Below are 54,194 nucleotides of genomic sequence, written 5' to 3'. Positions count from 1 at the left end.
ACTCGTCACGTTGGTGGCGGTCACAAGCAGCACTACCGTCTTGTTGACTTTAAACGTAACAAAGATGGCATTCCTGCGACTGTAGAGCGTATTGAATACGATCCTAACCGTACAGCACACATTGCACTTGTATTGTATGCTGATGGTGAGCGTCGCTACATCATCGCGCCTAAAGGCCTTCGCGCTGGCGATAAAGTTCAATCTGGTAACGATGCTCCAATTCGTCCAGGTAACTGCTTACCGCTTCGCAACATGCCAATCGGTTCTACTCTTCACAACATCGAACTTAAAATCGGTAAAGGCGCGCAATTAGCTCGTTCTGCTGGTACTTCAGTTCAGTTGTTGGGTCGTGACGGTTCTTACGCCATCGTTCGTTTACGTTCTGGTGAAATGCGTAAAATTCACGTTGAGTGCCGTGCAGTTCTTGGTGAAGTTTCTAACCAAGAAAGCAACCTTCGCTCACTTGGTAAAGCAGGTGCAGCACGCTGGCGTGGCGTTCGTCCTACCGTTCGTGGTATGGCGATGAACCCAGTAGATCACCCACACGGTGGTGGTGAAGGGCGTAACAAAGGTATTCAACCTGTAAGCCCATGGGGTCAAAAAGCTAAAGGGTACAAGACACGTACCAACAAGCGTACGACTAAGATGATTATTCGCGATCGTCGCGTCAAGTAAAGGAATCTGACTAATGCCTCGTTCATTGAAAAAAGGTCCATTCGTCGATGCGCACTTGTTCGCTAAGGTTGAAGCTGCTGTTGCTGCTAACAATCGTAAGCCGATCAAGACTTGGTCACGTCGTTCGATGATCCTCCCGGATTTTGTTGGTTTAACAATCTCTGTACATAATGGCCGTAACCATGTTCCAGTAATCGTATCTGAACATATGGTTGGTCACAAACTTGGTGAATTCGCGCCAACTCGTACCTATCGCGGTCACGGTGTTGACAAGAAATCTAAACGTTAAGGTGCTATGATGGAAGTTACTGCTAAATTACGCGGTGCCGCTATCTCGGCACAAAAAACTCGTTTGGTTGCAGACCTAATCCGTGGCAAATCTGTTGCTCACGCGCTTAATATTCTTAACTTCAGCAACAAAAAAGCTGCAGTTTTGGTTAAAAAAGCATTGGAATCTGCAATTGCAAACGCTGAACACAATAACAGTTTAGATGTAGACGACCTTAAGGTAACTACGATTTACGTTGATGAAGGCACTAGCCTTAAACGTATTATGCCACGTGCTAAAGGTCGTGCAGATCGTATTACTAAGCGTACTTGTCACATTACCGTTAAGGTAGGGGTTTGATATGGGTCAGAAGGTTCATCCAATCGGTATCCGCCTTGGTGTTGTAAAACGTCATAACGCCAACTGGTATGCGAGTCCGAAACAATACGCTGAATATTTGCTTAAAGATCTTCAAGTTCGTGAGTTTTTAACTAAAAAACTTAAGAATGCAATGATCAGCAATATTCTTATCGAACGTCCTACGGGCGCTGCTAAAGTAACGATTAGCACTGCACGTCCTGGTATCGTGATCGGTAAAAAAGGCGAAGACATTGAGAAATTACAGCGTGAACTTACTCAAATTATGGGTATTCCAGCGCAAGTAAGCATCAACGAAATCGATCGCCCAGACTTAGACGCTCGTTTAGTTGCTGAAGCAATTGCTTCTCAATTAGAAAAGCGTGTTATGTTCCGTCGTGCTATGAAGCGTGCGGTTCAAAACACGATGCGTGCTGGTGCTAAAGGTATCAAAGTTGAAGTTTCTGGCCGTTTAGGTGGTGCAGAGATTGCTCGTACAGAATGGTATCGTGAAGGTCGTGTGCCTTTGCATACACTTCGTGCGGACATCGACTACTCAACTATGCGTGCTGAAACGACTTACGGTACGATTGGTGTTAAAGTGTGGATCTTCCGTGGTGAGATCTTGGGTGGCATGAAACAAGTCATGAACCCAGCTCCAGCTGAAGAACGTCCAGCTAAACGCGGTCGTGGTCGTGGTGAAGGTCAAGAGCAACGTCGTGGACGTCGTAATGACCGTGCTGCTGACAAGGGAGAATAATCCATGTTGCTACCTAAACGTACCAAATTCCGTAAAGTGCAAAAAGGCCGTAACACTGGTCTAGCGCACCGTGGTAGTACAGTATCATTTGGTTCAATCGCGCTTAAAGCAACTGAACGTGGTCGTATGACTTCACGTCAAATTGAAGCTGCGCGTCGTACCATTAGCCGTCGTGTTAAGCGTGGTGGTAAGATCTTTATTCGTGTATTCCCAGACAAACCAATTACTGAAAAGCCATTAGAAGTTCGTATGGGTAACGGTAAAGGTAATGTGGAGTACTGGGTTTGTGAAATCAAACCAGGTAAGATCCTGTACGAAATGGAAGGTGTGAACGAAGAATTGGCGCGTGAAGCATTTACGCTTGCTGCTGCTAAGCTTCCGTTTAAAACCACTATCGTGACTCGGACGGTAATGTAATGAAAACTAAAGATCTACGTGAAAAATCGGTAGAAGAGTTGACAGCTTTGCTTGATGAGCAACAGCTTAACCAATTCCGTCTTCGTATGGCTAAAGCAACTGGTCAATTGGGTAAATCGCACGAAGTTGCGCTTACTCGTAAAACTATTGCTCGTATTAAGACCCTCCTTACCGAAAAACAGGGGAACGGACAATGAGTGAAAAAACAGTCCGCACGTTAACTGGCAAAGTAGTAAGCGACAAAATGGACAAGTCTATTGTTGTGCTTATCGAACGTCGTGTTCAACACCCGTTGTATGGCAAATCAATCCGCCGTTCAACTAAATTACATGCTCATGATGAGAACAACACTGCTAAATTAGGCGACGTTGTGACAATCAAAGAAAGCCGCCCAATTTCTAAAACTAAGTCTTGGACTTTAGTTGAAGTTGTTGAAGCTGCTGCTGAGTAATTAAACGTTCTTGCATCATCGGTCAATTTCGAGTACTCTTTGAGCCTTTCGAAATTGCGACCGGTGATGCACGGTTTTGGAGTAGGGCAATGATTCAAACCGAAACTATGCTCGACGTAGCAGACAACAGTGGTGCTCGCCGCGTACAATGTATTAAAGTACTTGGTGGTTCGCATCGTCGTTATGCTTCAGTTGGCGATATTATTAAAGTTACTGTAAAAGAAGCTATTCCTCGCGCACGTGTTAAAAAAGGTGACGTGATGAATGCTGTGGTTGTACGTACAAAATTCGGCATCCGTCGTCCAGATGGTTCAGTGATTCGTTTCGACGATAACGCAGCTGTTATTTTGAACAACAACAAAGCGCCGATTGCAACTCGTATTTTCGGACCAGTGACTCGTGAACTTCGTACTGAACAGTTCATGAAAATCATTTCATTGGCTCCTGAAGTTCTATAAGAGGCACTCATGGCTAAGATTAAAAAAGGCGATCAAGTAATTGTGATCGCAGGTAAAGAAAAAGGCAAACAGGGTACTGTTCTGTCTGTTTCTAATGACCGTGTTATGGTTGAAGGCCTTAACTTGGTTAAGAAGCATCAAAAGCCGAACCGTGCAACAGGTGCTGAAGGCGCTATTGTTACACAAGAAGCTTCGCTTCATATTTCTAACGTGGCAATTTTTAATGCTACAACCCAAAAGGCTGACCGTGTTGGTTACCAAGTGACTGAAGGCGTGAAAACTCGCGTTTACAAATCAAATGGTGAATCAGTGGCGGTAGCGAAGTAATAGGTTGAGAAGGCAATGGCCAGACTTAAAACGCGTTACAATGACGAACTTAAAGCTCAGTTACAAGAGACTTTAGGCGTTAAAAATGTGATGGATATCCCTCGCATTACTAAAATCACGATCAATATGGGTGTTGGCGCAGCAGCTGCTGACAAAAAACTCCTTGATGGTGCTCTTGCTGATATGCAAGCAATTGCTGGTCAAAAACCAGTGCTTACGTTAGCTCGCAAATCAATCGCTGGTTTCAAAATCCGTGATGGTTGGCCGATCGGCTGTAAAGTTACTTTACGCGGCGAACGTATGTACGAATTCTTAGACCGTTTGATCTCGATTGCGATCCCTCGTATCCGTGACTTCCGTGGTTTCTCTGCGAAATCATTTGATGGTCGTGGTAACTACTCTATGGGTCTTAAAGAACAAATCATGTTCCCTGAGATCGATTTTGATAAGATTGATCGTATTCGTGGTATGGATATTACCGTTACTACGACTGCTCGCACCGATGACGAAGGCCGTGCGCTTATGCGTGCATTCGGCTTCCCGTTCAAATAAGAGGTCGATATGGCTAAGAAAGGTATGATTAATCGCGAATTGAAACGCGAAAAGACAGTTGCTAAATTTGCTGCAAAACGTGCTGAATTAAAAGCTACGATTGCAAATGTAAATGCAAGTGACGAAGAGCGTTTCGAAGCGATGATGAAGTTACAAGCATTACCACGTAATGCATCTCCAGTACGTCTTCGTAACCGTTGTGGTTTAACTGGTCGTCCTCATGGTTACTTCCGTAAGTTCGGTTTAAGCCGTAACAAATTACGTGACACAGTAATGCAAGGTGATGTACCGGGCGTTGTTAAGGCAAGCTGGTAAGGAGCGACTAGAAATGAGTATGCAAGATACCGTTGCCGACATGTTAACTCGTGTTCGTAACGCACAAATGGCAAAGAAACAATCTGTTTCTATGCCTAATTCTAAGTTGAAGGTTGCAATTGCAAACGTACTTCAACAAGAAGGTTATGTTTCAAATGTAGAAGTTGCTGAAGTTGAAGGCAAAGCTACTTTGACCATCACTTTAAAATATTTCGAAGGCAAACCAGTTATCGAAACTGTGAAACGCGTAAGCCGTCCTGGTCTACGTCAGTATCGCGGTAAAGATGCACTTCCGAGCGTTAAGCAAGGTTTAGGTATTGCAATTGTTTCTACAAGCAAAGGCATCATGACTGATCGCGCTGCACGTGCTGCAGGCGTTGGTGGTGAAGTTGTTGCTTTTGTTTCTTAATAGGTGATTCCTCATGTCTCGTGTGGCTAAAGCCCCAGTAACTGTGCCTAACGGTGTTACAGTTACTCAGAACGGCCGGCAGGTCGAAGTGAAAGGCAGTAAAGGTACATTGTCTTTCAACCTGCATGCGCTGGTCGAGCTTAAACAGGAAGACGGTATTGTAGCTGTTGCTCCAAAAGCTGAGTCGAAAGACGCTTGGATGCAAGCTGGTACTGCTCGCGCTGTTCTTAACAACCTTGTAAAAGGTGTTAGTGAAGGCTTTGAACGTAAGTTGCAACTTATCGGTGTTGGTTACAAAGCTGCGGTTAAGGGTAACATTGTTAACCTTAACCTTGGTTTCTCTCACCCGATCGACTATACGCTTCCTGAAGGTGTAACTGCTGAAACTCCTACTGCAACTGAAATTGTCCTTAAATCTGCTGATAAAGCACGTTTAGGTCAAGTTGCTGCAGATATCCGTGGTTACCGTCCGCCAGAGCCTTATAAAGGTAAAGGTGTTCGTTATTCTGATGAAGTTGTACTTCGTAAAGAAGCTAAGAAGAAATAAGGCGCGAGGTTCTTATGAACGAAAAGAAACAATCCCGTTTGCGTCGTGCGAAAAGCACACGCTTGCACATTCGTGCATTGGGTGCGACTCGTTTGTGTGTAAACCGCACTCCGCGTCACATCTATGCTCAAGTTATCTCAGCAGATGGTGGCAAAGTTTTAGCGCAAGCTTCAACTTTAGATGCTACTTTACGTGCTGGTGCAACTGGTAATATTGAAGCAGCGACTAAAGTAGGTGCTTTAATCGCAGAACGTGCTAAAGCAGCTGGTATTACTAAAGTTGCATTTGACCGTTCTGGTTTTAAATATCATGGTCGTATCAAAGCCTTGGCTGATGCTGCTCGTGAAAACGGCTTGGAGTTCTAATCATGGCTAAAGTTGAACAAAACGAAGGTCTTGTTGAAAAGCTGGTTGCCGTTGATCGTGTAGCCAAAGTTGTTAAGGGTGGTCGTATCTTCTCTTTCACAGCACTAACTGTTGTGGGCGATGGTAACGGTCGTGTAGGTTTTGGTCGTGGTAAAGCGCGTGAAGTTCCAGCTGCGATTTCTAAAGCACTTGAAGCTGCACGTCGTAACATGATTACTGTAGACCTTGCTGGTACTACTTTACAACACCCTGTGAATGCACGTCATGGTGCAAGCCGTGTGTACATGCAACCTGCTTCTGAAGGTACTGGCGTAATTGCTGGTGGCGCTATGCGTGCCGTTCTTGAAGCTGCAGGCGTACATAACGTACTTGCTAAATGTTACGGTTCTACAAATGCTGCGAACGTTGTAAACGCAACTTTCAAAGGTTTGCGTGATATGACTTCTCCAGAGAAAGTAGCTGCTAAACGTGGTCTTTCTGTAGAACAAATTCAAGGGTAATCAATCATGAAAACGATTAAAGTTACCCAGACTAAATCCTCTTCTCATCGCTTGAAAAATCACAAGCTTTGTTTACAAGGTTTAGGTCTGCGTCGTATTGGTCATACTGTAGAAGTGCAAGATACGCCTTCTAACCGCGGTATGATCAACAAAGTCTACTATATGGTTAGTGTAGAGGAATAAGCCATGACTCTGCGTTTAAATGAACTTGCACCTGCAGAAGGTGCGAAGCGTGATAATCTTCGTCTAGGTCGTGGTATTGGCTCTGGCGTTGGTAAGACTGGTGGTCGTGGTATCAAAGGTCAAAACTCACGTAAAAGTGGTGGTACTCGTCCAGGCTTTGAAGGCGGTCAAACTGCGTTATATCGTCGTTTACCTAAATTCGGTTTCACTAGCCAAATCGCTTTAAAAACTGCTGAAGTACGTTTATCAGAGCTTGCTAAAGTTGAAGGTGATATTGTTTCACTTGAAACTTTAAAAGCGGCGAATGTTGTACGTAAAGATATGCTTCGTGCTCGTATCGTACTTTCTGGTGAAATTACTCGTGCATTCACTGTACAAGGTGTTGCATTGACTAAAGGCGCTAAAGCTGCTGTTGAAGCTGCTGGCGGCAAAGTCGAGGAGTAATCGCGAGTGTCTATGTCTCCTAGTTCTTCAGGTCATGTTCACATGATGAAAGGCCAACCGTTTTACGTGAAATATCGTGAAATTATTCGCCGAATGATGTTTCTCTTCGGTGCATTGTTGGTTTTTCGACTAGGAGCGCATATTCCAGTACCGGGCATTAATAATGCTGCACTTGAAAACCTTTTTAATGCAAACCAGGGCACAATCCTTGGTTTGTTTAATATGTTTTCAGGTGGTGCCTTAGAAAGAATGTCAATTCTTGCCTTGGGGATTATGCCGTATATTTCTGCATCAATTATTGTGCAGTTAATGTCGACTGTGATTCCATCACTCGAAGCTTTGAAAAAAGAGGGAGAGCAAGGGAAGCGCAAGATTAATCAATATACACGTCAAGGTACGTTGCTTTTAGCTTTAGTCCAAGCAACTGGAATGTGTGCAGGTTTGATCAGTCAAGGGATTACCTTGTCAGCTGGTTTAGCCTTTTATGTTCCTGCTGTAACCTCATTGGTTGCAGGTACTATGTTCTTAATGTGGTTGGGTGAACAAATTACCGAACGCGGAGTGGGTAATGGTATTTCCATGATCATTTTCGCGGGTATTGTTGCTGGATTGCCGAATTTAATTATGCAATCAATCTCATCAGTAGATAATGGTCAAACAAGTCTGATTGGCTTGGTTATTTTTGGCTTATTGTCTCTAGGTGTTTTGGCAGCAATTGTGTTTATTGAGAAAGCGCAGCGTCGTATTCCAGTAAACTATGCTCAAAAACAACAAGGTCGTCGTGTATTTACTGCACAGCAGACACATTTGCCATTAAAAATTAATATGGCAGGTGTAATTCCAGCGATCTTTGCAAGCTCTTTACTCTTGTTCCCAGCGAGTTTGGGGCAGTGGGTGGGAAGCTCAGATCCGAGTGCAGGAATAATCAAACGTAGTCTTCAAGATTTGGCTCTTTTATTGTCGCCTGGACAGCCGTTGTATTTGGTGCTCTTTGGTGCGTTAATTATCTTTTTCTGTTATTTTTATACGGCGCTCGTATTTAGCCCGAAAGAAGTATCGGAAAACTTAAAACGCAGCGGAGCTTATGTGCCTGGTATTCGCCCAGGTGAGCAAACTGCTCGTTATTTAGATCATATTCTCAATCGTTTGACGTTTATTGGTGCGATTTATATTACGATTGTGTGTTTAATGCCAATGATTTTGCAAAGTTCTTTTGGTATTCCATTCTATCTGGGTGGTACATCTTTGCTGATCGTAGTCGTTGTTGTTATGGATTTCATGGCGCAATTGCAAGCACATCTCACATCTCATCAATATGATAATCAAAAGTTAATGAGAAAAACGACTGCTCATCCGAAGGGATAAGCGCACTTAGAGGTTTCATCATGAAAGTACAAGCTTCTGTAAAGAAAATTTGTGGTAGCTGTAAAGTTATCCGTCGTAATGGGGTTATTCGCGTAATTTGCAGCGCAGAACCTCGTCATAAGCAGCGTCAAGGTTAATCTGATCAAGACCTGTTGATTTCAGTAGGCTAATTAGGTTATTATCCGCCCCTCAAGATTTTTGTGGGGCGGTTGATTATCTCTACTGCCTTTTTGGAGAAAATTGAATGGCTCGTATTGCCGGTGTAAACATTCCGGATAACAAGCATGCTGTTATCTCTCTCACGTATATCTTTGGTATTGGTCGCCACACTGCTAAGAACATCTTAGCTGCTGTAGGTATCGCTCCAACGACTAAGATTCGTGAATTAGATGATGCTCAGCTTGATGCGATTCGTGCAGAAGTTACTAAGGTTCCGACCGAAGGTGATTTACGTCGCGAAATTTCCATGAACATTAAACGTTTAATGGATTTAGGCTGCTACCGCGGTCTTCGTCATCGTCGCAGCTTGCCTGTCCGCGGACAACGCACCAAAACTAACGCACGTACCCGTAAAGGTCCGCGCAAACCTATTAAGAAATAAGATTTCTGGAAGCTAAAAGATGGCTAAAGATACTCGCGCACGCAAGAAGGTCACTCGTACCGTCTCTGAAGGTGTTGCACACATTCACGCTTCTTTTAATAACACCATTGTAACGATCACTGATCGTCAAGGTAATGCATTGGCTTGGGCTACTTCAGGTGGACAAGGCTTCCGTGGATCACGTAAATCAACTCCGTTTGCTGCTCAGGTAGCTGCTGAAGTTGCTGGTAAAGCTGCTTTAGATTACGGTTTGAAAAACTTGGACGTCCTTGTAAAAGGTCCTGGTCCTGGTCGTGAATCTGCGGTTCGTGCTTTAGGTGCAGTGGGTTATAAAATTAACAGCATTACCGATGTGACGCCAATCCCGCACAACGGTTGCCGTCCACCTAAAAAACGTCGCGTGTAAGGAGAAACATTCATGGCTCGTTATATTGGTCCAAAATGCAAACTCTCTCGCCGCGAAGGGACAGACCTGCAATTAAAATCTGGCGTTAAACCATTTGACGTTAAGACTAAAAAACATGCTAAAGCTCCTGGCCAACATGGTCAAAGCCGTGCAAAACAATCTGAGTATTCACTACAATTACGTGAAAAACAAAAAGTACGTCGTATGTACGGTGTTTTAGAGCGTCAATTTAGTAACTACTATAAAGAAGCTGCTCGTGTTAAAGGCGCAACAGGTGAAAACTTGTTGAAATTGCTTGAAAGCCGCCTAGATAACGTTGTTTATCGCATGGGTTTTGGTTCTACACGTGCAGAAGCTCGTCAGCTTGTATCTCACCGTTCTATCACTTTAAATGGTCGTCGTGTTAACATTGCGTCTATCCAAGTTAAAGCTGGTGACGTGATTGCAGTTCACGAAGGTGCTAAGCAACAATTGCGTATTAAAAATGCAGTTGAATTAGCTGCTCAACGTGGTATTCCTTCTTGGATGGAAATTGATCATTCTAAGTTGGAAGGTACATTTAAAGCTGCACCAGATCGTTCTGATTTACCTGCTGAAATCAACGAAAGCTTGATTGTAGAATTGTATTCTAAATAATCCTTGAGGTAGCAATAATGACGCGTACTGCAAATGAGTTTCTAACTCCGCAAGCGATCAAGGTCGAAGCGGTTAGCGGGACCTCGGCAAAAGTTATTCTAGAACCCTTAGAGCGTGGCTTTGGTCATACTCTGGGCAATGCTTTACGTCGCATCCTTCTTTCTTCTTTACCTGGCGCTGCTGTGGTTGAAGTTGAAATTGAAGGTGTTGAGCACGAGTACAGTACTTTGGAAGGCTTGCAGCAGGACATCGTCGAGCTCTTGCTGAACCTAAAAGGATTGTCTATTAAGCTGTTCGATCAAAATGAAGCTTATTTGACATTAGAGAAACAAGGTCCTGGTGACGTTACTGCCGCTGACCTTCGTTTACCTCATAATGTTGAAGTGGTTAACCCTGAACATTTGATCGGTACTTTAAGTGCTTCAGGCTCATTAAAAATGCGCCTGAAAGTTGCTCAAGGTCGTGGTTATGAGACTTCTGACTCACGTTTCCCAGAAGGCGAAACTCGCCCAGTGGGTCGTTTACAGTTAGATGCATCTTATAGCCCAATCAAACGTGTGTCTTACATCGTAGAAAATGCGCGTGTAGAACAACGTACTGATCTTGATAAACTGATCATTGATCTTGAAACCAACGGTACAGTTGATCCTGAAGAAGCAATCCGCAAAGCGGCGACAATTTTGCAACAACAAATTGCAATTTTTGTTGACCTTCAGAAAGATCAAGCTCCTGTTGCTCAAGAACCTCGTGAAGAAGTTGATCCAATTTTGCTTCGTCCAGTAGATGATCTAGAGCTTACTGTTCGTTCTGCGAATTGTTTAAAAGCAGAAAATATTTACTACATTGGTGATCTTGTACAGCGTACTGAGGTTGAGTTACTTAAAACTCCTAACCTTGGTAAGAAATCGCTTACTGAGATCAAAGATGTTCTGGCTTCTAAGGGCTTACAGCTCGGCATGCGTTTAGAGAACTGGCCACCAGCTAGTCTCCGTATGGACGATCGTTTCGCCTATCGTAGCCGTTAATTAAGTAGGACTATCACCATGCGTCATCGTAATAGTGGTGTGAAATTAGGCCGTACAAGCAGTCATCGTAAAGCGATGTTTCAAAACATGGCTAACTCTTTGTTTGAGCACGAGTTGATCAAAACAACTGTGCCTAAAGCAAAAGAGTTACGTCGTGTAGCTGAGCCTTTAATCACTTTAGCTAAAAACGATACTGTTGCAAACCGTCGTTTGGCGTTTGCTCGTACTCGTTCAGCAGCAACTGTTGGTAAATTATTTACCATTCTTGGCCCTCGTTACAAAGAGCGTAACGGCGGTTATCTACGTGTTCTTAAAGCGGGCTTCCGTGCGGGTGATGCTGCACCGATGGCTTACGTTGAACTAGTAGATCGCGAAGTTAACTAATTTCGCAGGATAACTCAGTTGTTCTTAAAAAAAGGTCGGTTTTTAACCGACCTTTTTTATTGTCTTTTGTTTGACAATATTTACTTTTGTCCTGAAATGACATGATTTTTATCTGAATTTACTCAACTTGACATTGATCATTGTCAAATTTGTGTTTTAATAAAATAGAATTATCAGTCAGGTTATAAAAACAACATGGAAAAGCAAATTGATATATTGATTATTGGAGCAGGTATTTCAGGGATTGGTTTAGCTGCACATTTATCTAAGAATAATCCAAATCGTTCTTATGAAATTATCGAGCGTAGAGAGAGTATTGGTGGCACATGGGATTTGTTTAAATATCCTGGGATTCGTTCGGATTCAGATATGTCCACCTTTGGTTATAATTTCAAGCCATGGCAGCAATCAAGTGTATTGGCGGATGGCGCGGCAATCAAAGGTTATTTAACGGAAGTTGTAGAAGAATATCAACTTGCTTCTAAAATTCATTTTAAACACAATGTCGTTTCTGCGAATTATGATTCGACTATTCAAAAATGGGTGGTGGAAATTGAAGATCATAAGCAAAAGAAACAGACTTGGGTAGCAAACTTTATTCTAGGCTGTACGGGTTATTATAATTATGATCATGGTTATCAACCTAAATTCCCGAATCAGCCAGAATTTAAAGGCGAGTTTATCCATCCGCAGCAGTGGCCAGAAAATTTAGATTATCGTGGGAAAAAGGTGCTTATCATTGGTAGTGGCGCTACCGCGATTACTTTAGTGCCCGCTATGGCAAAAGGTGGGGCAGCACATGTGACCATGTTGCAACGTTCACCGACTTATATTGCTTCGGTTCCTTCGATGGATTTTATTTACGATAAAATGCGTAAAATTTTACCTGAAGATCTTGCATATAAACTGACCCGTGCACGTAATATCGGGATGCAACGTGGTATCTATGCATTGGCACAAAAGCAACCGAAACTCTTGCGTAAATTCCTATTAAAATCAATTGAGTTACAATTGAAAGGTAAAGTGGATATGAAACACTTTACCCCAAGTTATAATCCTTGGGATCAGCGTTTATGTGTGGTGCCTGATGGTGATCTGTTTAAAATTTTACGCTCTGGTCAAGCCAGTGTAGAGACAGATTTAATTGAACGATTCACAGAAACAGGCGTCTTGTTAAAGTCAGGTAAACATCTCGACGCTGATATTATTATTTCAGCGACAGGCCTAGATATTCAAATTTTAGGGGGCTTAAAGGCAACTTTAGATGGTCAGCCTATTGATACCTCAAAGCATATGCTTTATCAAGGTGTGATGGTGAGTGATGTCCCGAATATGGCGATGATTATTGGTTATATTAATGCGTCATGGACATTAAAGGTGGATATTGCGGCTGACTATATTTGTCGTTTGATTAACTATATGGATCAAAAAGGTTATGTACAGGTGATTCCGCAAAGTGATCCAACTGAACTGTTGGAAGACACGGTGATGGGAAGTTTAACGTCAGGTTATATTGCCCGCGCTGCCAATGTGATGCCAAAACAAGGCAAGCATGCACCATGGAAAGTCACCAATAATTATTTGGCTGATCGTAAGGCATTGAAACATGCAACCTTTGAAGATGCTGTATTAAAGTTTAAGAAAGCATTACCGCATGATCAACGCAAGCCTAAATTGGTTTCTTGAGCTAAGAAGTAATGAAAAAGGAGCATTAAGCTCCTTTTTTATGATTCTTAGATTTTATAAGGTACGTGAAATGAGTTCTTTCATAATTTCATTGGTGCCTGCATAAATGCGATTGGCACGGTTATCGATATATGCGCGCGCAATTGGATACTCCAGCATGTAGCCGTAACCACCATGCAGTTGTAAGCATTCATCGACCACTTTAGAAAACATTTCTGAGATTTTGTATTTGGCTGCTGCTGCGGCATCGACAGCTAATTGCTCTGCAAGTTGTAGTTGCATACAGCGATCAAGATAAACACGACAAAAATCAATTTCGGTGCGGAGTTCAGCTAACTTAAAGCGAGTATTTTGAAAATCAGAAATGTGCTTGCCAAAAGCTTGACGTTCTTTCGTGTATTGTACGGTATGTGCAAATGCTGCCTCGGCACCAGCTTGGCAGATAATTGCCACTAGCATGCGCTCCCATGCCAATTCTTTCATCAGCATCATAAAGCCCATTCCCTCGGCTCCAAGTAGATTTTGCTTAGGTACACGCACGTCATCAAAGAACAACTCGCAGGTGTCTTGACCTTTCATGCCGATTTTATTCAGTGGTTTGCCTTTGCTGAAACCGACACGGTTGGCTTCGACCATAATGAGTGAGAGATTGGCAGAACCTTTGTCGCTGTGTCCTGTTTTACAGACCACAATGGCCATATCACAGAGATAACCATTGGTGATAAAAATTTTGGAACCATTAATAACATATTCATCCCCCTCGAGGACGGCAGTCGTCTTGATGGCTTGTAGGTCTGAACCTGTGCTGGGTTCGGTCATTGCAATGGCAGTGATCACTTCACCTGATGCCATTTTGGGTAACCAGTGCTGCTTTTGTGCTTCATTACCAAAGTTGTTTACGTAATTGGCAACAATATCAGAATGCAGAGAGAATCCTGTTGCGGAGTCCATTGCATAGGCTTGTTCTTCAATCAGGATCATGCTGTATAGACGATCAACACCAGAACCACCATAAGCTTCGGGCATGGTGGCACAGAGTAGGCCCAGTTGACCGGCTTTATTCCATAAATCTCGATCAACATGTTGTTGTTGTTCATATTTTTCAGTATTTGGTACAACCTCTTGAGTATAAAACTTGCGCACCATGTCACGGAATGCTTCGTGTTCCGAATTGAACAGTTGTCTTGGTAACATGTGGGTCAGTGGGCGAATAGCTCCAGATTGCATGATTATGATGTCCATTAATTATCATTGTGAGGTTGAACTTAAAAGATCTGTGGTGACTTGGGCAATGTGAGTAATGCTCAATTCCATAAAAAAAATGGTAGATTTGGTCATTCATGGGAAATGTCTCGAAACTTCGCCAATGATTCGGTTAAACTAAGGAACTTCTGTTTGGTCTAGGGGAATACAATGAGCGAAGAAATGACGCTTGAAGAACGCAAAGTGATTTATCGTGCACGTCGTGGTTTAAAAGAAATAGATGTGTATTTTGACCCGTATGTTCGAACTTATTATTTAGCGGCATCTCCTGAAGAAAAAGCGTTATTTGCAGAATTAGTTGAACAAGAAGACCCTGATTTACTCGATTGGTTTATGGAAGTCGGCGAACCGCCACGTGCTGAAATTAAGACGTTTATTCTTAAATTAAAGCATTACGTTCATGGCTAACACCGCATATTATTTGAAACGCAGTCGCGTGGCGATTGTGTTTCAGATCGGTCTATTGTTTCTGATTCAATATTTAGTTTCGGTTTTATTGCCTGTGTGGTTGGCAGTGCTTATTTTGATTATGCTGCTATTTTCATTTTGGCTGCAATTGAAGCGCGCTACACTGCATTATTTTGAAGCATTTTCGATAGATGATTGGTCTATTCGGCCAACCGATCAAGGTGTACAGCACATGCGACTTAAGCGAGTGGTTGATCATCATTTTTATATTGTGCTTTATTTCCAACAACAATCATCTTGTAGCTATGTCATTTGGTATGACCAGTTAACACTCAAAGACTGGAAAAAACTGAAATTGTTGGCAAAAATGTTCTGATTGTTAGACAGTTAATAATTTTATTAATTTAATTAAAATATATAAAACAATAATTTAATGTTAATTCGTTAATGCTTTGTCTGACAAAAAATTAATTTATTGGCATAAAGTATAAATTGTTAGACAATTTTTGCAGATACATCTGTGTTTTCTTTGTACATTAAAACCACCAAGCAGCGAACGAGGAGATCAGTATGATTTTTCCAACGTGGTTGTTTCTAATGGTAGCGATTGTTTTGGCAATTGTTATAGGACGTTTAGGAACTGTGCTGAAGGATCGATTTGCACAAACATAAAGCCCATTGGGCGTTCATTTAATAGGTAGCATGTGCTGAACCGTCGCAATGCTACTTTTTTTTGCCCAAAATTTAACAATCCTACTGCTAGAGTCAATTTTTATCTTTATTTTTCATGGCAAAGTAATCCTTTGAATTAGAGTAAATACTCTTTTATTCGAAAATAGCTTCTGCTATGTTTACTGCGAAGGACACAAACAAAAAATATAGAGGACAGGAAGATGTCGCAAGTCCAGAAAATTGGCCAAGGTATGGCGATTTTAATGATTACAACAACTGTACTTACAGGATGTTCGCATGTAGTGAAATCTGGCGCGAATGTCGCTTTAGGATTTAGCGAAAAGCATATTGTTCCGCCCATTTTAGCCATGGAAGATGCGGATATGGTGTGTAATTCGGGGAATGCGTTAACGCCTGCAATTATGTCAACTCAAGATATGGGGGCAGACCCGACGCGTATAGCAATTTTACTTTTTTCTGCTGCGGGTACATGTGCTGAAAATAGAGCACTCGATGCTGAACTCCGTTATTTGCGTGCGTCTAAAGCAGGACAGGTCACAGAAGCTCAAGATGCGCGTATTGAGCAAAAGCGTTGGTCGGCTGTAGCAGCACAGCGTCAATATGCCGGTTATCAACTTTTAGAGAAGCGTTGGCAAGCCAAGTATCAGCAAGAACTGGGTGAGAGTTGCCCAAAAATGAAAAGTGATATTGATCAGACCGTGTATTTACTGGGCTTGATCAGTGGCGTACAAGCCATGACCAATGACATTAATGCAGGTGGTTCTGTCAATGTACCGAAAGATATTGCCGCAATTGTAGAGCGCGGTATGGTGTGTTTGAACAATGAAAAGTTCTGGGGGGCACCTGAGGCAACACGTGCGGCAATTTGGACTTTGCTGCCAGGTGCTGGAGATGGTAAACCAGATCCATACCAAACCCTAAAACAATCCATGCAAATTGGTGAGCAAAAAGGTGTACGCTTATCTCATGCCTTATATGCGGTAGCAGCCCAAGCCAGTGGTGATGATGCCAAAATTCGTGATGCCTTAAAACAGTTTGCAGCGGCACGTTCAGATGAAAAGCCTGTTAATCCCCAGTTCAAGTTGATTGACAGTATGGCGGCCAGTATGGTGCAAGGTATTTCAGACCGCTACTGGACGGAACACACAGGAAAACGTACAGCCGATGATGGTATGCAGAAATTCTGGGATGAACAGGAAGATAGCTCGGGTCTGGATGATTTATTCAATGCCTCGGAAGGTACAGCAAGTACTGCAAAAGAATAGACCGTGGCGTGAAATAGCATGAAGCAAAGGATTTGCTGAGAAATTGAGGGAGATGCTGATGAATGTCCCATATTTTGTTCGAAAGGTGCTCTTTATTGCAGGAGTTGCCTCAATATCTGCCTGTTTACAGATTTTTGCAGACTATTTTATCTATTGGCGGCCAGATTTGTTGGAGCAATTCTGGCGTCTTTGGACGGCACATTGGGTGCATGTCGGATGGATACATTATCTGCTGAATATGTTTGCCTTTGCTTGTTTTCCTTTTATTTTTCCTCATGTCCGAATTTGGCAATTGGCTGCATTACTGCTAGTGCTTCCAGTGTGTATTAGCTTAAGTTTCTATTACGCTTTTCCTGATATCGAAGCTTATGCAGGACTTTCAGGCGTATTACATGGCGCTTATGTTGCGGTAGCACTTGTCCATTTAAGTTATGCACATGAACGTAAATTTGCTGCGGGTGTGTTGGGGCTGATTGTGTTGAAGTTAATTTGGGAAAATACAATAGGCAACACCAGCACCGCAGAATTGATAGGAAGTCCTGTTCTGATTGAAGCCCATTTGTTAGGCGCACTTTGGGGTATGCTATTAGCCGCCGTCTATTTCCCTTTTCATTTACAGTTACTTAAGCCAAAGAGTTGACATTTTAAGCAGAAAGAAAATAAAAACAGTCATTCTTTTCAATCTGAAAGTCATGCAGAGTGAAGTTGAAAAATAAAGATAGAGCAGAATATGGAGATGTTCTGTTCATAGAGGATCTCTACGTCATCATTGATGATGAGTAAAATAAAAATAGGAACGTATATGTATGATGCAGGACAGAAACGGTCTGGATTAGACCTGTTTAAATATATCTGGACAGAATGGATATCTGCCTTTGTGATTTTGGTGTTACTGGTTTTGACACTGATTATTGGCACAGGTGAAATGATTCATGGACAATTATTGCGCATGGGTGAAAGTCTATATGGTGACCCTGCCAAGAGCATGCAATATTCTTTTTTGAGAGCTGAGCCAAGTAAACCTGATTGTGACCGAAATCCGAATGTAGATGTGTTGGTTCAAACACAAATGAAAACCAACGCCGCTGATGAATTTGCTGATATTTTTGGTACAGCATCTGAGTCGGATGTCAGGGCTTCGATTATTGCGGCACGAAATCTATGTGAAGAAAAATATCAGTTTTATGATAAAGCAATGCAACATATGCAGGCGCATCCAACCTTAAGAACCTACCGTACCGTGGAAACAACTTTCTTTGGTGTGTTTAAATTTGGTAGTGAGAATCGCGCCATTTTATTGGTATTGATGGTGGTATTTGCGGCAATCAGTGCAACGCTAAAAACGCATCATATTGGCTTACGTAGCCCGACAACTAAAATTGATTTTCGGGTTTATAGTCTATTTATGTTGCTGGCAAATGGTTTTTTGGTGGCTTCTAGTTTAAGTCAGTATCACTCTGTCCAAAACTCTGGTGTTCCAATGACAGGTGAAATGTTCAGTATTTATTGGATGTGGATCATTTTATTTGGTGTGTTGACGGTCATCAGTTTATTCCAAGTCGTGAAACAGCCCCAGCCGACGCAAGAGGGTGGGCGTTTGAGCATGGCATTTCTGAGCGTCCCTTTATATGCCTACATGGCGGTCATCACAGGGGTTGCCTTTACCGTCTTCATGGATTACCCGATGGGGCAAGGGATTTACTTAGGACAACTGGTCGAGTTTTCCAGTATCTTCCTGAATCTTGCGCTCTTTATCTGGGCCGGGATGCTGTTAAAGCAAACACGAATTGTAGATTTATTCCTGAATATTTTACGTCCATGGAATCTGGCACCTGAGACTTTAACTTGGCTCATTCTGATAGCAGCAGCATTACCAACGGCCTACACAGGGGCATCAGGAATTTTCGTGATTGCCGCAGGGGCAATCATTTATAAAGAAGTCTGGAATGCAGGTGGACGTCGCCAATTTGCTTTGGCCGCAACAGCCATGTCAGGTTCTTTAGGGGTGGTATTAAGACCATGTTTATTGATTGTCGTAGTCGCATCACTCAATAAAGAAGTCACCACAGACTGGTTATATCAATACGGCAGTTATACCTTTTTACTCACATCGACGTTGTTTTTAGTGGTGTCTTTGTTCCTTGCAGAGCAGAAGTTTCGTATTGCACCCTTAAATATTGCTGCACCCAAGTCGGTGCGTGCGATTGCACCAGTCATGCCTTATATTTTAATTTTTGTACTGATCTGGCTGTTTTATAAATATGCGCTATCGACAGATTTGAATGAATTCACAGCCCCAGTCATGATGCCAATTATTCTATTGATTATGGTGTTATTCGATAAATTACACCATGAACCAGCCCCGATTCAAGCTGTAGGGCATTGGGATGAAACACTGGATTTGAATTATACATCGTCTACGCAACCTGCAATGGCTGGCGCAGATTTACTCAATACAGCAGAATATCGAGAGGGGATTTATTCTGCACATGCAGCAGATGAGCTTGTTGTCAATCATACGGTTCAGCATTCAGAAAAATTAACCCCAATGCGTCAAGTGGGTTTCTGGAAAGCGATGCACATTTCGACCAGTGAAACGGTTGGGCATATTGGGGCGTTGGTCATTCTCATGGCGTTGTCAGTCAGCGTCGGGGGGTTCCTTGAACGGGTGGAAGTCATGAGCCTGTTTCCAACGGATATTGGTAATATTTATTTGGTCATTACCATGATTGTAGCTCTGATGATTGTTGTGGGTATGATCATGGATCCGTTTGGTGCTGTTATTTTGATTTCTGCAACGGTCGCTCCCGTAGCCTATCAATATGGTATCCATCCTGTACATTTCTGGATGATTACCTTGATTGGTTTCGAGTTGGGTTATGTGACTCCGCCAGTGGCACTCAATCATTTACTGGCACGTCAGTCGATTGGTGATGCAGAAGTGGCTGAAGCCGATGCAGAAGTTCGACATGAATCATTCTATTATCGATATGAACGTTGGATTTTACCGTTATTGGTATTATTCCCTGCCATGCTGATTATTGCTTATATCCCTTACTTGTTTAAATTGTTCGGTTGGTATCATTAAGCGATTCAAATAACAGAATAAAGCACCTTCGGGTGCTTTATGTTTTTTTGCGTTGTTGAAATAGGGGACTACAAAACAGAATGCCAGCTAAGATTAAGCTGAAGCCAATTAAACTGTAATGATCAGGAACTTCCTGCCAGAAAATATAACCCCAAGCCCCTGCAAAAATAATGGCAATATAGTTCACGGGACCAATCTGACCAGCGGGTGCCAATTGGTAGGCTTTAGACATAAAAATCTGACTGATGTTGGCTAATACGCCTGCAGTTATTAAAAAACCAAGTTCGTACAGTGTATAAGGTCGCCATAACCAAAACATTGGCAGCATGGAAATGAGCGTGCCGATGAAGCAGAAGTAAAATACAATTCGTTCTGGAGGTTCGGTGCTGGTCAGCGCACGCACGGTGACAAATGCCATTGCGGCTAAAAAGCTTGCGATTAAGCCAATCAGGGAAATCTGGTTAAATAGCCCTGAGTCTGGCTTTGCTACAAACAAAACGCCACCTAGCCCAATTGCCGCTGCCAATAACATGGAGCGAGTAATTTTTTCTTTTAAAAATAGCCATGCAATCAGTGGGATAAAGATGGGGGAGGAATAGGTAAAGACCATCGCATTGGAGAGTTTTAAGTGGGCAATCGCATAGAAAAAGCCATACATGGCAATTAGACCAACGACTGCGCGCCAAGTGTGCATCCAAATTTTGGTGGTTTTAAAAAATCCCAATCCTTTATTGAACATGATCGGCAGAAAGACGAATAAGCCAATAAAATTTCGGAAAAAAACGATGGTGGGATTATCTACGCTATGAGAAGCATAACGAATACAGACTCCCATCAGCGAAAATAAAAAAGCAGAGAGGGCAAGAAAACCAAGCGCTTTGACCAAATTGCGATTGGTTGGAGAGAGGTTCATGCGAAAATTCGGCATAATCATAAATCGATCTATTCTAGCCGAATTTGATCAGAATATTTTATTGAGCCTTGGCGAGTTGAGCTTCGAGTAATTTCACCTGTTCTTCTTTCAAAGCAATTAAGTCATCTGCATCAGCATGTTGTGCTTTCAGCGTTTTCTCTTGTTCATCTAGTTGTGTCTGAATGTCATCCAGTTTGGCAATTTCTTCTTTGGCCAAGCTGGCATTTTTCGGCACATCTTGTTTTAAAATGGTTTCATCGACCAATTGAATCGGTGCTTCAGTCGTCGTATTTGCAACCGCCGTAGAAGCCGAATTGTCCACCACAGGAGCAGCCTCTTTAACGACTGGTTTGGCAGGTGTACGTACAACTTGGTGTTCGACCTCATGTTTTGGTTGAGGGCTCGACATCCATTGGTAAGCTAAAAAAATAGCCACCAATACCACCAGTCCAGCAATAATCCCCACTAAAAGTTTTGAATTTTGTCTTTGATCTAACATCATGACTTAAACCTTGTTGTTATTCAGGCTGACGAGGTTTGAATTGAATGACCCCAATTTCGTCTGGATGTTCAGGTTCAGCAGACTCGACATGAGTCGGGCGCTTTTCTGTATATTCACACGTTATACATTCAATCCACTCGTCATCCACAGTGATGATTTTAACCACACGATCCAAAGCTCCGCATTTAGGACATTTTGCGCCTGCGATAAACTGTCTTTTCATGTCAGTTAATAACACCCTGTGAACAATAATGACGTAGTTTAAGCGGTTTTATCTGCGTTCGTCCAACCCTGATGACGTAATAATGCATCTATTTTGGGTTCGCGACCGCGGAAATTGATAAATGCATCAAGTGCCGTATCTTTTCCGCCAACTGCTAGAATAAACTGTCGAAACTCTTTGCCAGTCTGGGTGTTGAAAATTCCTTCTTTTTCGAAACGATCAAAAGCATCACTGGCTAGAACTTCCGCCCATTTATAAGAATAATAGCCCGCAGCATAACCTCCCGCGAAAATATGACTAAAGCTATGTTGGAAACGGTTATAAGATGCTGTTGGGGCAACGGCATAGTTCTGACGAATTTGATCTAACGTTGTTTGAATGCCTGTTGCTTCTAGGGCAGGTGTAGTTCGATGAATATTCAGATCAAATAAGGCAAACTCGATTTGACGTAAGGTTTGCATACCAGACTGGAAGAAACGGGCATCGAGTAATGCTTTGAGCAAGGATTCAGGGAGGACAGCTTTACTTTCAATATGCTCACTAAGCAAATCTAAACTTTCTTTGTCCCATGTCCAGAACTCCATAAACTGGCTCGGTAATTCTACTGCGTCCCAAGCAACGCCATGTGTCCCTGCTACAGAAATATGATCGACTTCGGTCAGCATGTGATGCAAGCCATGCCCAAATTCGTGGAATAGCGTGGTGACTTCATCATGGGTGAGCAAAGCCGCTTGTCCTGCAACAGGTGGAGTAAAGTTACATACCATGTAGCAGATTGGTTTTTGTAAACCTTGTGCGGTTTGCATGCGAGAACGGAAGCCACTCATCCATGCGCCACCGCGTTTGCCGCTCCGCGCATAGAGATCAAAATAGAATCCACCGACCACTTTGCCTTGATCTTCCAGTTCAAAATATTGTGCATCTGGATGCCAAACTGGGGCTTCACGTTGCACAACTTGAATGCCATATAAGCGCTCAACAATGTTGAATAAGCCTTGTATGATTTTCGGTGCTGGGAAATATGGTTTTAAATCTTCTTGAGACAGATTGAATTGCTGAACTTTGAGCTTTTCTGAGTAAAACCCTGTATCCCACGGTTCTAGGATTTGAACCCCATCTTGTTGTGCAATCGCTTTCAGCTCGGCAATTTCTTGCTCAGCAGGTTGACGTGCATGTTCTGCTAGCTCGATTAAAAAGTTGGCGACGGTGTCGACATCAGGAGCCATTTTGCTCGCAAGGGACAATTCTGCATAGTTATTAAAACCGAGCAACTGCGCCATTTCCTGACGTAGGCTCAAGATTTCTTCCATCACCGCCGTATTATCAAATTCAGCTTGTTCTGCCTGATCGGAAGCGCGAGTGGTATAAGCACGATATAATTCTTCGCGCACAGTACGATCTTCTGCATAGGTCATAATTGCCAAATAAGCAGGAATATCTAAAGTGGCAACTGCTTGTTCAAGTTCACGTTGTTGACCATATTGTTTTAATAATTCAATGCTGCTGGCAGGTAGACCTTTGAGTTGCTCTTCGCTTAAAGGCTTGAAATAAGCTTGAGAGGCATCCAACACATGGTTGGAGAAGTCCGAAGACAACTGCGATAAACGTGCTGAGATTTCAGCATAACGCTTTTTCGCTTCACCTTCTAAGGCTACGCCCGAGAGTTTGAAATCACGTAATGCTAGTTTGATGGCACTTTGCTGTGCCGCAGGCAGTTGATTAAATTCTGTCGAATCTTGGATCTGTTGATAGGTCTGGTATAGCACCGTATGTTGCCCGAGTGCTGTGTAATATTCACTCAGTGCAGGCAGTAAAGACTGATAGACATCACGGGTTTCAGTATTATTCATCACGGCGTTCAAATGGGATAACACTCCCCAAGCTTCGCTCATGCTATTTTCAAGTTCATCGACTTGGCTCAAGACGTGCAGTTGTGCTGCATGTTGTTCAGGTACCGCAGTGAGTTCGGCTAAAAATTGCTGACCGTGTTGGATGGCTTGTTCAATTTGTTGTTTTAAGTTGCTAAGTTGAATTTGATCAAACTGAGGAACAGGTAGAGTTGCTTGATCTAAGTGCATGTGCATTCGCCATTTCATTTTAAACTTCATCTAGATGTAGGGGCTCTTGCGCGGGAAATCAAGTTTTAATTGATTGAGTTTGCTGTTCAGACCTAAATTCAGCCCAAGAGGTAAAGGATTGATCTATGCGCTGAGGAATATATAAGACTTTGGCAAAGTTACGGGTCATACACTCTGTTGCCAGAATTTCACCACTTTTATATTTCTCTTTACGATGGCGCCAGATTTCATTCTGACGATAATAGTCTTGACCAATTTTTAAGAAAGCATGCTGCTGTTCAAACACATGATAGACATAACCCAAGTCTGCCGAACAGCGAAGTTCTCCTTCCAGACATTTATCACTAAACCACAGGCGAATCTGAAAGGTATGCGGCGTCGGATTATAAAATTGATAATCAATATAGTTATAAAAGATCGCGGCACCGCTACCAAAAGGTAAAACCCGTCCTTGATCGGGGAAGGGATCAAATGAGTGCTGTGCGCGTTGTACCACCTGTAGTGGGCTATGGAGGACCAACCAATGAATCAGATTGGCAATTTGGCAAATTCCACCGCCAATCCCGCCTCGTGCTTGGCCAAAACTCAGCTCCATTCCTTCAACATAGCCTTTGGCTTGTGTAGGTTGTCCAACCAGTTGGCAGAAAGAAAACGTTTGCTTAGGATGAATGAGAATGCCTGAAATACAAGGGCTGGCTATTTTTAGATTGATGACTTTGTTGTGTTGCCAGTGCTGCTCACTGTCACCTAATTTTCGGATTAAAACCGATTGATGTTTTTTAACCCGATAAGGCAAGGGGGTTGAGCACTTCTGTTGGGCATAATCTTGACCATCAGTTTTCCATTGCCAATAGCGTAACGCCCGTCGGGTACGGGTCGATAAAAAGTAAAACAGTGGATGATACTGGCTAATCGGTTTATTGATAAAACGTCGAATGAATTTCATGATATTTTTATAAAAAAGGGTGTTAAGGCGAGAAGCCTTAACACCTTATAGGTTTATTCACTACGCACTTTTGCGTTGGCTTTTTTCTTTTTCACTTTATTTTTTTTCTTGGCTTTGTCTTTGTTTTTAGCATCGGTTTTACTGGATGCTTTCTTATCGGCTTTTTTACCATAAGAATTAGACTTGGCTTTCTTCTTCGTGACTGGCTGATCGCCAGATTCACGGGCTTCCGTTGAAGCTTTCGCTGCACGTGGGATGAACGTTTCTTCTTTTACCTGAACTGTTGCTGTTTTGGCAATACGTGGAGCACGGCTACGAATCGCACGTCCTGCATGGCTCAGTTGTTGAATCAGTTCAAAATCAATCTTGCGTTCTTCTAAGTTGACTGCTGCAACTTTAATTTTAACTTCATCGCCTAAACCAAAAGTTTGCCCACGGTTTTGTCCCACCAGACTTTGGCTGACTTGGTCAAACACAAAAAAGTCATCGCCTAGTTTACTGACATGCACCATACCATCGACATACAGGTCTTTCAGGGTCACGAACAAACCAAATTCTGCCACAGCGGAAATCACCCCGACAAATTCATCCCCTAGATGCTGTTGCATATAGTGGCATTTTAACCACATGGTCACAGAGCGAGATGCTTCATCTGCACGACGTTCAGTCTGAGAGAAATGTTCACCTGCATCATCCAGTGCTGCGCCTGAAAGTGGGAATGGTTTTCCGGCTAATTTTGCTTTAATGGCACGATGCAGCAGTAAATCTGGGTAGCGGCGAATTGGCGAAGTGAAGTGGGTATACGCTTCATAAGCCAGACCATAGTGTCCTGCATTTTTTGCGCCGTAATACGCTTGCATCATAGAGCGTAACAACACTGCATGAATACTTGGTGCATCGATACGATCTTTGGTCGCTTCAATAACCGCCTGATAATCAGCTTGAGTGGGCTGGTCAGAGAATTTCAATCCTAATAATTTGACAAAATCACGGACTTTTTGAATGCGAGAGAACTCAGGTGGTTCATGCACACGGTACAGCATTGGAATATCATGCTCGAGAGCAAACTCAGCCGCAGCCACGTTCGCCAACAACATACATTCTTCAATCAGTTTATGTGCATCATTACGCGTACGTGGCAGAATTTCATTAATGCCGCCTAAATCGTCAAAGGTCATGTAGGTTTCGACGGTTTCAAATTCCATGGCATGACGTTTGCCGCGTAAGTCTTTAAGGACTTGATACAGTTGGAGTAAGGTATTCAGTGATTTACGTACTTCACGATCTTCAGGCACCGCAGCGCTATCGCCATCAAAATATTGGGCGACTTGCGTATAGGTCAGACGTGCTTTGGAATGCATGACTGAAGGGTAGAATTCAAAGCTTGTGACGCGACCCGCACGGGAAAGTTTTAAATCACAGACCATACATAAACGGTCTACATGTGGATTTAAAGAACATAACCCATTCGAGAGCGCTTCAGGCAACATTGGCAGCACAAAATGTGGAAAATAAACTGACGTGCCACGTTCTTGCGCTTCATCATCCAGCGGTTTGCCAATACGAACATAGTGACTGACATCGGCAATCGCCACGACTACACGATAGCCTCCGCCAGAACGTTTTTCGGCATAAACGGCATCATCAAAGTCACGAGCATCTTCACCATCAATGGTGACTAAAGGCAGGTCACGTAGGTCGATGCGACCTTCACGGTCTTTGGCCGTTGGTTCTTTAAAGCTTTCGGCCTCTTTGAGGACTTCTTCTGGAAATTCGTAAGGTAAACCAAATTCTAAAATGGTTTGTGGAATAATGATTTCAGTATCCGCTTTGTCCGCCATGGACTGGATCACGTGTCCCGTCGCGAATTCTTCACGAGTTGGATAGTCATCAATTGCAATACGAACTGAATCACCCAGTTTGAGTTTTGCATGCTCAATCAACTCTTTTTCTAGTGTAATGGGTTGATGTGCATTTGGATTGGCAGGTTGAATAAAGTATTCACCTTCATGTTGTGAGACTTTTCCGATGATTTGCTTGACGCGACGTTGCAAAACTTCAGAAATAAAGCCCCACGCTTTACCTTTGCGATCAACTGAAGTTTGTTGCACTTTAACCCGATCACCATTAAAGACTTGGCGGAGTTCACGTTCAGGTAAAAATAGATCATCATGACCTGTAATACTGGCTGTACCAAAGCCTTTACTGTTGATATAGACCGTAGCTTCATAGCTCGGTTGATCGGCCATACGTTGAAATTTAAAACCATCTTTCATCAGTTGACCATCACGTACCATAGCGATAAGGCGGTGACTTAGCGCATCAATGCTCTTTTGATCGGCAATTTGGAAATGTTCTACTAAATCAGCATGCGATTGTGGCGAGTTTAATTGTTCTATGGTTTCTAAAATGAGCGTACGGCTCGGAATAGGATTTTCGTAGCGTTCAGCTTCCGCTTTGGCTTCAGGATCGACCCAATTTTTCATCATGGATTTGGTTTTGTGTCAGAAGATAGGATTAGCATAAGACATGCTGCGTCAGACTGCACGTAAATGATTGCAATAATGTGTTTTTCACGGCGCAATTCAACTTAGCTGGTTGAGTTTTGGATACTAGAAGCTGAGATACCGTATAAATTCCGTTCAAGTTTGGATGAATTGCTTAAAAAGTATTTAAATGAGCAAAAAAAAGTAAAAAATTGATCGTCTTTGCTTGCAGTGCTAGCATGAAGTTTGTATTATGGCGGCACGTTACGGTGAGATGGGTGAGTGGCTGAAACCACATCCCTGCTAAGGATGCGTACGGGTAACTGTACCGAGGGTTCGAATCCCTCTCTCACCGCCAACTTTACTTATGTCGCGCTCATAGCTCAGCTGGATAGAGCACTTGGCTACGAACTAAGGGGTCGGGAGTTCGAATCTCTCTGAGCGCACCAATAAGTAAACTGTATGTAACGTATCGCCTGAATTGGCACACAAGTAATGCGCTCATAGCTCAGCTGGATAGAGCACTTGGCTACGAACTAAGGGGTCGGGAGTTCGAATCTCTCTGAGCGCACCAACTTGAACAATTAACCGCACACGTTGCGGTTTTTTTGTGCGTGAAATTTATAAAAATAGTAGATTAAATAATATGAACCTTGCACTTTTTGATTTCGATAACACCATTACCCATTCCGACAGTTTTAGTCATTTTTTAAAATATTCATTGCCCTATCGAAAACAGTTATTCGGAGGTTTAAGTGTTGCGCCGTGGCTCATTGGGTTTCGGCTAGGATATGTTAATGATCAACAAATTAGAATCCGACTTTGCCGTGCTGCTTTTAAAAACTATCCTGCCATAATGCTTGAGCAACAAGGTCAGCAATTTTCGAAAACAATTTTGCCCAATTTAATGAATGAACATACCCTCCAACAAATCGTGAATCATCAACAAAAAGGAGATCAAGTTGTGGTGGTCTCATCCTCTTTAGATGTTTATTTAAGCCATTGGTGTCAGCAACAGTGCATTGATCTGATCTGTAATCAGTTAGAAGTACGAGAGGGCTGTTATACAGGAGAGTTACAACATGGTGATTGTGGGTATGTGGAAAAAGCTAAGCGTATACAACAGAAGTATTGTTTAGGTGATTTTGATGCTGTATACGCCTATGGAGATAGCCCGAATGATCATGCAATGTTGGCGTTAGCTGACCATAAATTTTATCAGGGACAAGAAATAAAGGTTTCGAATGAGTTGTCGGTTTAAGGAAGGGTTGCCTAATAACTAAGCATTCAAAATCATTTTTTGAAAAAAGACTAGGCATCTTAATAAAAGTGCGTATAATGCCCAACCATCAAGACGTCGCGCTCATAGCTCAGCTGGATAGAGCACTTGGCTACGAACTAAGGGGTCGGGAGTTCGAATCTCTCTGAGCGCACCAACTTGATAGCTTAGATCATTTATCTGATCTATGGCATAAAAAAAAACCGCATTTTTTGCGGTTTTTTTGTGCCTAAAATAACGCAAAGGCATGTCTATTTCGTGACAAAAATAAAAATCTGTTGCTGCTAAGTCACAATGAAAAGCATAAAGAAAAGCTAAAATTTGGTGTACTATGCTGTGGTCTCGTTTTCAGATTGATGATGGATTTATGTCAGACAGCAAGCCTGCCTTATCTTTACGTTATTATTTAAACCTTGAAGAATCTCAGGATGGCTTTGCTTTAGCCACCTTTGGTAAAAAGCTGTTCACACGTTTTATTACCCCTTTAATTAGTATTGCCATCATTGGATGGGGTATTTATTTAGGTTTTACTGGGGTAGGACGCTATTACGTTGCATTGGGCGTATTTTTCTTGGTTTTACAACTGGTTTTGCGCTATTGGTTCTTGCCGATGATGTTTAAGCGTCAGTTTGTAAAATATCAATTTGGGAAAAGCGAGCAAGGCATCGATTTGTATCAGGAACATGCTGATATTTATGCCAATGGGCGTAAAAAAATCGTGCACTATCATGAAGTACAGAATTTTGCAGTAGGTAAGCTGACCTACATGCTTGAATTAAAAAATCGCACTGTGGTGATTGTGCCAAAACGTGCCTTTGCAACGGCTGAAGATCAAAACATATTTGAAAATACATTCAAACATTCTAAATAAAAGATTTATTGTCACAAAAAAGTCGAAGGGAAGATCATGAATACACGTCCATCTAAAATTGTTTGTGTCGGTCGTAGCTATGCAGACCATGCCAGAGAGTTGGGAAATGCTATCCCCGACCGTCCTGTATTGTTTATTAAGCCACCGAGCAGCCTAAAAGCACTGGAAGATGGAATTTCGTGGAACTCGGCGTGGGGCAGTTGTCATTATGAATGTGAACTAACCTTGCGAATTGATCGTGAACTGAAAGCAGAAACTGATCCATTGAAAGCCTTGCAAGCAGTGGGTGCCGTGACTTTGGGCTTAGATTTAACCTTGCGTGATGTACAGGATGAGTTGAAACAGAAAGGTCAGCCGTGGGAACGTGCCAAAGCTTTTGATGGTTCATGCATGGTGGCAGATTGGGTCGATATTACTGATGTAGTTAAAGATTGGAACGATGTACATTACACCTTGCATGTGAATGACGAACTTCGTCAACAAGGCAATACATCGCATTTAATTTTTGATATTGGTACATTATTGGCAGATATGAGTCAGTTCTTTACCTTAGAAGTGGGCGATGTGATCATGACGGGTACACCTGCAGGCGTTGCAGCATTACAAGCGGGTGATCAACTGAAAATGACCTTACAAGGTCAGCAACAAGACTATGTCTGGAATACTTTTGTTCATGCCTAAGTCAAGTTGAAGATAAAAAGGACTGTATTTACAGTCCTTTTTTATTTGGATTGTTTTTCCGCGGCGTAGTTCTTGCGAAATTGATCAGGCGTGCAACGCATCCAACGTTTGAATAAGTTAATAAAAGCAGAGGCATTGGCATAACCTAAATCCAGTGCGATGCTTTCTACTGTTTTGTTTTCATTCAGCATCGACATGGCTTTAATTACTTTCAGTCGTTGTCGCCATTCATTTAAGGACATGCCCAGTTCTTGCTGACTATAACGTGCCAGTGTGCGCTCGGTCATATTGATCCGCTGTGCCAGTTGTGCCAGCGTGCTTTGATCGGCTGGATGTTGTTGTAGATAGTCCAATAAATTCTGTAGAGCAGAATGCTTACTTGAAGGTAAATAACTGCCCACCCATTTGGCATGTCGCAGTTGATCTAATAGCACATGCAACAAACGCAAGTGTTCAGGGTCATGATCAGGTAGGGGATGATAGCGCAAATGATGTAATAACGCAGGGACTAAGGCTGAGGTCAGCAAAATACCTGCCTGTTTTGGTAGGGCTGCGCACAAGCTTTCATGTACGTATAAAGTGGAGTGAGTCACTTCGGTACGGTTAATCCCTGCATGTTTTAAATGTGGAGGTAACCAAATGCCATAAGGCGGTGGCGTCAAAAAATGATGCTGTTCCACTTGGACTTCGAGCACGCCGTTGAGGGCATAGACAAATTCTCCCCAAGCATGTTCATGCATGGGATAGCAAGATTCTGCGGGTGCATCGGAAATGTGAAACCACAGCGGTGCAGGAATATCATCGTTGGTCGGCATGGGATAATAGTCATGTTGTAAACGTGTATGCATCTATTTCTCCCGCTGCTCATTTTGCCTGAATAATGATATGGGTTGTCTGTTTTGAAGTATATCTTTTAAAAGTGACAGGTCTATAGTGGTCATTTATGAATTGAGCTGGAGTAGACCGTGAGTGAGCGTCGGGCATTAGACAGTAAAGCATCAGGTATCATGTTTGTGCTGTGTATTATTTGGGGTTTGCAGCAAGTGATTTTAAAAATGGCTGCGCCAGATATTTCTGCTGTGATGCAAATTGCATTACGCTCAGGTCTTTCCGCACTCATGGTTTATCCCATGATTAAGCTTGCAGATGGCGGTTCTTTATGGAGCCGAGATTATTTAGCCGCAGGTATTCTCGTTGGTGTATTGTTTGCTTCAGAATTCTTTTTGGTGGCACAAGCATTACGTTTTACCTCGGCATCACATACCGTGGTTTTGCTGTATACCGCGCCAATCTTTGTGGCTTTAGGGTTGCACTGGAAGCTTCCGTCTGAGCGGCTGAGTATGTTGCAGTGGAGTGGGATTACACTTGCATTCTTCGGTATTAGCATTGCTTTTCTGTTTCATCCAACTGGTTCGGCAGCGGCATCGAGCACGGTTTTGTGGGGAGATGCCTTGGCATTACTGGCGGGGATTCTATGGGCGGCAACCACGATTGCGGTGCGTTTAACTAAGTTAGCGGAAGCACCTGCAACGCAGACCTTGTTTTATCAACTTTTGATTGCGTTTCTACTGCTATTTCCACTGGCATTTGCAATGGGACAAGCCAGTATTGAGTGGACGCCGTTTGCGATTGGTAGTTTGCTGTTCCATACCATTATTGTGTCATTTGCCAGTTATCTGATTTGGTTTTGGCTATTAAAAGAGTATCTGGCTTCCCGTTTGGGGGTATTCTCTTTTTTAACCCCATTGTTTGGGGTGTTATGTGGGGTTGTCTTGCTGAATGAAAAAATTGAACTGAACTTTATTGTCGGTACCGTATTGGTGATGTTGGGCATTATGGTGGTGAGTCTACAAGGCTGGGTGCAATCACGAAGTTTTGCAAAAGCTTTAAAATCGGATTAATTCCTCTTTAAATATTTACAAAAAAGCCTGTCATGAAGACAGGCTTTTAATTAAGTCAAAAAATTAAGGATGGTATAAGTTGATAAAAGCATGATAAGCAGAGGATTGTTGTCCATTACGATATACAGGACGGGTAATATTGCCTTTATCTGTCACCAGTTTTAATTCAATATCTTTGGCATTTTTAAACGTACTTAAGAAGGAACTAGGCACCACAATGTAGTTAGATGAACGATGAGGAACCATACGGCCAATGTATTCATGTGTGGTTGCTGCCGCAGGAACATAACTATAGGTTTTTTGATCAATTAAGAACACAAACTGCTGAATATCATAATCATCTTTCGCACTAGGTAAATATGCCGTAACTTTTAAATTGCTACGATTTTGTTCGTTCCACGCTACTTTCACCGCAGGGCAAAGTTCATTTTGTTCACAGATCAACAACCCTGTAGAAGCGATATTTTGAGGTTGTGTGCTTGAAGTTGTACAGCCTACAAGCCCTATAGTGGCTACTATTCCGAATAGACTGGTTTTTAAAATATTCATGTTTAACCTTTGTTGATATCGATAGAAAACTGATGACACATCTTTTTCATAAATGAATGCTATGTGCCATGCAGTATTTATTCTTTTCCTAAAAATTGAAATGCTTTCGTGGTCTTAAAGTGCGTTGTGGCATCTCCAGCATAGACATTGGCTTGATCTGCACCTAAGTCCAGTTTCTGGAAAGGCGTAGTTTTAAAATTAATTTTCTTTAAATCTACCCAGAATGTATTGGGTGAAATTGCCGATTCAAAAAAATATAACAAATTTTTATGGTCAACAACCGTACGCCAACGTGTTGATGAAATATTTGGTTCTTCTTCTGTATTTAGACCGAAGGGAACCGAAGCATTTCGAATCACACTAAACACGCTAGCAAGGCTCTGTTTGCTGTTGGCATTTTTAGGAATGGCATTGACATAAAACGAAGCACGAGCAAAACGGTCTGAGGCACGATTGGTACCAGGTAAGAAAGTTGTTCCCCCAATTTTCTTCCAATATTCATTTAGTGCCAACTGTTCATCAAAAATAGGAGAATTGGTCATGACTTGATATTTGGCATTGTGATGAATCACTTGTTTACCATTTATGTATTCCACAATCGCACTATCTCCTGAGGCATCTGAAAGAGACAGGTGTAAGGTCGCAAGACGCTTTTCCCCAGGCACATTCTCTGTGACTACAATAAAAGGCTCTTTCTCTAGTGCTTGAATCGCTTCATTGACGGTTGCGTAATTATCTAAAACGTATTGTGCCCAAAGTGAAATACTTAAAGTGGGCTTTTTATTGTTTTTGACTTCTGGATATTCAGATTCGACCAGCCAGAGTAAGTTGGTTGTAAGTCCTTTTTCATTGATCCCATCGGTGGTGGAAATGTCATAACCTGTTGCAATCACACTGCCATATTTAGCCGTCCAATGAATGGATTGAGGCCCAGCCAAACCATTACGGGCGATGTTTTGCGGCATAATCCAGAGATTGGTACCAACATCGACTTTCCAGTCCATAGAGCGGGCTGTCATGATGTTTTGATTATCCCCATGAAAGACCACTCTGGTGCAGGCTTGAATGGAGGAATGGATGAGAAGCCCACTGGTTAATGTGGCAATAAAAAGTAATTTTTTTGTCATGATGGATCCTGCTGTGTGAGTGTTTTAATGGTTGGTTGTTCAGTCGCTATTGGATTTAAAGGGACGATTTTTGTGGGTTGGGTTTGAAGAATTTGAATGGGGATAAATCGAATTTGTACATAAGTAGGATGACCATTCTGGTCTGTGTTGAGTGTACGGTTTAATTCATTAATTTGCTGGGTTGAAGGAAGTGTAACGCCACGAATAAAGACACGCGCAAGCGTAAAGTTAGGCTGTGGATCAAACTCAACGGTATCAATAATATTGGTTTCATTATTTAACGTTTGGCTGAGTTGGTCGGTAATTTTAGATTTATACAGTTCATTATGAACGGTATAAAATAAATTGAAACTGAGATAAATGGCGAGGATGAAAAGAATAACGAGGCTGACCCTATTGCGTTTGATGAACTCGAGGTATTTGCTAGAAACCTCTTCATTCGAGCCACGTCGAAAACCTGCAATCCAAAGTACCATCGCAGAACTGACTTGAATGGCAATAATATTGGTGAAAGTGAGCAAGAATGCATTAGCAGATAGCCTAAATTCAGCGCGAGATAATAAAATACCACTTGCGACTAAAGGTGGCACCAAAGCAGTTGCAACGGCGACCCCAACCACAGCGACAGACAGGCGAGGAGAAACTGAAGCAAATGCACCAGCGGCGCCTCCTGCAAGGGCAATCATGAGATCCAAAGAGTTGGGATGTGTACGTGCTAAAATTTCATTGGTAATGCTGATATTGGGATGTAGAATGCCTAGTAGGAATCCAATCCCATAAATCATCAGAATACCTAAAACCAAGGTTTGCAGGGCTGTTCGGAATAAAATCCAGCGGCTATCAATTAAGGCTAAAGAAATTCCTGAAATTGGGCCTAACATCATGGCAATCAGCATTGCACCAATGACCACGGCAGTGGAGTCACTTAGCAGGCCATAGGCCGCAATAATCGCAGCGAGCGCATTCATAATGAAAAAGGTTTTACTCGGAAGCGCATCGGTCTGAATATTGAGGCGAACCTGTTTGTGGTCGATTTTTCTGGAATTTTCACGCACTGCTTGCTGATAGCGTAGCTTTTCTTTGAGGTTCTCAAACCATTGTTGTTCGGGTTTATTGTCAACAATGATGGTGGGTGTTTGTTTTTTGTCTGTCATGGCGAATTCTCGATTGAATCACGCAAACAAAAGCATTGCTTGTGGATATTATTGGTAAAATTATGCTTTTAGATGATTTTATTGTTTAGTCTAATGCTAATTTTAGCTTTTTTTTTAATCGTTTTGTAGCGTGAAATTTAGATAATTAAAGTGATCCAACAACCGCTTTTAGCTGTTGGGCTTATTGCGAAATGAACAATCAATACGGCTGCATAGTCTTCATCTAGGGAGATGGACTACATTCCATCTCCCTTTGTTGAAATAGATTTAGCGCTGCTCAAAAATGCTAGCCAAGGGCATTGCCAGTTTGGCGGAGAGATAATCATCTGCTTCTTCAAACCTTGGACCAATCCGCTGCATCCACTCATGGTCATCGGCATGAATGTTTTTAACGTCAGGACGGCGTGGTAGAGGATAGGGGAGTGATTTATAAAAACTCCAAAAATCAACCTGCGTTAAATTACGGACTAACACATATTCATTGTTATCGGTACGCTTCACTAAATTTTGCTGTTCTAGTAATAAAACATAGGTTGGCCAGTGCCCAATTTCTTCTCGACCTAAAACATCCAGCGCTTCTTTGTCGGACATGCTCTCACCACTTTGTTGCTTGATATGAAAAAGTTGTAGGATATCGAGTAGCATAATCACAGGATGGCGCCGTTGTTCTTTTCCTGTATAGAAAGCGGTCAGTGCATAACTAATTTCGACGCCAAGAAGCACAATATTCCAAGACAGAAAAATCCATAACAGGAAAATAGGTAGCGCGGCAAATGCACCATAGATAATTTCATAACTGGTGAAATTAGACATGATGTAACCAAATAAGTTTTTTAATAATTCAAAAATACTGGCGCTGAATATGCCTGCAAAGAGGGCGGCTTTAATTGGAACGCTGCGATTGGGAATGGTCCAATATAAAATAAAAAAACCCAGAATCGAGAGGGTAAAAGAGATGAGCCTGAGGAGGAAGGCACCATCGACTTCATAGCCTGCCAAATGGCTACTCAGTAGATTCATGGAAGCCACGGTAGAAGATAATACAAAAGCACTACCTAATATAATTGGACCTAAAGAAATAATCGTCCAATAGCGCATGAAGCCAATTATACCACCACGTTTTTCCCGAACACGCCAAATACGATTAAATACATTTTCAATACTGGTCAGCATCATGACGGTGGTAACGAACAGAAACAGTATCCCGATGACCGTCAAATTATTGGATTTATCGGTAAAGGCGGTCAGTACTTTGTCAAAAGCAATGGTGGTTTTGGGTAAAAAATTACTATAAATCAATTGCTGTAGCTGTTGTCGAGCAGGTTCTAGGGCTTTAATCGAAGAAATAATCACTAAAAATACAGTTAACATCGGAACCACCGCAAACAGTGTGGTATAGGTTAAAGAACCTGCTTGCTCGCGGCATCGGTCTGCTTCAAAACGTCGAAGGACAAATAAAACAAACTGAAACCAAGTTTTGCTGTAAAAAGGCAGTCTTGTTAAATACTTTTCTATCATGCGTTTCTAGTCTCAATTTTTAATCATTTTATATACTTTTCAAGCACAAGCTTAACCAAAAAGTCGGAAAAATACCGTATAGTTTTCATTTTTAGCTTAGATCATAAATGCCATGCAACCTTATGTCCTTGTTTTATATTACAGCAAATATGGCTCTACCAAAGAAATGGCGCATTTAATTGCCAATGGCGTCGAGTCAACAGGGATGGCTGTCAAGATTCGTACTGTGCCCAATTTGGCTACAGTCGTGACGGAAGCGGCTGCAAGTATTCCTGCTGAAGGGGATATTTATTGTACTTTAGAAGATTTGCAGTATTGTTCGGGTTTGGCTCTAGGTTCACCTACACGTTTTGGCAATATGGCATCAGAAATGAAATATTTTTGGGATCAGACCACCAGTCTTTGGTTAAATGGTGCTTTGCATAATAAGCCAGCCTGTGTTTTTACCGCATCAGGTTCAATGCATGGCGGACAGGAAAGTACCTTGTTAACGATGCTTCCTCCATTATTTCATCATGGCATGATGGTGATGGGATTAACCAATGCGCAGGCTGCATTGTCGAATACCAAAACAGGTGGAACACCTTATGGTGCGAGTCATGTGAGTGGTCCACGCCATGATCAGCAATTGAGTCAAGATGAAAAAGTGCTCTGTACGGAACAAGGACGCCGTTTAGCCACCGTCGTACAAAAATTACAGACGACGTAAGTTTAATTTGAAAGGTCAGCATCAAGATGATGTTGACCTTTTGTTTTTAAATCAAAGCCAGTACAGGCTTATGATTTCTCAATTTTTTGCTTAAAGCGATAATTACATTTTGAACATTTGTAATCGAGAAAAATATTCTTATCAATCACAACACCTGCCTTCTTGCCAAAATAGTTGCCTAGAAAGCCCCCTGTAATTCCAACACTAATTCCACCAATAAACGTGCCTACTGTACCGCCCACAATAACGCCCAGTGGACCAGCTACAGCTCCAATAGCGGCACCTGTTGATGCTCCAGTGGCAGCGCCACCCACGGTTCCTGCTGCAACGCCTGCAGAACCCAGTAAAATCCCACTGGCTTTTTTCAGGTGTTGGTCATGGTCGCGTTTTTCAACTTCACTTGAACCACATTTAGGACAGAGAATCGTATTTTCCATAGATGATTTGCCTTTGCGTGCCATAAACTCAATTACGAGATACAGCAATTTTTGTCAAGATTTACGTGTCAGCAGAACCGCCATGTGCTGCTATGACTTGTATGAATTCACTAAGTCCGTAAATCTAGAGTGAATTCTAGCGAAAAAGAACAGTCATGTGTTTAATTGAGTTGTAACGGGGTGTCCTTCTACACGTCATTATGAAGTAAATATGAAGCATGGATACGCGTATTCAATTTCATCTTAAAGTTGATATTCTGGGCGTCCTGCTTGCTTGGCTTGGTACAACGCATCGGCACGTTTCATACCGTTTCCGCACTCAAGTCTGTAGCGCCTCCAATACTGACGGTAAAACAGATAACCTCTTCTAGATACGGAATTTTCAGATTTTCATTAGCAGCATGTATCTGTTTAAAGTACTTGATGGCATCTTTGGCAGAGTGGGTTGGTAAGATAAGGGCAAATTCTCCTCCAATTCGTGCAAGAGAATCATGCTCACTTAAATAAGTTTGCAGCATTTACACATCTGCTGGAGCACATCATTACCAGCTTGATGAGCATAAAAATCATTAAAAGTTTTGAAAGAATCAATATCGAGGATACCAAGACTAAAAGAAGACAGGGCATTAAAAAACAGCAGCATTTTTTCTGAGTTTTTCTAAAAAAGATGAAACTGATCGGCATAAAAGTGCTGTGAGTATTTAGCGTATTGAGAATAGACCAATAAAAAAAGAGCGCTTAAGCGCTCTTTAAATAGAGGATTTGAACTTAGTCGCGTTCAAATTCAACTGTACCATTGGTTAACGATTTTACCCGTGCCAAAGATTCAACACGGTAACCTTTTTCCAATAACAATGCACGACCAGGCTGGAATGATTTCTCAATCACAATGCCAATTCCCACAACTTCAGCTTGAGCTTGGTGAATCAAATCAGCAAGACCTAAAGCGGCTTGACCATTGGCTAAAAAGTCATCAATGACCAATACTTTATCTGTTGCGCTGATGTGTTTGTTTGAAATAGCAATCGTACTTTCAATTTGCTTGGTGAAAGAGAAAACTTTTGAACGGTATAAATCATCTTTTAAAGTTAAAGACTGATATTTACGTGCAAAAATGACAGGCACGCCGAGTTCTAAACCAGCCATAACAGCAGGTGCAATACCTGATGCTTCAATTGTGATGATTTTGGTGATTCCAGCATCTTTAAACAGACGCGCAAACTCTTGACCAATCTGTTGCATCAGAACGGGGTCAATTTGGTGGTTTAAGAAAGAATCGACTTTCAGAACTTGATCAGAGAGAACGATACCTTCTGCTAAGATTTTCTGTTCTAGTGCATGCACGGGAGAATCCTCAGGGGCAGGTGCTTTTTCAAGCAAAAGCGTATTTTAAAAAGCACCCGAAAAAATGCAAGTAAAATTGACTAAATGGTCTAATTAGTGGGGCCTTTATATCCAGTTAACAGTAGACCGTAAGATGATTTTCCATCCTGATGGGTCACTTTTACTGGGAGATAATCCAATTTAGGAGCTAACCAGAAGATGGTATCACGACCAGGTTTATCATGTTTCATCACCACTTTAACGGTATCGAAGGTGCCATAAGAGGTTTTAATTTTTTCAGAACCTTGTTTTATGAATTGGCGGGCTTCGACTTCTTTTGCATCTGCAATCAGGTAGGTCGATTTCATACCGACACCTTTCAAGTCTTCACGAATTTGCAATTCGGCATTCAGCTCATCCAGTACGCCAGCCTTCCAAGCAAATGAACGTGCTTTATCATCTTTTTTGGTGTTAATGGTTTTGCTACTTGGATTAAAGTTGATACTCATGGTGTTATTGTGCACCAAAATTTTGCTGGTTCGGCTGAAACTATTGGAACTAATTTTGCCAGCATTGAAACCGAAACGGCTGGTTTCAGAAGCAGAAGCCACTGCACCAGCTTTGGCTGCAAAAACATAGGTCCAGTTATTTCCTGATTTGCTTAAGGTACGAGTCGCCGAGCCCATGTTCTTGCCATTGTAGTTAAATTGATAACTTGCTTGGAAGGGACTCATGGCGAATGCTTGGCTGGAAAAGCCAGTAAATAACAATGTAGAGGCAATGCCTGTTGTTATTGCTATTGTTTTTAAAACATTTTTAGCCATTAGTGAAAGTGTTCCTGTGAAGTTTAGAATAAGTGTATTGTAAAATTACACCCGTTTATTATGCCTATGTATTATGAAGATAAAATCTGCTTTTTTGTGCAAAGTGTATCTTTCCTGTAGCCTTTTTTCTTAGTATTTCACGCCAAGTTGGGGATGAAATCTGTGCTTACTTACGCTTTTGTTTAATGGGCGTGACGTGGTTTTCAGGAATACCTTCATGTGCCCAATCTTCAATTTCATCTTCGGTCATTCTGCCAAATAAGGCGGCTAAATTGACATTGCCTAAAACCACCAATTCAGCTTCGCGCAAAACCGCATGATTGACATGCACTTTATTGAGTGTATCTAGAATTGAGTGTTTTTTACCCAACCAACGATTCAGATCTAAATGTAATAAATCATCCTTCACTTTAATCACATTCAATTTTTCTAAAATCATGCCTAAAGGATCTTTATTTAGAATTTTTTGATAGAAAAAGATGGCAGCATTAAAACCCATTTTATGGAATACATTTTGAAATTTAGCTTCTATGACCTGCGTGTCACTAATTTGCTCGAACACAACCAGTTGAATGTCTTTGTTCATTTCCATTTGTACCAGCTTTAGATCGACAGAGAGAGTGGTATAAATCCCTTTGAACTCTAAAGTGGCATAGAGACGTAACCAGTCATCATGTAGGTCTGCATGCAAATCTTTCAGCATTTTCACATTGTCAGTGACAAAGCGTTGGAAAGTCGCATTTAAAAAGACTTGTGAGAGTGGAAATTCACGTTCATCTTCAATAAAGCCTTCCGCTTTTTGGTACACTTGATGTAGCCGTTTAGAAATATTGGAAAGTAGCGTTTGCATAAAGGCATCCTAGCAAGTGAATCTACTGGCTTTTGATTAATTTTGCCGAATTGTATTTAAAATACAAAAATTCAATCTTGCAGTTTAGCAAAATTAATTGCACCATTTTCAGTATTTTAAGACAGTGATTCTGTTGTATTGATGAACGTCAGGTTTTTATCAACATAATAGCAACCAAGTCAAAATTTTACTGTATATGCAGTGTGGGGAAGGCAGTTTGTCGGTTAGTTATGATACTGAATAAAATAAATTATACGCCTTTATTGCGCGCGTGGTGGAAAGACCCGATTTTTACAACTGCGGTAGGCTTTGCGCTGGCTTTACATCTTGCTGTTTTAGCCATTGAATTTGCTGCACCCACGCAACAAGATGCGACAGTGAAGGAAATTGCAGTGACGTTACGACCAAGTGAACAAAAGGTTGAGCATGCAGATTTTCTGGCGCAAGCAGATCAGAACGGTTCAGGAACCTTTCGTGAAGCACATCGAATGTCGAGCGATATGCCAGCACCTATGCTGGAACAAAGTGCGGGTGAAAAGCAAATGGAAACATTGCAAAAGACCCAACAAAAACGTGAACTGAATTTTGAAGAAAAAGTCTTGATGACCACGCTCAGTTGGCAAAAGCAAGCAGAACAAACTCGTCGGAAAAAGGCGATGGATGAATTAAATAGTCAGTTCCAAGCCAAAGCTGCCATGGTGGCGAGTCTGGAAGCACAATATTTACAGCGCCAACAGAATTTCAGCCGCCAACAGAAAATTAAAACGGTCGATGGTATTCAAGCCAAACAAGATATTACAGCGGCATATTTAGAAAAATTTAGACAGAAAGTAGAATTTTACGGCAACCGTTATTATCCAGAGCAAGCAAAACAACAACGGTTGGCAGGTGAAGTTCGCTTGATGGTCATTCTGAACCGCAATGGTGGGATTCGGGCCATTCGTTTAATTGAAAGTTCTGGGCACGACTTACTTGATGAAGCAGCGAAAGCATCGGTACGTAAAGCAGCGCCATTTACTGGATTTGATAGCAAAATGAAAGATATCTCTGAGTTACGCATTGTCCGAACGTGGCGTTTTGACCCTGCTGAAGCAGAGTTTGAAGTGCATTAAATTGAATGGACTGAGTTGGAATAGTGGCGTTCAATCTTACAAATTTCTACACTAAACGATTGATACCATTGTTCTTTACCTAATTGCTGCGCCACTTGGTGTTCTGCATCTTGATGCCATGCCTGAATGTCTGCCAAGCTGTCCCAGTAAGACAATGCAATTTCAAAGTCTTGCTCGGAAATGGCTTCAAACTTTTGACAATTAAACTGACTCAGTGCTTTTTCACGTAATAACTGCGCCGTTTGAGAATATTGTTCATCTAAGGCTTTAATTTTGGCTTTAAAAATGACCACGTATTTCATAGTTGTCCTGTTGTATATCTTTGAGATCTGTCATTGTAACGTGCATTAAAAAGCGAGCCGAAGCTCGCATTTTAGGGTTTAATCTTGTTCTAAATATGGATTGTCAAAACCCAGTTTCGCCAATATTTCAATTTCTAAGGCTTCCATTTCTTCGGCATCTGCTTCAGAGGTTTCATGGTCGTAGCCCATTAAGTGCAAAGTGCCATGTACCAGCATGTGTGTGAAATGCGTCAAAGGTGCTTTGTTTTGCTCTTGCGCTTCTAAAAGCACAACAGGAATGCAAATCACTAAATCACCAAGCGGAAATGAATCAAGAACTTGTGCCATTTCATCTGGCAGGTCACTTGGAAAAGACAACACATTGGTCGGTTTGTCTTTGCCGCGGTATTCCAAATTCAATTGATGACTTTCCGCATTGTCGACACAGGCAATACCTATTTCACAGTCACTTTGTGTATCGATATGGCGTAAGCTGGTTTCCACGATTTTTTTGAGATAAGCGCGTTTCAGTACCAACGCTGGGGACTGAAACGACTGTTGTAGAGAAAGACTAAGTTTCAAAATGAATCCTTAAGGCGGTTAATCTTGTGCATCCGCAGCAGCATCATTTTCAGCAATTAAGGCTTCTTGACGTGCTTTACGTTCTGCACGTGCTTCGGCACTCAGGCGTTGTTGTTCACTGTCCCAACCTTCGTAAGCTTCTACGATTTTTTGTACCAGTTGATGACGGACCACATCACGTGAATGGAAGCGGGTGATGTGAATTTCTTTCACATTTTCAATGACACGTAGTGCATGTGCGAGACCTGACTGCTGACCACGTGGTAAATCGACTTGCGTGACATCACCAGTAATCACCGCACGTGAACCAAAGCCTAAACGAGTCAGGAACATTTTCATTTGTTCAGGTGTGGTATTTTGTGCTTCGTCCAGAATTACGAAAGAATGATTTAAGGTACGACCACGCATGTAGGCCAGTGGAGCAACTTCAATTACTTGACGTTCAATCAGTTTCGCCACTTTTTCAAAACCGAGCATTTCATACAAGGCATCGTATAAAGGGCGGAGGTAGGGATCGATTTTCTGGCTTAAGTCACCCGGTAGGAAACCGAGTTTTTCACCTGCTTCCACCGCAGGGCGCACCAATAAAATACGTTGGATTTCGTTGCGCTCTAACATGTCGACTGCGGCTGCAACGGCAAGATAAGTTTTACCTGTACCTGCGGGGCCAATACCAAATGAAATATCGCTTTGCAGAATCCGCTGAACATAGCGTCGTTGGTTTGCACCGCGTGGATTAATACGACCTTTACGGGTTTGTAGATAAACATCCTCCAAACCTGTGTGGTCATTATCAGAAAAGTCTTCTTGAATTTCACGGTCAGTTTGGCTGCCTTGAATCATCATGTGGATGACGTCGGCAGTAATTTGTTGAGAGGTTTCAGCTTCTTCATGCAGACGTTGCAAGAGTGTCTCGGCTCTTTCGACGGCATCAATCTCCCCATCGATGTAGAAATAATCACCTCGATGGGAAATTTGGACATCTAGACGTTGTTCAATTTGTTTCAAGTGACCGTTATAAGCACCGAGCATGCTCTTTAAACGCTCCATTGAAATACCAGGAAAAGTTACTGTACGTCGAATCGCTGCAGTCAAGAGAGTTCCTTTATGGTAGCTTGAATCTATACCCTTACATTACGCCACGTCAGGCTCAAGATTCAAGAGTTCACCATAAACAAAATTCAAAGTTTTAATCTCGGTAATTTCGATCTCAGCGAAACGTCCAACCCATGCTGCATCGCCGATAAAGCTCACGTAACGGGTGTTGTCTGCTGTACCAATCAGTAAGTTAGGATCTTTATCCGAAACTTTCTCAATTAATACCCGTTGTATGCTGCCGAGCATGTCATCCGTCTTTTTAATACTAGATTGTTTAATCCACTTTTGAACTTTGGCTAAACGTTCTTTTTTCACCTCTTCAGGGGTGGTGTCTTCAAGGTCAGATGCAGGTGTACCCGGACGTTTTGAATAAACAAAACTGTAGGAGTGGTCGAAGTCCATATCTTTGATGAATTGATAGGTTTCTTCAAAGTGAGCATCAGTTTCACCCGGGAAGCCAATGATGAAGTCACTTGATAAATGCATATCAGGACGAACTTTGCGTAATTTTGCAATTTTGTCGATATACACATCAATCGTGTGGTTACGCTTCATGGCTTGCAGAACATCGTTTGAGCCACTTTGTACAGGCAAATGCAGATGCGACACCATTTGCGGAAGGTCGCGGTAACATTCAATTAAATCATCATTAAATTCAAGTGGGTGTGAGGTGGTATAACGCAAACGCCCAATCCCTGGAATTTCTGCAACCAAACGCAATAAATCTGCAAAAGTACAGATATTGCCTTCGAAAGTTTCACCACGGTAGCCATTGACGTTTTGACCCAATAACGAAATTTCACGTACGCCTTTTTCGGCTAAGGTGGCAATTTCAGCTAAAACGTCATCGAGTGGACGAGAAACTTCTTCACCGCGGGTGTAGGGCACCACACAGAATGAACAATATTTTGAACAACCTTCCATAATTGAAACAAAAGCCTTGTAACCTTCAACACGCGGTTCAGGTAAAAAGTCGAATTTTTCAATGTCAGGGAAAGAAATATCCACCAGTTTGATTTTTTCTTTCTTGGGTTTTTCAATTTGATCAAAGTGCTGATCAAGCATTTGTGGCAAACGGTGCAAAGTTTGTGGACCAAAAATCATGTCGACATAATTGGCACGTTTTTGAATATTGTCGCCTTCTTGCGAGGCTACACAACCACCCACCCCAATAATCAGATCAGGATTTTTGTCTTTCAGCTTGCGCCAGCGACCGAGCTCAGAGAACACTTTTTCTTGGGCTTTTTCACGAATCGAGCAGGTATTCATCAGTAGAATATCGGCTTCTTTCGGGTCTTGAGTCAGCACATAGCCGTGCGAGTCGCCGAGTAAGTCTGCCATACGATGACTGTCATACTCATTCATCTGACACCCTTGCGTTTCGATATACAGTTTTTTAACTGATCCATCGATGGCTGGGGTGTGCTGTGGCTGGGTAACAGTGTTTTCTGAGGCAGCTTGGGCACCATTTGGAATGAAGGTTTGAACCGTCATGTAGGCTCCTAACAGGATAAAACGGAGAAACGTGTAACAACTGTATCTGCGTTGTGGGTTGGGAATAAAAAACTAGCCAACATTTACACGCATAGAAACAAAGGTTAAACACGATAGCAGTATAAGAAAGGCGCGTATTTTAGCAGGATTTATAGAAAAACGGACAGCTTTAAATATTGAAGCAAAAATATTGATTTATGAAGCAAAAATGCTTGAAAATTAATATTGCCTTATCAGAAGGTTACATAACACAACAACAGCGCTGCTAGAGAATATTCTAAACTAGCCGCACGAACGAAGTGTTTGCATTGAGATTGAGTCGAATAGGTTGAAATAAAGGATGAAGGCGCACATATGTTAAATCGGTGGTTAGATAAAAAAAATTATTATCACGTACTTGCATGGAGTGTGGCTTCAATAGGCATATTAGGGCATGCTTATGCAGCAGATGAACAATTTAATGATGCTTTGCAGGCAGCCAATTCTGGCAACACTGAGTTATTACAACAATACCAAATGTCCATGCAAAATGATGCTTTGGGCTACTACCCAGAATATTGGGCTTTAAACGCCAATTTGGGCTTTCAGCCAGCCAACAATATTATTAATTTTGCCCGTCGTTATCCTCAATCGGCGATGGCGGAAAAATTAGCTGCAGATTATGTCGAAGAAAAAGTGAAGCAAGCTGATTTTAGCACTGCACAGCCTGTTTTACCTTATGTAACCAATCCCGATCAGGCAGAAAGTTGTGCGGTTGCCCAAGTGCGTGCGAAAACTGGGGATGCATTGGTTTTTGCAGAATATAAAGATGTTTGGTTGACGACCAATTCGCAACCAGAGTCTTGCACAGGTTTAGCACGACAAATGCTATCGAGTCCTTTAATGACCCAGCAAGATAGGCAACAACGTTTATGGGGATTGTTGCGTGCAGGTCAATCGGGGCAGGCTGTAGCAACAGCACAGTCGTTGGGATTAAATTTAAGCCTAGCTCAGTTGAATCAGATTCAGGCCGATCCATTAAATTATGTCTGGTCTGCACCTAAAGCGAGTGCAGAAGAGCAAGCTTATTTAATCTTTGCGATGGGGCGTATGGCAGATAGTGATCTGGATGCCGCGATGTCCTCTGTTCAACGTGCTGCGCAGGGAACACCGGAAACGGTACAAAAAGCCTTGTATCGTGCGGTCGGTTATATTGGTGGCACGACCGTAATGAAAAATAACTTTAAGCGTGAAGTATTAAATAATTTGGATGCCAGTTATGGCTTGCCATTTAGCCCAGAAGAAGCTGAAATCTATGCGCGCCAAGCCATTCGTTTTAGTGCTTGGGAAAGTTTAATTCGTGCTATTGATGCCATGAGTGTCAATCAAAAACAAGAAGATCGTTGGCAATATTGGTTGGCCCGTGCTTATGAGCAACGCAATGATGCCAGTGCAAAACGTAGTGCGCAGGAGATTTTCCGTAAATTGGCTCAAGGCGACCAGTATCATAATTTACTGGCCAAAGACCATGTGGGGCAGCGATACAGCACGATTCCGAATAATGTACAGCCAACCAACAGTGACTTGCAGCGTTTGAGTCAAGATATTCATTTTAATCGGGCTTTTGCTTTACGTAATGTCAATGCACCTGATAGCTATGTAAATCGTGAATGGAACTGGGCGGTGCGCCAAGCCTATTTAAAAAATGATGATGGTCTATTGTTGGCAGCAGCGAAACGCGCAACCGATATGGGCTGGTATGATCGTGCCATTTATGCAGCAGACCGTACCGAGAGTAAGCATAACTATGCGTATCGTTATGCGATGCCCCATCAAAGCTATGTGGTCAGCCATAGCCAAAATGCAGGAATTGACCCTGCATGGGCATATGGTTTAATGCGTCAGGAAAGTCGTTTTGTTTCGAATGCTCGTTCACATGTTGGTGCTGGTGGTCTAATGCAGATCATGCCAGATACCGCACGATTAGTTGCCAAGCAAATGGGTGAAACTTATAATCCTGCCGCGTTATCAGATATGAATACCAATATTCGTTATGGAACATTTTATCTGTCAATGATTAATAGCCAATTAAGCAGTAATCCTGTGTTGGCGACTGCGGGCTATAATGCTGGGCCAAATCGGGCACGTCGTTGGCAACCTGATGATCGCCCCCTTGCCGCAGATCAATATACGGAAACCATCCCGTTGAATGAAACCCGAGACTATGTCAAACAAGTCATGACCAATGCCACGCATTATGGGGTCTTGTTGAGACAAGGGGCTCAGTCTATTGGGAATCGTATGCAGATTATTCCTTATCGTGGTACGCCATAAATTTATTGTGTAAGCAGCATGAGAAGGTCGAGCATTCATGTGGTTTGATGTAGTTGAAAACACTCAGATTAAAGTGACCTGCCTAGTGATAGGTGGCTTGGGTCTGGCTGTTTGTACACAACTCACCCACGCCGCTTCTTCTGTTGCGCTCCATGGTTATGTCATGGAAATCCAAATGACACCCGCAACGTGTATGATGGATAGTCAACGCAGTAAACGACGCAAATGTTTGGAAGGGTATTCGCTGAATATTGTTGGATTATTGCCTGAAACAACGCGGCGAGACTGCGAGATTAACTCTTCTGCAACATTGTCTCCTTTGCAAGCCAAAGTTGTGGCTAGAGTCATGCCAGACGAAAATGCACGTGTTCAGCTTTGGCAATCGATTGGTGGCTGTGTGCCGATGGGGGCGAGTCAGTATTTTCGCACCATTATTAATTATGCAGAACGTTTGAAGATTCCAGCAGAGTTGTCTAGCCCAGAAACGCGAACTTTGCCACAAAGTCAAATCAAATTACAGTTTTTGCGTTTGAACCCGACCTTGCCAAGTACAGGAATTCAGTTGGGGTGCCAGAGTTATCGTGGTGAAAACTTTTTGACCAAAGTGAATGTTTGTTATAAAACCAATGGGCAATATAAACAATGCTCTAGCGCAGTTGTTGGGAATTGCCCAAGTCAGATCACGATTAAAGGGTCATACTAAGTTTTTTGTGACGGTTGATTTATATTTCCTATCAGACTTTTGTTGAAATTCATGCTCTTTTTTATGCATATCCTTAAGTATTGGAGTACAATCTTTGCCGTTTATGATAATTCGATGAAAACGGACAGACCCGTTTAATCATATTAACGATCCTCAATTGGAGATACTTACATGAAGCAACCTGTTCGCGTTGCCGTTACTGGTGCAGCTGGTCAAATCGGTTACAGCTTATTATTCCGTATTGCTAGCGGTGAAATGCTTGGTAAAGACCAACCTGTTATTTTGCAATTGTTAGAAGTTCCATTTGAGAAAGCTCAAGCTGCGCTTAAAGGCGTAATGATGGAATTAGATGACTGTGCTTTCCCATTATTGGCTGGCATGATCGGTACTGATGATCCTAAAGTTGCATTTAAAGATGCTGACTACGCGTTATTGGTTGGTTCACGTCCACGTGGTCCTGGTATGGAACGTGCTGACTTGTTAAAAGTGAACGGCGAAATCTTTATTGGTCAAGGTCAAGCACTGAATGAAGTTGCTAGCCGTGACGTTAAAGTGCTTGTTGTAGGTAACCCTGCGAACACGAATGCTTACATCGCAATGAAATCTGCTCCAGATCTTCCAGCGAAAAACTTCACTGCAATGTTACGTCTTGACCACAACCGTGCGTTAACTCAACTTGCTCAAAAAGCAGGTGTTGCAGTTTCTGACATCGAAGACATGACTGTTTGGGGTAACCACTCTCCAACAATGTATGCTGACTACCGCTTTGCAACTGTAAATGGCGAAAGCTTAAAAGACAAAATCAACGATGCAGTATGGAATAAAGATGTATTCCTTCCTACCGTTGGTAAACGTGGTGCTGCGATCATCGAAGCACGTGGTTTGTCTTCTGCTGCGTCTGCTGCGAATGCTGCAATCGACCACATGCGCGATTGGGCTCTTGGCACAAACGGCAAATGGGTAACAATGGGTATTCCTTCTGATGGTTCTTATGGTATTCCTGAAGGCGTAATGTTCGGTTTCCCTGTAACAACTGAAAATGGCGAATACAAAATCGTTCAAGGTCTTGAAATCGACGAATTCAGCCGTGAGCGTATTAACTTCACGCTTAATGAGCTAGAAGAAGAACGTGCAGCAATTGCTGACATGGTGAACTAATTTAATCTTTACTGATTAAGTTAAAAAAGCATCCTCTTAGAGGGTGCTTTTTTTTATTCCAGAACAGAATCAACAAAAAATAACATGCTGAAAAAATATACAGAATGATTTTGTCGTACTATTCGGTTACCTTAAAAAGAGAACAATGAGATAGGGGTGTAATATGTTTGATGTACAGCCAACCCTAATACTGCTTTTCGACCAGTTGGGTTTAAATTCCAGTGAAAGTGCAATCGAGCAATTTATACGTCACCATCAACTGGCGGCAGATATTGAACTGCATCAAGCAAGCTTTTGGACAGATGCGCAGCGTGAATTTTTACATAGCCACTGGGACAAAGATGATGAATGGGCAATCGTGATTGATATTTTAAATGAGCAATTGCATGAAGATGCTGGAGGCATGAATTTCTCAGGGTAATAACAAATAAAATGTAGGCTGTCGCACTTTCCTGTAGTTCACAAAAAGCTACAACAAAGTTGCGATAGCCTCTTTTTTTGCCTACATATTTCTTATAACTTAAGTAAATAATAAATCACAGATGAACTGATAAGGGGCTGGGAACAATGAAAAATAATCCATCCTTAGAGCTACTGTTTTCACAATTAGGTCTGGCAAATAGTCTGGCCGCTATAGAGCTGTATGTGCGTACACATCAGCTGCCTGCACATTTATCTTTACATGAAGCGCCGTTTTGGAATCGTTCACAACGTGATTTTCTCATTAGTCATTTGGTACAAGATGATGATTGGGCAATCTGGATTGATGAGTTAAATCAACAACTGCATATGGATGCTTATAAACTACAAACGGCTTAACATCCTGAGCCGTTGCTGTGTTGGCCCAATTTATATACTAAAAAAAAGCGTCCAGAAAGACGCTTTTTTTAATACAAATTTTCGATGTTTAGTGTGGTTTTGGTTGTGTGAGTTGAACGAACCATAGCATTTCACGATAAGGTGCAAAAGCAGAGTGTTGCTGTAATAAGAAAGCATCAAATTCAGAGGTTTGACTATATTTCTTTAGCCAATGGCGACTTAGGGCAGTGTCATTTTTACATGCGCTGGCGTAGGCAAGGAAGAAATAGACATCACCATGCTCATGTACAGTTAAGGGTTTTAGAATCTGCTGGGTAATTAAAGCAAAACGCTGTTCTTTGGTAATTTCAAAGTACAGCATGTAGGCCTTGGCCAAAAGTAAGGACAAGTCTAAATAAGTACGTAGCGGTATTTCTTCAAATTCGATACGACCTTGTTCAAGCAGCACAATGGCTTCTTGTAAAAAGTGGAGCTGCTCCTGACGAACACGACTCAACGTCACCAATGCCAAACGTAAGTCTGCACGTTCAAGCGCTAAATCGGGTGTATTACCTTCCAAATACATTTGGTCAGTTTCGCCAATTCTCGCAATAATTTGCTTTGCATCTTTGAGCATTCGTGCAGTCCTCTCTAGTTAAGCCTACTATATAAGGTCATTCGGGAAGATTTAAAGGTTTACCAGATGGTATTGCCACTTCTTAACCATGCAGTAATCGAAAGCCGCTGTTGTTTGGCTTTAATCACTTCATGTAGTAAATCACTGCGAAATAAGGCAATCCGATTGGGTTGTGGTTGAATAATATGCCACTTGCCATTTTTATCCTGAAGCCGAAGCTGACCGCCCCAATCGTCTTGCCATTGCTCATGCAAATAATAAACCGTTGAAATAACGCGATCATTTTTTTGTTGCGGATTGTCACGATGTAACGCATAAAATTCACCCGCATGGTAACAAGCAAAATGCGCTTCAACTTCACGAATCCCTAAATAAAACGCCTGATTCAGTTGTTCGGACAAGAGTGATAAGGTTTCGACATGTTGTTGTGCGACTTGTAATTCTGGATGAATCCATAAAATATGATCACTACGAATTTGACTAACCACACCATTTTGAATTGCTGCTTCACGAAATTGATTTAAATGTGAGGTACATTCATTGACTAAATTAGTTACATATTCATTAGGATAGGCGTAATCAATCAGTGCAAAACCATGTTGGTCAAGATCATTAAGAACTTGATCGATATTCCACGATGCAGGAAGCTTGGAAACAAGCATAGAAGCACAACTCAAAACAAGAAAACAGAACTGCTTTATTCTAGAACAACATATCCGTCGGAATGAAACTATTTTTCATGCTAAAATAACCATTGATTTTAGGAATTAAATAGAAATGAATTACCGCCACCATTTCCATGCAGGCAACTTTGCCGATGTCATGAAGCATGTTTTATTGCTGCAGCTTTTGACGCGACTCAATGCAAAAGATAAACCATATCGCTATGTTGATACGCATGGTGGTGCGGGTAAATATGACTTATCGACTTCAGAAGCACAAAAATCAGGTGAATTTTTAAATGGTATTCATCGTTTAGTTAAACTGGATGATTCAGTGAAACGTACTGCGCCTGAAGGGGTTCAGCAATATTTAAAAATTGTTGAAAAAATGCGTAGTAATTTTGGTAAAGGGGCATATCCTGGTTCGCCGTGGTTTGCACTAGAAGGTATGCGTGACATAGATAAAGCGACCATTTTTGAAATGCAGCGTGATGTCTTTCAGCAATTACGTCATAACATTCATGACAAACGCGCAGGCTTGCATGAGCGTGATGCTTATGAAGGTTTACTGGGCGTAATTCCACCGAAAGAAAAGCGTGGCTTGGTCATGATTGATCCACCTTATGAACTGGAACGTAAAGATTTTCCGCAATTGGTTGAACTTTTAGTCGCTGCTTATAAAAAATGGCCGACAGGCGTATTTGCGGTCTGGTACCCAATTAAAGATCGCGCCATGATTGAACGTTTTGAGAAAAAAATGTTTAAAACCGGTATTCGTCGTCAATTGGTTTGTGAAGTCTGCGTTTGGCCAGATGACACCCCAGTGGGCTTAAATGGTTGTGGTTTATTGGTGATTAATCCACCTTGGAAGTTCTCTGAAGATGCCGATGAAGCATTACAATGGTTATTTCCACATTTGCGCATGCAAGAACATGGTGGTCATGCCGCGGTACGTTGGTTAGTTGGCGAATAATTGCCGTAGATAGAATAAATTAGGTTGCAGATTAGGATATAAAATAATGACAAATAGCTCTAAACCTGAAGGTGAGTTACATGCTCCAGATCATGACTACGATGGAATTACCTTCGAAGTTGTTGAAGAGGAGCATACTCAAGAAGGGCAAAAGATCAAACGTCGTGGTATCTATCTGTGGCCGAATTTAATTACCACAGCAGCATTACTGTCAGGTTTTTATTCCATTATTGCCAGTATGAATGGTGAGTTTACTCAAGCCATTTATGCCATTTTTATCGCAGCTTTGTTTGATGGTTTAGATGGTCGTGTTGCACGTGCCATTGGTGCACAAAGTGCTTTCGGAGAGCAATTTGACTCACTTTCCGACTTGTTGGCTTTCGGTGTTGCGCCTGCCATCCTCATGTATAGCTGGAGTCTGCATGACTTGGGTCGTATTGGTTTAGCCTGTTGTTTTATTTACACTGCGTGTGCTGCATTTCGTCTGGCACGTTTTAATGTGCAAATTGGGGTCGTCGATAAGCGTTACTTTATTGGGGTAGCCAGTCCATTAGCCGCTATCATGATTATTTCAATGGTGTGGGTTGGTCGTGATTTTCCAAACATCTTTGATTTAAATGAGTTGGGTATTCAGATTGTCAATGCCGCCATTATTGTGGCAGTTGGGCTATTGATGATTTCTAATATCAAATATTATTCATTTAAAACGGTAGACCGTAAGCGCGTTCCATTCGCAGTGTTACCTATTGCTGTCTTTATCCTCGCTGCGATGACTTACAATATTCCTGTAGGCATATTAGTGATTTCAATCATTTATGCACTTTCTGGTTTTGTCACTACCTTTCTTGCTCGTAAACAGACGGTAAGCTAAATATGAGATAGTTGTGATGAGGAGCTAGGTTATGCAATTGTTTCAAGATTTTTTAGATCGATCCAAACAATTGAATCTGGCTCCGAAAAAGTCACGCTTAAACTTTCATATCCCTACACATCAATATAAATTCATCTATTTCGGCATTATTTTGCCCAATCTTCCTGCACCCTTGCATTATTTTAATTTTATTGGATTGATGGGGGCTGCTCATGCGCCGATGTTACGTAATGAAAGTGCAATCCATAGCACCGCAATAGATACGGCAACTATTTTGTGTAGTAGCAGTCCGCACATGGTGGGGCAATTGCACAGTTATGCCATGCAACAAGATTGTCATTTTTCCAAAAGCTTGTGGCAGTTTTCAAATCATGAGCAAATTTTAGGAAATTTACCTAACTTTCAAATCCAACGTAATGATGATGAATTAAGTTGTCAGCTTTCTATTCAGACCACGACGCAAGTCAGCTACTTCAATAAAATGCGTCTGGAACTTGGAGAACATTGGTCTACACGATGTTTTTGTGAGGGACGTATTACTTATAAAGAACAAATTTTCCCGATTGCACAGCATGGTGTATTTGAGTTTGCACGTGTAGTCCGGTTTCCTTACTTACCCTTGGCATTTTTTACTTACCAAATTATTCAACTCAATAATGGTGATCAAGTGTTGATGGCGCAAACACGAGATCACTTTAATCGTATTGTGCAATCTCGTATTTATCTTAAATATGCCAATGTTGAACGCACAGAACTTTTTGATGAGCACGTACAGTTCAAAGTACATCGAGTCTATCCCAAAGTAGTGACTCCAAATGGACAAGCGATGTATTTACCTCGAGAGTTTGAATGGAACTATCAAAATAAAACTGGCGATGCCATTCAAATACAAGCGCAAAGCCGCGGAGATTTTAAATTTGGATTGGCTGCGGGTTATGTAGGGAGTTTTAAATATCAAATTAAAATCAATGCCCGAGAAGAATATGGCGAAGCAGGTTATTGTGAGTATGTCGATTGTCGTGCATTAAAATGGCAAGAAAAAAATCAAGATGAAAAAATACTGGATGATTTAGTCAATACTGTACCTTTTATGCTTAAAAAATGATGAAAAAAGCAGATTTTGAATATTAATTAACCGTATAAACATTATTTTCGAATAAAATTTAAAAAGGGTATTGCAAGGGATGTGAAATGCTGTAGAATGCACATCCATCGGCGGTGATGTTGATTAAAACTTGTTGAGAAACAAGGATTTAGCCCAAGGGGTAGAATCTGAAAGTCTTGAATGAGTTT

General features: G+C 41.9%; 68 protein-coding genes, 4 tRNA genes and 1 pseudogene (1 of these 73 running past the window's edge). 49 read left to right on the top strand and 24 right to left on the bottom strand.

Annotation, left to right across the window (positions count from 1 at the left end; all coding sequences use genetic code 11):
- The 25 genes and pseudogenes from rplB to DCO44_RS11240 all read left to right on the top strand — a co-directional run.
- Window positions 1–675: the 3' portion of a 50S ribosomal protein L2 gene (gene rplB / locus DCO44_RS11360; protein ID WP_116761960.1), read on the top strand. It extends 150 nt beyond the left edge of the window; 675 of the gene's 825 nt are visible here — the last part of the coding sequence; its start codon lies beyond the left edge, outside the window; it ends in the stop codon at window positions 673–675.
- 13 nt (window positions 676–688) lie between these two features.
- Window positions 689–964, top strand: coding sequence for a 30S ribosomal protein S19 (gene rpsS / locus DCO44_RS11355; RefSeq protein WP_116761958.1), 276 nt, complete (start codon window positions 689–691; stop codon window positions 962–964).
- A gap of 9 nt (window positions 965–973) precedes the next feature.
- Complete coding sequence (gene rplV, locus DCO44_RS11350; RefSeq protein ID WP_004691320.1) at window positions 974–1,303, top strand: 50S ribosomal protein L22; 330 nt, start codon at window positions 974–976, stop codon at window positions 1,301–1,303.
- Window position 1,304: 1 nt separating this feature from the next.
- Window positions 1,305–2,124: pseudogene (rpsC, locus tag DCO44_RS11345) on the top strand (30S ribosomal protein S3).
- On the top strand, window positions 2,064–2,477 hold the full coding sequence (gene rplP / locus DCO44_RS11340; protein ID WP_016168597.1) for a 50S ribosomal protein L16: 414 nt from the start codon (window positions 2,064–2,066) through the stop codon (window positions 2,475–2,477). Before rpsC ends, rplP begins: the two are co-directional and overlap by 61 nt.
- Window positions 2,477–2,674, top strand: coding sequence for a 50S ribosomal protein L29 (gene rpmC / locus DCO44_RS11335; RefSeq protein ID WP_004650482.1), 198 nt, complete (start codon window positions 2,477–2,479; stop codon window positions 2,672–2,674). The genes rplP and rpmC overlap by 1 nt, the downstream gene beginning before the upstream one ends.
- Window positions 2,671–2,928, top strand: a complete 258-nt coding sequence (rpsQ, locus tag DCO44_RS11330) for a 30S ribosomal protein S17 (protein ID WP_016168596.1) — start codon at window positions 2,671–2,673, stop codon at window positions 2,926–2,928. Before rpmC ends, rpsQ begins: the two co-directional genes overlap by 4 nt.
- An 89-nt stretch (window positions 2,929–3,017) precedes the next feature.
- Window positions 3,018–3,386 carry a 50S ribosomal protein L14 gene (gene rplN / locus DCO44_RS11325; RefSeq protein WP_001982634.1) on the top strand — a complete coding sequence of 123 codons (369 nt, stop codon included), beginning with the start codon at window positions 3,018–3,020 and terminating at the stop codon, window positions 3,384–3,386.
- Between the two features lie 9 nt (window positions 3,387–3,395).
- Window positions 3,396–3,713, top strand: coding sequence for a 50S ribosomal protein L24 (rplX, locus tag DCO44_RS11320; protein ID WP_116761954.1), 318 nt, complete (start codon window positions 3,396–3,398; stop codon window positions 3,711–3,713).
- Between the two features lie 15 nt (window positions 3,714–3,728).
- Window positions 3,729–4,265 carry a 50S ribosomal protein L5 gene (rplE, locus tag DCO44_RS11315; RefSeq protein ID WP_116761952.1) on the top strand — a complete coding sequence of 179 codons (537 nt, stop codon included), beginning with the start codon at window positions 3,729–3,731 and terminating at the stop codon, window positions 4,263–4,265.
- A gap of 9 nt (window positions 4,266–4,274) precedes the next feature.
- A complete protein-coding gene (gene rpsN, locus DCO44_RS11310; RefSeq protein WP_004754234.1) occupies window positions 4,275–4,580 on the top strand; it encodes a 30S ribosomal protein S14 in 306 nt (101 codons plus the stop codon).
- Between the two features lie 13 nt (window positions 4,581–4,593).
- Window positions 4,594–4,989 (top strand): 30S ribosomal protein S8, encoded by a 396-nt coding sequence (rpsH, locus tag DCO44_RS11305; RefSeq protein ID WP_116761950.1) that lies wholly within the window; start codon window positions 4,594–4,596, stop codon window positions 4,987–4,989.
- A 13-nt stretch (window positions 4,990–5,002) separates the two neighbouring features.
- On the top strand, window positions 5,003–5,536 hold the full coding sequence (gene rplF, locus DCO44_RS11300) for a 50S ribosomal protein L6 (protein ID WP_116761948.1): 534 nt from the start codon (window positions 5,003–5,005) through the stop codon (window positions 5,534–5,536).
- A 14-nt stretch (window positions 5,537–5,550) separates the two neighbouring features.
- Window positions 5,551–5,901: a 50S ribosomal protein L18 gene (rplR, locus tag DCO44_RS11295; protein WP_016168591.1), complete on the top strand. Its 351-nt coding sequence runs from the start codon at window positions 5,551–5,553 to the stop codon at window positions 5,899–5,901.
- 2 nt (window positions 5,902–5,903) lie between these two features.
- Window positions 5,904–6,401 (top strand): 30S ribosomal protein S5, encoded by a 498-nt coding sequence (rpsE, locus tag DCO44_RS11290; RefSeq protein ID WP_004657688.1) that lies wholly within the window; start codon window positions 5,904–5,906, stop codon window positions 6,399–6,401.
- Between the two features lie 6 nt (window positions 6,402–6,407).
- Window positions 6,408–6,584 (top strand): 50S ribosomal protein L30, encoded by a 177-nt coding sequence (gene rpmD / locus DCO44_RS11285; RefSeq protein ID WP_000849088.1) that lies wholly within the window; start codon window positions 6,408–6,410, stop codon window positions 6,582–6,584.
- A gap of 3 nt (window positions 6,585–6,587) precedes the next feature.
- Window positions 6,588–7,028: a 50S ribosomal protein L15 gene (rplO, locus tag DCO44_RS11280; RefSeq protein ID WP_016168590.1), complete on the top strand. Its 441-nt coding sequence runs from the start codon at window positions 6,588–6,590 to the stop codon at window positions 7,026–7,028.
- 45 nt (window positions 7,029–7,073) lie between these two features.
- Window positions 7,074–8,393, top strand: coding sequence for a preprotein translocase subunit SecY (gene secY, locus DCO44_RS11275; RefSeq protein ID WP_171304975.1), 1,320 nt, complete (start codon window positions 7,074–7,076; stop codon window positions 8,391–8,393).
- A gap of 20 nt (window positions 8,394–8,413) precedes the next feature.
- A complete protein-coding gene (rpmJ, locus tag DCO44_RS11270; RefSeq protein WP_000867907.1) occupies window positions 8,414–8,530 on the top strand; it encodes a 50S ribosomal protein L36 in 117 nt (38 codons plus the stop codon).
- Between the two features lie 107 nt (window positions 8,531–8,637).
- Complete coding sequence (gene rpsM, locus DCO44_RS11265) at window positions 8,638–8,994, top strand: 30S ribosomal protein S13 (protein ID WP_016168588.1); 357 nt, start codon at window positions 8,638–8,640, stop codon at window positions 8,992–8,994.
- Between the two features lie 19 nt (window positions 8,995–9,013).
- A complete protein-coding gene (gene rpsK / locus DCO44_RS11260; protein ID WP_004281491.1) occupies window positions 9,014–9,400 on the top strand; it encodes a 30S ribosomal protein S11 in 387 nt (128 codons plus the stop codon).
- Between the two features lie 12 nt (window positions 9,401–9,412).
- Window positions 9,413–10,036 carry a 30S ribosomal protein S4 gene (rpsD, locus tag DCO44_RS11255; protein ID WP_016168587.1) on the top strand — a complete coding sequence of 208 codons (624 nt, stop codon included), beginning with the start codon at window positions 9,413–9,415 and terminating at the stop codon, window positions 10,034–10,036.
- Between the two features lie 17 nt (window positions 10,037–10,053).
- Window positions 10,054–11,061, top strand: coding sequence for a DNA-directed RNA polymerase subunit alpha (locus tag DCO44_RS11250; protein ID WP_116761944.1), 1,008 nt, complete (start codon window positions 10,054–10,056; stop codon window positions 11,059–11,061).
- Window positions 11,062–11,079: 18 nt separating this feature from the next.
- Window positions 11,080–11,445, top strand: a complete 366-nt coding sequence (gene rplQ, locus DCO44_RS11245; protein WP_116761942.1) for a 50S ribosomal protein L17 — start codon at window positions 11,080–11,082, stop codon at window positions 11,443–11,445.
- 195 nt (window positions 11,446–11,640) lie between these two features.
- Window positions 11,641–13,131 carry a flavin-containing monooxygenase gene (locus DCO44_RS11240; protein WP_116761940.1) on the top strand — a complete coding sequence of 497 codons (1,491 nt, stop codon included), beginning with the start codon at window positions 11,641–11,643 and terminating at the stop codon, window positions 13,129–13,131.
- Window positions 13,132–13,185: 54 nt separating this feature from the next.
- Here DCO44_RS11240 and DCO44_RS11235 read toward each other — a convergent pair whose 3' ends face one another.
- Complete coding sequence (locus tag DCO44_RS11235; RefSeq protein WP_116761938.1) at window positions 13,186–14,358, bottom strand: acyl-CoA dehydrogenase family protein; 1,173 nt, start codon at window positions 14,356–14,358, stop codon at window positions 13,186–13,188.
- A gap of 186 nt (window positions 14,359–14,544) precedes the next feature.
- On the opposite strand from DCO44_RS11235, the gene DCO44_RS11230 reads away from it, so the two are divergent.
- The 5 genes from DCO44_RS11230 to DCO44_RS11210 all read left to right on the top strand — a co-directional run bounded on the left by DCO44_RS11230 (window position 14,545) and on the right by DCO44_RS11210 (window position 19,848).
- Window positions 14,545–14,802 (top strand): succinate dehydrogenase assembly factor 2, encoded by a 258-nt coding sequence (locus DCO44_RS11230; RefSeq protein WP_116761936.1) that lies wholly within the window; start codon window positions 14,545–14,547, stop codon window positions 14,800–14,802.
- Window positions 14,795–15,178, top strand: coding sequence for a hypothetical protein (locus DCO44_RS11225; RefSeq protein ID WP_116761934.1), 384 nt, complete (start codon window positions 14,795–14,797; stop codon window positions 15,176–15,178). Before DCO44_RS11230 ends, DCO44_RS11225 begins: the two co-directional genes overlap by 8 nt.
- A gap of 517 nt (window positions 15,179–15,695) precedes the next feature.
- On the top strand, window positions 15,696–16,760 hold the full coding sequence (locus DCO44_RS11220) for a hypothetical protein (protein ID WP_116761932.1): 1,065 nt from the start codon (window positions 15,696–15,698) through the stop codon (window positions 16,758–16,760).
- A 58-nt stretch (window positions 16,761–16,818) separates the two neighbouring features.
- The gene (rrtA, locus tag DCO44_RS11215) at window positions 16,819–17,400 is read left to right on the top strand and encodes a rhombosortase (protein ID WP_116762001.1); all 582 of its coding nucleotides are present in this window, start codon (window positions 16,819–16,821) and stop codon (window positions 17,398–17,400) included.
- A gap of 162 nt (window positions 17,401–17,562) precedes the next feature.
- Window positions 17,563–19,848, top strand: a complete 2,286-nt coding sequence (locus DCO44_RS11210; RefSeq protein ID WP_116761930.1) for a TRAP transporter large permease subunit — start codon at window positions 17,563–17,565, stop codon at window positions 19,846–19,848.
- 37 nt (window positions 19,849–19,885) lie between these two features.
- On the opposite strand, the gene DCO44_RS11205 is transcribed toward DCO44_RS11210, so the two are convergent.
- Genes DCO44_RS11205 through rnr form a run of 6 tightly spaced genes read right to left on the bottom strand, consistent with a single transcriptional unit; the run spans window position 19,886 to window position 26,999 of the window.
- Window positions 19,886–20,761, bottom strand: a complete 876-nt coding sequence (locus DCO44_RS11205; RefSeq protein WP_116761999.1) for a DMT family transporter — start codon at window positions 20,759–20,761, stop codon at window positions 19,886–19,888.
- Between the two features lie 58 nt (window positions 20,762–20,819).
- Window positions 20,820–21,263 (bottom strand): hypothetical protein, encoded by a 444-nt coding sequence (locus DCO44_RS11200; RefSeq protein ID WP_116761928.1) that lies wholly within the window; start codon window positions 21,261–21,263, stop codon window positions 20,820–20,822.
- Between the two features lie 16 nt (window positions 21,264–21,279).
- Window positions 21,280–21,486 (bottom strand): YheV family putative metal-binding protein, encoded by a 207-nt coding sequence (locus DCO44_RS11195; RefSeq protein ID WP_016168574.1) that lies wholly within the window; start codon window positions 21,484–21,486, stop codon window positions 21,280–21,282.
- 38 nt (window positions 21,487–21,524) lie between these two features.
- A complete protein-coding gene (locus DCO44_RS11190) occupies window positions 21,525–23,564 on the bottom strand; it encodes a M3 family metallopeptidase (RefSeq protein ID WP_116761925.1) in 2,040 nt (679 codons plus the stop codon).
- Window positions 23,565–23,622: 58 nt separating this feature from the next.
- A complete protein-coding gene (locus DCO44_RS11185; protein WP_116761923.1) occupies window positions 23,623–24,510 on the bottom strand; it encodes a VanW family protein in 888 nt (295 codons plus the stop codon).
- 53 nt (window positions 24,511–24,563) lie between these two features.
- Window positions 24,564–26,999, bottom strand: coding sequence for a ribonuclease R (rnr, locus tag DCO44_RS11180; protein WP_171304970.1), 2,436 nt, complete (start codon window positions 26,997–26,999; stop codon window positions 24,564–24,566).
- 265 nt (window positions 27,000–27,264) lie between these two features.
- On the opposite strand from rnr, the gene DCO44_RS11175 reads away from it, so the two are divergent.
- From DCO44_RS11175 to DCO44_RS11145, 7 genes are all read left to right on the top strand, one after another.
- Window positions 27,265–27,354 (top strand) — tRNA-Ser (locus DCO44_RS11175).
- 14 nt (window positions 27,355–27,368) lie between these two features.
- Window positions 27,369–27,445: transfer RNA gene (locus DCO44_RS11170), tRNA-Arg, on the top strand.
- 48 nt (window positions 27,446–27,493) lie between these two features.
- Window positions 27,494–27,570: transfer RNA gene (locus DCO44_RS11165), tRNA-Arg, on the top strand.
- A gap of 72 nt (window positions 27,571–27,642) precedes the next feature.
- A complete protein-coding gene (locus DCO44_RS11160) occupies window positions 27,643–28,257 on the top strand; it encodes an HAD-IB family hydrolase (protein ID WP_116761921.1) in 615 nt (204 codons plus the stop codon).
- Window positions 28,258–28,355: 98 nt separating this feature from the next.
- Window positions 28,356–28,432: transfer RNA gene (locus DCO44_RS11155), tRNA-Arg, on the top strand.
- A 210-nt stretch (window positions 28,433–28,642) separates the two neighbouring features.
- On the top strand, window positions 28,643–29,146 hold the full coding sequence (locus DCO44_RS11150) for a YcxB family protein (protein WP_116761995.1): 504 nt from the start codon (window positions 28,643–28,645) through the stop codon (window positions 29,144–29,146).
- Window positions 29,147–29,149: 3 nt separating this feature from the next.
- Window positions 29,150–29,827, top strand: a complete 678-nt coding sequence (locus tag DCO44_RS11145) for a fumarylacetoacetate hydrolase family protein (RefSeq protein WP_228157550.1) — start codon at window positions 29,150–29,152, stop codon at window positions 29,825–29,827.
- Between the two features lie 41 nt (window positions 29,828–29,868).
- Here the strand turns inward: DCO44_RS11145 and DCO44_RS11140 are convergent, their stop codons facing one another.
- A complete protein-coding gene (locus DCO44_RS11140; RefSeq protein WP_116761917.1) occupies window positions 29,869–30,675 on the bottom strand; it encodes an AraC family transcriptional regulator in 807 nt (268 codons plus the stop codon).
- A gap of 117 nt (window positions 30,676–30,792) precedes the next feature.
- Between DCO44_RS11140 and DCO44_RS11135 the strand changes: the two genes are divergently transcribed.
- Window positions 30,793–31,728: a DMT family transporter gene (locus DCO44_RS11135; RefSeq protein WP_116761915.1), complete on the top strand. Its 936-nt coding sequence runs from the start codon at window positions 30,793–30,795 to the stop codon at window positions 31,726–31,728.
- Window positions 31,729–31,791: 63 nt separating this feature from the next.
- On the opposite strand, the gene DCO44_RS11130 is transcribed toward DCO44_RS11135, so the two are convergent.
- The 4 genes from DCO44_RS11130 to DCO44_RS11115 all read right to left on the bottom strand — a co-directional run bounded on the left by DCO44_RS11130 (window position 31,792) and on the right by DCO44_RS11115 (window position 36,076).
- Window positions 31,792–32,277 carry a hypothetical protein gene (locus DCO44_RS11130; protein ID WP_116761914.1) on the bottom strand — a complete coding sequence of 162 codons (486 nt, stop codon included), beginning with the start codon at window positions 32,275–32,277 and terminating at the stop codon, window positions 31,792–31,794.
- Window positions 32,278–32,354: 77 nt separating this feature from the next.
- Window positions 32,355–33,404 (bottom strand): linear amide C-N hydrolase, encoded by a 1,050-nt coding sequence (locus DCO44_RS11125; protein ID WP_116761912.1) that lies wholly within the window; start codon window positions 33,402–33,404, stop codon window positions 32,355–32,357.
- Window positions 33,401–34,558 (bottom strand): TIGR00341 family protein, encoded by a 1,158-nt coding sequence (locus DCO44_RS11120; protein ID WP_116761910.1) that lies wholly within the window; start codon window positions 34,556–34,558, stop codon window positions 33,401–33,403. Before DCO44_RS11120 ends, DCO44_RS11125 begins: the two co-directional genes overlap by 4 nt.
- A gap of 267 nt (window positions 34,559–34,825) precedes the next feature.
- On the bottom strand, window positions 34,826–36,076 hold the full coding sequence (locus tag DCO44_RS11115) for a YihY family inner membrane protein (RefSeq protein WP_116761908.1): 1,251 nt from the start codon (window positions 36,074–36,076) through the stop codon (window positions 34,826–34,828).
- A 112-nt stretch (window positions 36,077–36,188) separates the two neighbouring features.
- Here DCO44_RS11115 and wrbA point away from each other — a divergent pair, with 112 nt between their 5' ends.
- A complete protein-coding gene (gene wrbA, locus DCO44_RS11110) occupies window positions 36,189–36,785 on the top strand; it encodes an NAD(P)H:quinone oxidoreductase (protein WP_116761906.1) in 597 nt (198 codons plus the stop codon).
- 68 nt (window positions 36,786–36,853) lie between these two features.
- Here wrbA and DCO44_RS11105 read toward each other — a convergent pair whose 3' ends face one another.
- From DCO44_RS11105 to DCO44_RS11085, 5 genes are all read right to left on the bottom strand, one after another.
- Window positions 36,854–37,222 carry a hypothetical protein gene (locus DCO44_RS11105; RefSeq protein WP_116761993.1) on the bottom strand — a complete coding sequence of 123 codons (369 nt, stop codon included), beginning with the start codon at window positions 37,220–37,222 and terminating at the stop codon, window positions 36,854–36,856.
- A gap of 302 nt (window positions 37,223–37,524) precedes the next feature.
- Window positions 37,525–37,740, bottom strand: coding sequence for a GGDEF domain-containing protein (locus DCO44_RS16940; RefSeq protein ID WP_116761904.1), 216 nt, complete (start codon window positions 37,738–37,740; stop codon window positions 37,525–37,527).
- Window positions 37,722–37,865 (bottom strand): diguanylate cyclase domain-containing protein, encoded by a 144-nt coding sequence (locus tag DCO44_RS17000; RefSeq protein ID WP_116761902.1) that lies wholly within the window; start codon window positions 37,863–37,865, stop codon window positions 37,722–37,724. The genes DCO44_RS16940 and DCO44_RS17000 overlap by 19 nt, the downstream gene beginning before the upstream one ends.
- A 125-nt stretch (window positions 37,866–37,990) precedes the next feature.
- Window positions 37,991–38,566, bottom strand: a complete 576-nt coding sequence (locus DCO44_RS11090) for a xanthine phosphoribosyltransferase (RefSeq protein WP_116761900.1) — start codon at window positions 38,564–38,566, stop codon at window positions 37,991–37,993.
- Window positions 38,567–38,655: 89 nt separating this feature from the next.
- Window positions 38,656–39,315, bottom strand: a complete 660-nt coding sequence (locus DCO44_RS11085) for a DUF3108 domain-containing protein (RefSeq protein WP_228157549.1) — start codon at window positions 39,313–39,315, stop codon at window positions 38,656–38,658.
- Between DCO44_RS11085 and DCO44_RS16935 the strand changes: the two genes are divergently transcribed.
- Window positions 39,278–39,412: a hypothetical protein gene (locus DCO44_RS16935; RefSeq protein ID WP_265735816.1), complete on the top strand. Its 135-nt coding sequence runs from the start codon at window positions 39,278–39,280 to the stop codon at window positions 39,410–39,412. The two genes, DCO44_RS11085 and DCO44_RS16935, sit on opposite strands and share 38 nt — an antisense overlap.
- Window positions 39,413–39,535: 123 nt before the next feature.
- On the opposite strand, the gene DCO44_RS11080 is transcribed toward DCO44_RS16935, so the two are convergent.
- Window positions 39,536–40,219, bottom strand: a complete 684-nt coding sequence (locus DCO44_RS11080) for a hypothetical protein (protein ID WP_116761895.1) — start codon at window positions 40,217–40,219, stop codon at window positions 39,536–39,538.
- Between the two features lie 230 nt (window positions 40,220–40,449).
- On the opposite strand from DCO44_RS11080, the gene DCO44_RS11075 reads away from it, so the two are divergent.
- The gene (locus tag DCO44_RS11075) at window positions 40,450–41,331 is read left to right on the top strand and encodes an energy transducer TonB (protein ID WP_116761893.1); all 882 of its coding nucleotides are present in this window, start codon (window positions 40,450–40,452) and stop codon (window positions 41,329–41,331) included.
- On the opposite strand, the gene DCO44_RS11070 is transcribed toward DCO44_RS11075, so the two are convergent.
- The 4 genes from DCO44_RS11070 to miaB form a co-directional block, all read right to left on the bottom strand.
- Window positions 41,328–41,633 (bottom strand): antibiotic biosynthesis monooxygenase family protein, encoded by a 306-nt coding sequence (locus DCO44_RS11070; protein WP_116761891.1) that lies wholly within the window; start codon window positions 41,631–41,633, stop codon window positions 41,328–41,330. The genes DCO44_RS11075 and DCO44_RS11070 overlap by 4 nt on opposite strands.
- A 78-nt stretch (window positions 41,634–41,711) precedes the next feature.
- Window positions 41,712–42,194 (bottom strand): rRNA maturation RNase YbeY, encoded by a 483-nt coding sequence (gene ybeY, locus DCO44_RS11065; RefSeq protein WP_116761889.1) that lies wholly within the window; start codon window positions 42,192–42,194, stop codon window positions 41,712–41,714.
- Between the two features lie 18 nt (window positions 42,195–42,212).
- A complete protein-coding gene (locus DCO44_RS11060) occupies window positions 42,213–43,289 on the bottom strand; it encodes a PhoH family protein (protein WP_116761887.1) in 1,077 nt (358 codons plus the stop codon).
- 39 nt (window positions 43,290–43,328) lie between these two features.
- Window positions 43,329–44,786 (bottom strand): tRNA (N6-isopentenyl adenosine(37)-C2)-methylthiotransferase MiaB, encoded by a 1,458-nt coding sequence (miaB, locus tag DCO44_RS11055; protein ID WP_116761884.1) that lies wholly within the window; start codon window positions 44,784–44,786, stop codon window positions 43,329–43,331.
- Window positions 44,787–45,140: 354 nt separating this feature from the next.
- Here miaB and DCO44_RS11050 point away from each other — a divergent pair, with 354 nt between their 5' ends.
- The 5 genes from DCO44_RS11050 to DCO44_RS11030 all read left to right on the top strand — a co-directional run bounded on the left by DCO44_RS11050 (window position 45,141) and on the right by DCO44_RS11030 (window position 49,779).
- Window positions 45,141–47,099, top strand: a complete 1,959-nt coding sequence (locus DCO44_RS11050; protein WP_116761882.1) for a lytic transglycosylase domain-containing protein — start codon at window positions 45,141–45,143, stop codon at window positions 47,097–47,099.
- A gap of 37 nt (window positions 47,100–47,136) precedes the next feature.
- The gene (locus DCO44_RS11045) at window positions 47,137–47,802 is read left to right on the top strand and encodes a ribonuclease I (protein ID WP_116761880.1); all 666 of its coding nucleotides are present in this window, start codon (window positions 47,137–47,139) and stop codon (window positions 47,800–47,802) included.
- 171 nt (window positions 47,803–47,973) lie between these two features.
- The gene (locus DCO44_RS11040) at window positions 47,974–48,960 is read left to right on the top strand and encodes a malate dehydrogenase (protein ID WP_116761878.1); all 987 of its coding nucleotides are present in this window, start codon (window positions 47,974–47,976) and stop codon (window positions 48,958–48,960) included.
- A gap of 163 nt (window positions 48,961–49,123) precedes the next feature.
- Entirely contained in the window at window positions 49,124–49,381 is a 258-nt protein-coding gene (locus DCO44_RS11035) for a DUF2789 family protein (RefSeq protein WP_116761876.1), read from the top strand.
- A gap of 146 nt (window positions 49,382–49,527) precedes the next feature.
- Window positions 49,528–49,779 carry a DUF2789 family protein gene (locus tag DCO44_RS11030; protein WP_016168546.1) on the top strand — a complete coding sequence of 84 codons (252 nt, stop codon included), beginning with the start codon at window positions 49,528–49,530 and terminating at the stop codon, window positions 49,777–49,779.
- Between the two features lie 88 nt (window positions 49,780–49,867).
- Here DCO44_RS11030 and DCO44_RS11025 read toward each other — a convergent pair whose 3' ends face one another.
- Together DCO44_RS11025 and DCO44_RS11020 are read right to left on the bottom strand one after the other, a co-directional pair.
- Window positions 49,868–50,395, bottom strand: coding sequence for a hypothetical protein (locus tag DCO44_RS11025; RefSeq protein ID WP_116761873.1), 528 nt, complete (start codon window positions 50,393–50,395; stop codon window positions 49,868–49,870).
- Window positions 50,396–50,454: 59 nt separating this feature from the next.
- The gene (locus DCO44_RS11020) at window positions 50,455–51,057 is read right to left on the bottom strand and encodes a 2OG-Fe(II) oxygenase (RefSeq protein ID WP_116761871.1); all 603 of its coding nucleotides are present in this window, start codon (window positions 51,055–51,057) and stop codon (window positions 50,455–50,457) included.
- 115 nt (window positions 51,058–51,172) lie between these two features.
- Between DCO44_RS11020 and DCO44_RS11015 the strand changes: the two genes are divergently transcribed.
- Genes DCO44_RS11015 through DCO44_RS11005 form a run of 3 tightly spaced genes read left to right on the top strand, consistent with a single transcriptional unit; the run spans window position 51,173 to window position 54,006 of the window.
- Window positions 51,173–52,030, top strand: a complete 858-nt coding sequence (locus DCO44_RS11015; protein ID WP_116761869.1) for a 23S rRNA (adenine(2030)-N(6))-methyltransferase RlmJ — start codon at window positions 51,173–51,175, stop codon at window positions 52,028–52,030.
- A 46-nt stretch (window positions 52,031–52,076) separates the two neighbouring features.
- Complete coding sequence (gene pssA / locus DCO44_RS11010) at window positions 52,077–52,901, top strand: CDP-diacylglycerol--serine O-phosphatidyltransferase (protein WP_116761867.1); 825 nt, start codon at window positions 52,077–52,079, stop codon at window positions 52,899–52,901.
- Window positions 52,902–52,932: 31 nt separating this feature from the next.
- Window positions 52,933–54,006 carry a DUF6670 family protein gene (locus DCO44_RS11005; RefSeq protein WP_116761865.1) on the top strand — a complete coding sequence of 358 codons (1,074 nt, stop codon included), beginning with the start codon at window positions 52,933–52,935 and terminating at the stop codon, window positions 54,004–54,006.
- The last annotated feature ends 188 nt before the right edge of the window (window positions 54,007–54,194 follow it).

Source organism: Acinetobacter sp. AM (assembly GCF_003105055.1).
Taxonomy (GTDB): Bacteria; Pseudomonadota; Gammaproteobacteria; order Pseudomonadales; family Moraxellaceae; genus Acinetobacter; species Acinetobacter tibetensis.
The sequence above is the reverse complement of the archived record's forward strand: the minus strand, read 5'-3'. Positions and strand labels throughout refer to the sequence as shown.

Excerpts from the sequence above, each read along its gene's own strand:
- rpsS (WP_116761958.1), top strand. The coding sequence starts at position 689 with ATGCCTCGTTCATTGAAAAAAGGTCCATTCGTCGATGCGCACTTGTTC.
- rplV (WP_004691320.1), top strand. The coding sequence starts at position 974 with ATGGAAGTTACTGCTAAATTACGCGGTGCCGCTATCTCGGCACAAAAA.
- rplP (WP_016168597.1), top strand. The coding sequence starts at position 2,064 with ATGTTGCTACCTAAACGTACCAAATTCCGTAAAGTGCAAAAAGGCCGT.
- rpmC (WP_004650482.1), top strand. The coding sequence starts at position 2,477 with ATGAAAACTAAAGATCTACGTGAAAAATCGGTAGAAGAGTTGACAGCT.
- rpsQ (WP_016168596.1), top strand. The coding sequence starts at position 2,671 with ATGAGTGAAAAAACAGTCCGCACGTTAACTGGCAAAGTAGTAAGCGAC.
- rplN (WP_001982634.1), top strand. The coding sequence starts at position 3,018 with ATGATTCAAACCGAAACTATGCTCGACGTAGCAGACAACAGTGGTGCT.
- rplX (WP_116761954.1), top strand. The coding sequence starts at position 3,396 with ATGGCTAAGATTAAAAAAGGCGATCAAGTAATTGTGATCGCAGGTAAA.
- rplE (WP_116761952.1), top strand. The coding sequence starts at position 3,729 with ATGGCCAGACTTAAAACGCGTTACAATGACGAACTTAAAGCTCAGTTA.
- rpsN (WP_004754234.1), top strand. The coding sequence starts at position 4,275 with ATGGCTAAGAAAGGTATGATTAATCGCGAATTGAAACGCGAAAAGACA.
- rpsH (WP_116761950.1), top strand. The coding sequence starts at position 4,594 with ATGAGTATGCAAGATACCGTTGCCGACATGTTAACTCGTGTTCGTAAC.
- rplF (WP_116761948.1), top strand. The coding sequence starts at position 5,003 with ATGTCTCGTGTGGCTAAAGCCCCAGTAACTGTGCCTAACGGTGTTACA.
- rplR (WP_016168591.1), top strand. The coding sequence starts at position 5,551 with ATGAACGAAAAGAAACAATCCCGTTTGCGTCGTGCGAAAAGCACACGC.
- rpsE (WP_004657688.1), top strand. The coding sequence starts at position 5,904 with ATGGCTAAAGTTGAACAAAACGAAGGTCTTGTTGAAAAGCTGGTTGCC.
- rpmD (WP_000849088.1), top strand. The coding sequence starts at position 6,408 with ATGAAAACGATTAAAGTTACCCAGACTAAATCCTCTTCTCATCGCTTG.
- rplO (WP_016168590.1), top strand. The coding sequence starts at position 6,588 with ATGACTCTGCGTTTAAATGAACTTGCACCTGCAGAAGGTGCGAAGCGT.
- secY (WP_171304975.1), top strand. The coding sequence starts at position 7,074 with ATGAAAGGCCAACCGTTTTACGTGAAATATCGTGAAATTATTCGCCGA.
- rpmJ (WP_000867907.1), top strand. The coding sequence starts at position 8,414 with ATGAAAGTACAAGCTTCTGTAAAGAAAATTTGTGGTAGCTGTAAAGTT.
- rpsM (WP_016168588.1), top strand. The coding sequence starts at position 8,638 with ATGGCTCGTATTGCCGGTGTAAACATTCCGGATAACAAGCATGCTGTT.
- rpsK (WP_004281491.1), top strand. The coding sequence starts at position 9,014 with ATGGCTAAAGATACTCGCGCACGCAAGAAGGTCACTCGTACCGTCTCT.
- rpsD (WP_016168587.1), top strand. The coding sequence starts at position 9,413 with ATGGCTCGTTATATTGGTCCAAAATGCAAACTCTCTCGCCGCGAAGGG.
- DCO44_RS11250 (WP_116761944.1), top strand. The coding sequence starts at position 10,054 with ATGACGCGTACTGCAAATGAGTTTCTAACTCCGCAAGCGATCAAGGTC.
- rplQ (WP_116761942.1), top strand. The coding sequence starts at position 11,080 with ATGCGTCATCGTAATAGTGGTGTGAAATTAGGCCGTACAAGCAGTCAT.
- DCO44_RS11240 (WP_116761940.1), top strand. The coding sequence starts at position 11,641 with ATGGAAAAGCAAATTGATATATTGATTATTGGAGCAGGTATTTCAGGG.
- DCO44_RS11235 (WP_116761938.1), bottom strand. The coding sequence starts at position 14,358 with ATGCAATCTGGAGCTATTCGCCCACTGACCCACATGTTACCAAGACAA.
- DCO44_RS11230 (WP_116761936.1), top strand. The coding sequence starts at position 14,545 with ATGAGCGAAGAAATGACGCTTGAAGAACGCAAAGTGATTTATCGTGCA.
- DCO44_RS11225 (WP_116761934.1), top strand. The coding sequence starts at position 14,795 with ATGGCTAACACCGCATATTATTTGAAACGCAGTCGCGTGGCGATTGTG.
- DCO44_RS11220 (WP_116761932.1), top strand. The coding sequence starts at position 15,696 with ATGTCGCAAGTCCAGAAAATTGGCCAAGGTATGGCGATTTTAATGATT.
- rrtA (WP_116762001.1), top strand. The coding sequence starts at position 16,819 with ATGAATGTCCCATATTTTGTTCGAAAGGTGCTCTTTATTGCAGGAGTT.
- DCO44_RS11210 (WP_116761930.1), top strand. The coding sequence starts at position 17,563 with ATGTATGATGCAGGACAGAAACGGTCTGGATTAGACCTGTTTAAATAT.
- DCO44_RS11205 (WP_116761999.1), bottom strand. The coding sequence starts at position 20,761 with ATGAACCTCTCTCCAACCAATCGCAATTTGGTCAAAGCGCTTGGTTTT.
- DCO44_RS11200 (WP_116761928.1), bottom strand. The coding sequence starts at position 21,263 with ATGATGTTAGATCAAAGACAAAATTCAAAACTTTTAGTGGGGATTATT.
- DCO44_RS11195 (WP_016168574.1), bottom strand. The coding sequence starts at position 21,486 with ATGAAAAGACAGTTTATCGCAGGCGCAAAATGTCCTAAATGCGGAGCT.
- DCO44_RS11190 (WP_116761925.1), bottom strand. The coding sequence starts at position 23,564 with ATGCACTTAGATCAAGCAACTCTACCTGTTCCTCAGTTTGATCAAATT.
- DCO44_RS11185 (WP_116761923.1), bottom strand. The coding sequence starts at position 24,510 with ATGAAATTCATTCGACGTTTTATCAATAAACCGATTAGCCAGTATCAT.
- rnr (WP_171304970.1), bottom strand. The coding sequence starts at position 26,999 with ATGATGAAAAATTGGGTCGATCCTGAAGCCAAAGCGGAAGCTGAACGC.
- DCO44_RS11160 (WP_116761921.1), top strand. The coding sequence starts at position 27,643 with ATGAACCTTGCACTTTTTGATTTCGATAACACCATTACCCATTCCGAC.
- DCO44_RS11150 (WP_116761995.1), top strand. The coding sequence starts at position 28,643 with ATGTCAGACAGCAAGCCTGCCTTATCTTTACGTTATTATTTAAACCTT.
- DCO44_RS11140 (WP_116761917.1), bottom strand. The coding sequence starts at position 30,675 with ATGCATACACGTTTACAACATGACTATTATCCCATGCCGACCAACGAT.
- DCO44_RS11130 (WP_116761914.1), bottom strand. The coding sequence starts at position 32,277 with ATGAATATTTTAAAAACCAGTCTATTCGGAATAGTAGCCACTATAGGG.
- DCO44_RS11125 (WP_116761912.1), bottom strand. The coding sequence starts at position 33,404 with ATGACAAAAAAATTACTTTTTATTGCCACATTAACCAGTGGGCTTCTC.
- DCO44_RS11120 (WP_116761910.1), bottom strand. The coding sequence starts at position 34,558 with ATGACAGACAAAAAACAAACACCCACCATCATTGTTGACAATAAACCC.
- DCO44_RS11115 (WP_116761908.1), bottom strand. The coding sequence starts at position 36,076 with ATGATAGAAAAGTATTTAACAAGACTGCCTTTTTACAGCAAAACTTGG.
- wrbA (WP_116761906.1), top strand. The coding sequence starts at position 36,189 with ATGCAACCTTATGTCCTTGTTTTATATTACAGCAAATATGGCTCTACC.
- DCO44_RS11105 (WP_116761993.1), bottom strand. The coding sequence starts at position 37,222 with ATGGAAAATACGATTCTCTGTCCTAAATGTGGTTCAAGTGAAGTTGAA.
- DCO44_RS16940 (WP_116761904.1), bottom strand. The coding sequence starts at position 37,740 with ATGCTGCAAACTTATTTAAGTGAGCATGATTCTCTTGCACGAATTGGA.
- DCO44_RS17000 (WP_116761902.1), bottom strand. The coding sequence starts at position 37,865 with ATGCTGCTGTTTTTTAATGCCCTGTCTTCTTTTAGTCTTGGTATCCTC.
- DCO44_RS16935 (WP_265735816.1), top strand. The coding sequence starts at position 39,278 with ATGGCGAATGCTTGGCTGGAAAAGCCAGTAAATAACAATGTAGAGGCA.
- DCO44_RS11080 (WP_116761895.1), bottom strand. The coding sequence starts at position 40,219 with ATGCAAACGCTACTTTCCAATATTTCTAAACGGCTACATCAAGTGTAC.
- DCO44_RS11075 (WP_116761893.1), top strand. The coding sequence starts at position 40,450 with ATGATACTGAATAAAATAAATTATACGCCTTTATTGCGCGCGTGGTGG.
- DCO44_RS11070 (WP_116761891.1), bottom strand. The coding sequence starts at position 41,633 with ATGAAATACGTGGTCATTTTTAAAGCCAAAATTAAAGCCTTAGATGAA.
- miaB (WP_116761884.1), bottom strand. The coding sequence starts at position 44,786 with ATGACGGTTCAAACCTTCATTCCAAATGGTGCCCAAGCTGCCTCAGAA.
- DCO44_RS11050 (WP_116761882.1), top strand. The coding sequence starts at position 45,141 with ATGTTAAATCGGTGGTTAGATAAAAAAAATTATTATCACGTACTTGCA.
- DCO44_RS11045 (WP_116761880.1), top strand. The coding sequence starts at position 47,137 with ATGTGGTTTGATGTAGTTGAAAACACTCAGATTAAAGTGACCTGCCTA.
- DCO44_RS11040 (WP_116761878.1), top strand. The coding sequence starts at position 47,974 with ATGAAGCAACCTGTTCGCGTTGCCGTTACTGGTGCAGCTGGTCAAATC.
- DCO44_RS11035 (WP_116761876.1), top strand. The coding sequence starts at position 49,124 with ATGTTTGATGTACAGCCAACCCTAATACTGCTTTTCGACCAGTTGGGT.
- DCO44_RS11030 (WP_016168546.1), top strand. The coding sequence starts at position 49,528 with ATGAAAAATAATCCATCCTTAGAGCTACTGTTTTCACAATTAGGTCTG.
- DCO44_RS11025 (WP_116761873.1), bottom strand. The coding sequence starts at position 50,395 with ATGCTCAAAGATGCAAAGCAAATTATTGCGAGAATTGGCGAAACTGAC.
- DCO44_RS11020 (WP_116761871.1), bottom strand. The coding sequence starts at position 51,057 with ATGCTTGTTTCCAAGCTTCCTGCATCGTGGAATATCGATCAAGTTCTT.
- DCO44_RS11015 (WP_116761869.1), top strand. The coding sequence starts at position 51,173 with ATGAATTACCGCCACCATTTCCATGCAGGCAACTTTGCCGATGTCATG.
- pssA (WP_116761867.1), top strand. The coding sequence starts at position 52,077 with ATGACAAATAGCTCTAAACCTGAAGGTGAGTTACATGCTCCAGATCAT.
- DCO44_RS11005 (WP_116761865.1), top strand. The coding sequence starts at position 52,933 with ATGCAATTGTTTCAAGATTTTTTAGATCGATCCAAACAATTGAATCTG.